The organism is Faecalicatena faecalis, assembly GCF_012524165.2.
Lineage (GTDB): Bacteria > Bacillota > Clostridia > Lachnospirales > Lachnospiraceae > Faecalicatena_A > Faecalicatena_A faecalis.
In genome coordinates this window covers 57672-115342 of the sequence record NZ_JABACJ020000006.1, presented here as the reverse complement: position 1 = coordinate 115342, position 57671 = coordinate 57672, and the positions used below count along the sequence as shown (strand labels likewise).

Genomic DNA, 57671 nt, shown 5'->3' with positions numbered 1-57671 from the left:
CCTCCAGCCTTGCGTTTACAGCCTCTTCAAAGCTGTCGTAGGTTCCGATACAGAATTGTTTTCTCTTGAATCCTATAGCAGCCCTATATCTGCCGTTGCGCCTCCTGCAGATTCCCCGGAATCCACTGGTATTATCCCGCCGATATTTCCGCCTCTCCAGAATTTCCACACAGGTTCCGTCGATTCTATGGAGCATATTAGGAATATTCTTCTGGGCTTTTTCTTTTAAACACCCACAGCTCTTACAGGTTCCCCGAACTAAAGCATCCTCTGTCACTTCTGCGGTATTTCCGCAATCGCAAAGACAATGCCAATATACACTGCCCTTATAATCTCTTCTATTCAGAGGATAAAGTGCCGTCAGCATCCCGAATTGTTGCTTCGTAAGATCCTTCCGATTATATAGATGTCTATGAATCGGATTCTTACAGCTTTTTGTTTTTCCGGATTTTAAGACATGTGCGGAGATGACCTTCTCGGTACCGCAGGAGCAGCGGCAGGCCCACATGACTCTTCCATTTTTATTCTCGGCACGATGCAGGACCGTCCACTCTCCAAAGCGCTGTCCTGTCAAATCTTCCGCAATGGAACCACTTCTGGCATTCGTTTTAGGAATGCATCCACAATTGGTCACAGTACCTCTAAGCAGGCGTTTCGTATTGACGAATGCCTCACCCCCGCATTCGCACTCGCAACGCCAAACATAATACCCGTTTTCAGTCTGATCCGTCCGCTCTACTGCCTTTAAAAGTCCGAACTTCATATTTTTCAGGTCACGAGGCATATAAATCCCTCCATCATATGTATGAATATCCTGATTATTTCTTCTCGAACGTCATTGAGGTCCCCACTGACTCATCGATAAGAGTCAGCTTACCATCTTTAATCTCGGCCTCCTGATCTGTACCGTCCAAGGTCAGGGTATATTTTCCAGATTTTTCTTCCCAGGTACCCTCTTTCTTCTGACCCATCATGTTTATGGAAAATGACTTATCCTCTTTTACAGTTATTTCCATCACCAGAGAGTCTGCATCCTGCCCCAATTGTTGGGCAAATTTATCAAAATCAACTGATACTCCCGCTGTCTCCACGTTTACGACCTTCCATGTTCCTATAATCTCAGGTGCAGAATCCTTCTTTCCTCCGCATCCAGCCAAGGACGCCATTGTCAAAATAGACAGCAAAATTGTCATTATCGTCCTTCTGTATTTTTTCACTTCCTTTTCCTCCTATGTATAAAATCTCTATTTTACGATTTTATGGTATAAAAATGGCCGCCACCATTTTGACGGCCATTTTCCTACGTTATTTTTCTTCTTTTCGGACTTCCAGTATCGTCTCTGAACTGCCTCCGTTTAAAGGCTGTGTCTTATCTTCTAAAGAAAAAGTATCCATTTTGACCAGAACAGGATATGCTCCTTCTTCCATTTTTCTGACCAGCGTTACTTCTGTAATGGCATCCCCCGGTGGAACCAGCTCACTCTCATAGAGAGTTTCCCCTGTTTCCTTTAATACCAGTGAGAACCTGAAATAACATGGATTTGTCTCCGGATTCCAGAGTGCTGCATACAGCTTATCACTGCCGGCTTCCATAACAAGCCCTTCAAAACCCGGCAAGGCAATTTTCGTCGGATCCATGTCCTTTGGCATCTCTATTTCCGGGTTATACTTTCCGGCCCCGGGATCGATTCCCAGTTGTGCCGGCTGCTTGTCCCTGTTTATGAAAAACAGCAGGAAACATAATGCAGCCAGAACAGCTATGGAACAGAGCAGTATCAACAGTTTTCTCCTGCTTTGGTCCTGATCTTCATTTTTGGGGTCTTTTTCTTCCAAAACGTTCACCTCTTCCTGCCGTTTTTCTTCTTCCATTTATAATTTATTTAGTTGCCATATGAAATTGTATAAGTAAGAACATCTGTATGAACACCAGCTGCTGTTGCCTTACCAGTCAATTTTGCAGTTCCTGCCTCTTTTGTATGGTCCTTTGATAAATCAGACACCTTTTTTAATGTATCAGACATAAGATTGGAACCATAGCTTAACGTATAGCTAACCGGATCAGAAGAGTCTGCCAGTTGCAGATTGTATACGTTTTGGGATTCAACAGACACAGAAACCGGTGTTGAAGAGTCAGGCAACTCACCAGCTTTCTTTATCAGCTCAACGCTTGCATCGATTTCCTTGTTATCATCTGTAAATACGATGGAAGATGGGATAGTTACCATCCAGTCCGGGTTTGTCGGATCTGTTGGATCAGGAATTTCATTTTGGTTGCTATAAGATACGTTTGTTGTTCCTTTTGATTCTGCTGCGGAAACTCCTAATGTAGTCATAGAGAGTCCCATTGTCATTACCATTGCCATTGCCATTACTTTTTTTGCTTTCATTCTAATTTCCTCCTAAATGTAAAATTTTGTTTTTCAGAAGCCCGTAGCTCCCTGTGCATTTATATATTCTGCCTAAGCAGTAATATATCTTTAAGATTGTTTTTAATTCCCATGAATTGGTCAGCTTTTCTTTCTTCGATTTCTTTTTATTCTGCAGATGCCTTCACAGGCCACCAGGGCTGCCAGCATGAGTCCAAGATAGATCTGTATATTGGATGCATCCCCTGTCTTAACCGTATCTACCGGTTTTTTATTCGAATTCTCCTGCTGACCAGGAATTTTCTCAAATACAATTGCCAAACTGCTGTTCGTCTTTCCCATTTGAATAGAAAGACTTTTCCCCTGCATCTCATCTTTAAGATCCCGGGAATTCCCGTCAGCTTCATATCTGGCTGACTGCAGGCGGTATCCCTTATATGGCTCCACCCGGAAAGTCTTTTGTGCTCCCTCTGGCAGGTCATACGTAATGATTCCCTGCCTGATGATCTGTGTACCATCCAGGACACGGCCTCCACCACTGACACTGAGTGTCAGTGTGTGGAAATCAGCCTTTGTTCCAGGTTCATAACTCACATAAATCGAAGCACTGTTTTCTTCCGCCTTAACTGCCTGGCTGGACACTACAGTTCCCGCAAGCAGGAGGCTCGCCGTTAATAATATGGTCATTATCCTTTTCATGGCTGCCCACCTCCATACTTGATTGTAAAGTTCATTGTTCCCTGATAAGTATCTACAGGCTTCGTACGGTCAATCTCTGTCTTTATCATCAGACTGCCGCTCTCCTTACCTGCCTTGCCATACTCGAGGGTCATAATCGGCACCTGTGGATCTTCATACTTTGTGCCATCTCCATAATAAGTAAATGCTTCATAACTTCCTTTAGCTGCCGTCAGAACGATCTTCTGGTCCGGATAAATCTCTACTGACGGGATCTTTTCCGGCTCGGCATCCCCGCCTGCGTAAAGCGTTATCTCCTCTTTGGCTCCTGCGTATGTATCATCCAGGTCCCTGAGGTCCACGCTGGCAGGTATCATTACAACTGCCGACGGTTCATTTAAGACGTACACTTTTGCCTCATAATCAACACTCTTTCTTGTACCGTCGTATTCCTCATACCATACCTTAATGCCGACTCTACTGGCTTTTCCTGACACTCCTGTATCCACACTATCTACATTAATTTCCAAATCTTTACCTGCAACAGCTACCTCTTCATCCTTATAATTCAGATAAGAAGCCGATACATCCAGCATCTGAATCACTTCTTCTTTAGAAGCCCCTTTCTGAACAGAAATACTATCATTGAAAGTGGCTGACGGTATTTCATTTACACGAATGGTCCTGGTCTTGGTAATGCTGTTATTCGGGGCCTTTGTCTTATCATCTGTTGCTCTTAATACTGCTTCCACAGTCCCCCGACTGTCTGTCACGGCCGGAGTATCTACACTGACTACTGCCGCTTCTTCTGTGATAACTCCAGACTCATCGATCCGCTGATAAAAAGCTTCTACCTGATAGTCCTCGGCCAGCGTACTTCCCACAAAAGTCGTGAGTTCAGAGAAATCTTTAAATTGAACCTCTCCCTGTACAAGGACTTTAAAACTCTTCACATCTTTCGGCCGCGGGTTTCCATCCTCATACGTGGTATAGTGATGTAAACTTTCCACGGCAAGATCTTTCACAGAAACATGATCAAGAGAAAGATCCGCGTTCGGATCTGACAGATCCGCTGCCATATAATGATAGCTGCCGTCTGTATCCTGATGTCTTGCCTGGATTCCTGAAACGGTAAAGACTCCTCCTGATGCCTGACGGCGTTCAAGGACATCTTCAAGCTTCTGGAAATCAGCATCTGTGTTGCCAAAACCAAACTCTGCCGGTCCCGCCACACTTAACTGGGCAACAGCTTCTACTGCATTCGCCCTCTTATCTGTTACACGATATGTAATCTCATACTTCCCGACTGTCTGCATCATCTGCATCAGTTCTTCATTCTCATATGTCCCGTTACCATTGCGGTCAATATCCTCTGGTACAGCCTTTTCATCCGCAGCTTTTGTAAGATTCGGTCCCTCAGTCTGCATGATACTCTTAACTTCAGTGGTGCTGATGTCATAGTCTCCTTTTATTACCTCCAGGAAGGGACTGCCAAGCAGATAGGACATTACATCGTCCGATGCATTTACAGGATCTGTACTCACTCTCTGGATATCATGTGTTGTAACTGTAGGAGGTGCACCCTCATAATCCTGAATATTGATTGTAATGTTACTCTCCACACTTTTAGGATCAATCCCAGTGAGCAGATCGTCCGTTGCTGTAACAACAGCCGTATAACTTCCCTTCTTACCGAATTTTACATTGCTTAAATCAATGCTTACTTTTCCTTCTTTCAACAGATCAATGCTTGTCGTTGTACCATCATATGCTGCATGCACAACATCGGATGATATCTTAAGGGAATCCTTATAATCCTCCAAAAACTGTTTTTCAGGATCCTGGTCCGCTTTCTTGTAATTAACTGACACATTAATATTTTCCACTGACAGGTTCGGATTTCCATGGAGCAGAACCTTACTGCTTGCGCTTCCCAGAGCGCCTTTTGGTGTTATAGCAGTATATTCCACAACGTAATATCCTGGGTCACTCGGAGACGTACCTGCTATTGGTGTCTTACTTCCATCCGCTTCCACCTTCCTGAACCACGCACCCATCGATCCATCACTATAGCTACCGTGTCTTGGACTCGGTTGTCCACCCGGAATATCAGACGCCTCATCCCAGTCATAACCGGTCGCGCTCCAGATCTGAAAATCTCCGACTCTGTCCTCCTGGTCAATAACACCTAAGCGAGGAAGGGAATGTACCTTGATAAGTATGTCCTTTGTTGCTTGTCCGCCTTCTGAATCCTCAGCCTGCAATGTCACTCCCCAGGTTCCCACTGTATTCAGACGCCCTTGTGAATCAACCGATGGCAGATTGCCGCTCACCTTGATAGAATCCAAATCCAGATTGCTGTAATCATCACTGATTGTTACACCTGCATCCTGGAAAAGATCGAAAGGATCTCCCTCATTTTTCTCGATATTATTTGCGGTAATCACAGGCGGCTGTGAAATTACAAGGCTCACCTTTTTGTCAGCCCTACGGGATGTGCCGTCCGGCCTTTGGTATGTCACACTAAGCTCTGCCTCTCCTCCTGCTTTACTAAGATCCACTTTGCTGAAATCATAGACAATCTCCCCTGTCAGGTCGTGTCCTGCTTCATCTGGAAGATCGATCTTTGCAGAAGCCTTGATAAATGCCTTAAGCTCCTCTATCGTACTGTTCTTTTTCACGGTTACCGAATCCGGTGCTGTGATAGACGGCTCCCCGTAAAACCAGATTTCTTTTTCCAGTGTCTCTTTATTCCCCGCATCAGAATGCGTGATTGTATCTTCTGCCTCATAAATGACCGTTTCTTTTTTCGCTGTGTCAGAGGTCAGTGTTCCTCCCCTGTTATTGGTCACTGTAAGCGCTGTCATTTCTGGTTCTTTATCTGTAAACGCCTGCATAAATCCGGCTGTTACTGTATCCAGGTTCACCTCTTCGTTTACCCAGTATTCTTCCTTTGCAGTCGCCCCGGCAAAAGTTATCGGCCCATGTACCAGAATATTCTGTACGAACTCCTCATCCGGACGAGGATCTGTTGTGCCCGGATAATATTGGAAATGATGCGTTGTACTGAATGTTACTTGTGTCGCACCAACTTTCGTCATATCTGCTTCGGTTCCCGCAGGTACCGTCACTGGTGATTCATGTCTGGTAGTACCATCACTGTCAATATGGTATGCCAGAACTCCTGTAGGAGCGTAGTTTCCACTTTTCCGCTGTCGCAGATTCACAATTTCATCTGCAGGTGTTCCGTCGGCAATATTTTTAACAAAATGAGTCCTTCCTGCCACATGAATGAGCCATTCAGCCTGTACGTAGTTATTTTCTTCATCAACTGCATAATAGATCATACGGTAGATTCCAATGGTTTTCAGCATTTGTTCTAATGCCGCTTCATCTTTAACATCAATCTCATCCTGGTTTGACAGATCCGCCGGGTTCACCTTATAGATTTCTTTGATTCCACTCTCCTGAATTCCTTTCCCGGAATCCATCGGATTTCCATCCTTGTCAAAATCATAAATATTGGCAAAATCCAGAAGCTCCTGGTAAATTCCGCCTGCAGCTGCAATTTTGTCATTTTCTATCCTGTCAAGACTGCTTGTAGGGAATTCGATAACAGGGGGCTTTCCTACTACCTTCTGTACGGTAAGATACAGGGTCAGTTCCTTTGTCTTATCTGTATAATTCTCCGCCTTATCTGTTACCTGCAGCTCCAGCTCCAGTGTTTTCCTATCCTCACCTTCCTTAAGGGAAAAGTCTAATGCACTGATATCCGTCTTAGCGGTAATTTTATCGCTCAAATCGATGTGGGTGATATTTCCGTCTTTATCAGGTGTATCTACCCCCGCCTTCAGATCAAGCTGTTTTCCATAAACCTTTAAAAGCTCCTCCAGGTTTGCAAAGGATGTCTGTTTTGCAGAGTCGGGTATCGCAATGTTATTTCCAGTGAGATCCACCTTTCCTCTTATATATACCGTGCGGTTCACTGTACGGCTTCCGCCTTTTGGCGTCACAGCCTCATAATCTCCGTTGTATTTCCCTGCTTTTTCAATCCCTGTAACCGGTTTTCCTTCTGAATCTACAGTATTTACAAGACTCAGGCTCCCCGTCGTATTGTCTGCCGGATCAATCAGTCGTTCCTGGGGCTTTCCATTAATCTGGTCAGATGCTTCCTGCCAGTATACCTTTATATCCTGATAAGGATCCAGGCTGTTATCCAGACGCTCATAGAATGGAGGCATATTCTCTGTATCATATTCGTCTCCTTTTAAATCCCTGAAAACAGGCAGTCCGTGTACCTTGACCCGAATTTTCTTTTCAGCCCTGTTTCCATCGGAATCTGTATAGGAATAAATGACCTCGTAGGTACCGATCGTAGTCGTTTTCCCTGACATGTTAATCCTGAAAATGTCAAAAATTGATTTGCTAAAAATGTCCACCGGAACCGGATTGTTTACCTCAATCTTGTCCAGACTGATATCGGTGTCATGGTCATCCGTTACACTTACGATATTCGGATCCAGCGGGTTCCAGATATCTCCCACATTCAATTCCACATCGTCCGCATGGATTACCGGTGCATCGTTAGATTCAACATGAATGTCAACCCGTTCCTTCACCCAGACATCACTTATCACTTCATACGAAAGTTCTACCTGTGTTTCTCCCGGTTTTACTGCCGTCACTACCCCATTTTTATCCACAGTTGCTATAGATGGATCCATAGAAACGTACTGTATCTTCTGTGGAGGATCTGCGGGTTCAAGTGTGTGGCTTATTGTCTCAGTCTTGCCCTTCCGTATCGTATATTCCTTTGTATCCAATACAATCCTTTGTGCCTGAATAACACCCAGGTTCAGATATTTCAGTTTTTCCATGCCGTCCAGGCTGATCTCTGCAAACTTCTCCTGTTCTTTATCGCCTTCACGCTCGATAAAATACGATTGTCTGCTGTTTTCCACGCCTGATTTCCTATAAAAGGTCCTTCTATAAGAAGACTGTGTTTCTGGTAAAGTAATCCGAATCCCTGTATAAGGCTTCAGGGATGGTAACTGAAAACTATAAGTACCATCTTTGCTCTCAGCCACATCCTGATAACTGCCATCTTTCTTCTCAAGTGCTATGTCGAACTTCTGCCCTGAATCAGCCGTCAGCAGGTCTTCATCTTCATCCATCCGTCCGTCCTTATTCGAATCCATCCAGATATTACCATTTACTATGCTATCGGTCAGATGCACTTTAACAGTATTTGTTGGCAGCATACCAGGGAAGCCCTCATGATCTTTGTAGTTAACGTATGCAAATATTTCATTATTCTGAGTTCCCACCTCCTTCTTTTCTGTGAGAGATTCCAATGTTGCATTCACAGAAATCCTCGCATCGCCTGGTACATGGTCGGCCGAAACACGAATCATGGTTACCTCGCTTAAATCCTTAACCTGGTCTTTAGGAACATACATCCCCGGGGGATCCTGATGGCCCGGCAAAGCCACTGTCGCCGAAGGATCCGTGGAAAAATCAATATTTAAACTGCCTTCTGTCATACTTGCTTCCACCGTCTTAAGGGCAGCATCCCACTCATAATGTTCACTGGCCACACCATAACTTTTCCCCTTTCGAGGAATCGGTATATACATCGAAAATCCATCAAACGGACTAGCGTCGTTAACAAAATTCATGGAAGTAAGGTAAGATTCACCGTCCTGTACGGAAACCTCTGTACTCAATACCTCGGATGATTTCCCCACGCGGGCATTATAGATCCTCTCCCCACTCTTCAAAATATCCATGGCTATTTCGGTAGGGGGAGTCACAGTTACTGGTATAGCAATGCCATCATCCTGTATTTCTTCCATATTATTGCTATTATTCTGTGTATAATATGTACCCTTTGACTGGTGTTCCTTAAGATAATAGTCGAAAGTATTGCTAAAATCATAATACTCTTTTATCTCTGCCGTAATATTCCCTCTTGGCGCGTATATTTCAGCAGTCGCAATAAACGATTGATCCAAAATTATTGCTTGCTTTGATAAGTATAGGGCCGGGTCATACAATAGACCCGTTTCTGATTTCGGATCACCATAATACTGAATTTTCACTATATATGTATCGTCTGACTTTCCTTTTAACTGTGTAATCTTTGGCTTTTTGTCTTCATACCCTTTTAATTTGTAAGTATCCTTTTTCATAGTTAAGTAATTTGGGATTTCCAGATAAAAGGTTGGATTATAAATCTTAAACTCCTGATACCAATTATTTGAATAGTACGAAATATACCTGCCCGAATAAAGCTGCGACGGCGAAAATTTTATTTCTACTTCTGTTTTATCTGGAACAACCAGTCCAACATTTTGCTTTCCCCCTCCAGAGAAACCGCCCAATCCAAACTCACCATATTTATGTAGTTTAAAAGTTTCTGAAACATGCTGGGCCTGTACCAAATCCGTCTCAGTGACCTTAACACCAATCCGGTCCTCTGTATCCTCTGTTATATCGTAATTATATTCATTCGAATTGTATTTCCGCGCTCCCAGTTCAATGCTTTCGGCATCGTATACATCCTTCATGGAAATCTTCAATGATGTGAAATATATATTATCACCCAGCAGCTCTAACAACCCCTGCTCTGATGTCTGCTCTTCAGGATGAGCGTTCGTGGTATAAGTATAAGATCCAAATTTCGCCGGATCCCCGTTGTATTCAACCCTATTAATCCTCATATTGTCCGGGAGCTCCACTTCCAGATCAGCCGGAGCCGGTTTTAGAGCTGCTCCTCCCGAGCTGGCACCAAAATTCAGGTAACAGAAATTCTTATATGCTTCCATATCTGGATAATACTCAGCCTCAGGCTTCTCGAAACTTATTTCCATTAAATCAGAAATTATTTCCTGCACTACCGTTACTTCTCCAGACTTGGCAGTTATAAAATTCGTAATTTGCCCAGGTTCCTCAGGTGCTTTTGCTCCAATTCTTGTCTTCAGTGTAACTGCCGCTTTCACAGCATTTCCATCCAGCCCCGAATCCTTTACTTCACCTCTAAATTCTATGGAACATCCCTGAAGTGCATCCTTTTTTAATCCATTTTTAAAATGCAGACCCCAGGATCTTAAGTGCTTTTCCTCACCAGGCTGGTATACTACATGATTGCCTTCTAACTCTGTTAGCGTGTATAGCTCCATACCCCCACTGGTTGTATAATAAAATTCTGCTCCTGTACTCTTCCAGTCACCAATAAATTCGAAAGAATTAACATCGAAACTTCCCTGCTGCCATTCTCCATCCAGCATAAACGCTTCATTGATATCATTGTATGTATCGGAACCTCTGCTGAGCTTATATAATAGTGTGTCTGTGCTCCCCTGAACGACTCTCTCTCCATCTATTCTCAGTCCCGTATCTGCGCCCCTAAGCTCAATAGAGGCCCCCACTTCACCATCCAGCGTCCTAAATGGAACCCCCAAATAGCTGCCTTCAAAATACGGATTTATAATAGAGAAGATTTTTTTACCAGCAAGATGTTCTTCCTCTGTCATATCATTTTCCAGCCGGACCCTTAAATCTTCCTTTAGCTGAAATTTTTTATCATTGCCCTTGGCCTTGGTATTCTCTACCAGAGGCATAACCACCTCTCTTGTATTCGTGTTATAATACTCTGGTGAGCCTGCCCATATCAAACCTTCTGGAAGAATGAAATGGTAATTGAATGCTCCTAATGCAACCTCTCCCAAAATGCCTTTACTCTTGGAGACATTGATGACTCCCCCATACGCTTTATCTGTCAAAATATAGCTTCCATCTTTTTCCTTTGTGGCATAAGCTGCACTGTAACTTACTTCCTTGCTGGAATTAAAGCTTGAAGTATATTTAATGACCGGCTGAACACAATACGCGGTAACCTCTATCGGTTTTCTCTCTAACCCGTTCGGTCTTATTTCAGCAATCCATTGAAATTGCCCCCGGTGTTCCTGAATAATACGTTCTTTATTTAGCAAGATTGGCAGTTCCATCTTCAATACCTGAGGATCCTCATCCATATCCTGAGTTAACGTTGTATTATATGGATAAAGAAGTGAGCCGTCCGGCTGGATATATTGGTTCGCGGCTCCCGGCAGCACAAGGTATTCCACTACTTCTGCCGGCATGTAAATCTCTCCAGAAAACCAATCGGTAGTTTCATCGATACCATATGGCGATGTCATCTCAAAATGTGTATATAAACCATTAAACGACTCAAAGTCTACCGGATTACCTGGCTCACCAATATCTATGCGGCCAGAATACGTCATTGAGTAGATAGATGCAGTAAATGTAAGCTCATCTCTGGCCTGTATCTCCTCACTCGCACCATTCTTATACTCTGCGCTGATCTTATAATTGCCGCCTGTATCCGGCTTTGCCTTTTCCCGAAATTCCTTCTGGGAAATACCGAGATCCAACTCCATGTCTCTCGCTGTAACCGCATCCGCTAATACCAGGGTTACTGTCGTTCCGCCATCACTGCTGCTTTCCTCTTTTATCTCTGTCAATATGTCTGAGACAGGCGGCTTATCAGACACCTTGATGTACTGAGGAAGATTCAGAATAATGCGATTCCCGCTCGTTCCTGCTGGCAACACCGTGTGAATCGATATGACAAAGCTCTCCACCTCCGAAGACCAACCCCGTTCTTCCATCTTAAGGCTTCCTGCTGCCAAAACCTGCGGTGTCTCTTCCTTCGGTTCTGTCCCTTCAAGAGCATCCTGTGATGTCTCTCCTGGCTTAGGCTCCCCCTCGGTATCCTTCGGTCCTCCTTCTTCTGGCTCTGTCGTCCCCGCAGTATCCTTCGATGCTTCTCCTGGTTCTGTCTTCCCTGCAGTATCATTCGGCTCTTCTCCTGATCCTGTCGTCCCCGCGGTATCCTGCGGCTCCTCACCTGACGGTGATTCTATATCCATTATCGGTTCGGTGTCAGATGTCTTTTCCTGGACGCTGTTCTCTTCCGCCTTTACATAGAACATGGTACTTTGTACCTGATCTACAATCAGACAACTCAGCATAAGGCACGCAAGTGCACGTCTCAATCTGTGCTTTTTTCTCTGATTTTTCATTTCTTTCTCCTTTCCTTCATAAATTCTATAAGAGAAATCACATTCTCTCTCTCTAATTCCTATTCTGGTTCCCAATATTCCATATTACACATATTCTCCATCCCTCTTTCTCCTTCACTTTAAATTTGCTATTATATAAATCAACTCCAGGCCAAGAAGAATGCACGTTTTCCCCCTGCCGGACAAAAGTTTTCTATATTAAAAGCACCACATAATATTCATTATGTGGTGCTTAATTCCTAGCAAATTAGCAGCAGGACTTCATTTAAATAGTTTATTTGTTTCTCCATGAAACTGGAGATCATAATATTTCATATAAAAATGGCAGAAGGCTTCTTGAAGAGTACTATTAACAATCTTCTCTCTGGAGGCTTATTTTTGTTACCAGAAACTATGAAATAGAAATAAGCATATCGATACATAACTGACTAAATTTTTTACCAAATGACAATAAACGACAAATCCTACCTATTTGCTTGACAATCATGTTTTTATATGCTAATTTATGAATATGTATAAATCTGTTTTTAACTGCAGAATTTTGAATGGTTACAACATAATGAATATTATGTTGTATTTTTTATTATTTCTAAAGTACTAATCCTAATTGTTCTATTTGCTGTCTGTGTTCCACCCCCGATGAAATTGTATAAATTCTTGTTGTATTGATATTGCTGTGCCCCAAAAGATCTGCAAGTTTTGATATATCTTTTGTGATTGAATAATAGGTCTTTGCAAATAAATGACGCAGGTTATGAGGAAAGACCTTTTCTGTGGAAATATTTGCCTTTTCTGCTATTCTTTTCATTGCAGACCACAGATTACTTCGATCAATCGCCTTCCCATTCCTTGTGACAAAAAGACTACCATTTCTTATTTGATTCTTTTTTGCATAATACAGCAGCTTCATTTTTAATTTGTGTGGAATCATAATTACCCGAATCTTCCCTTTATTATGGACCCGCACCTGCCCGCTCCTTACTGACTCTACCGTAAAATATTCCAGCTCCGAAACACGGATTCCAGTTCCACAGATTGTTTCCATCATTAATGCAAGTTTGCCATTCCCCTTTTCTTTGGCCGTTTCTACTAATCTTTGATACTCTCTTTTGTTCAGATCTTTTTTTGGCTCACAAAAAATTTTTCTTTGTATCCGAACTGGTCTTACTTTGTATGCCTCCATATCTATGAATTTTAGATACTGATTTAATGCAGCAATCATAGAGTTTACACTGTTAGGGGAATAAAGTCTGATCAATTCTTCACGATACCATCTTAAAGATTCATAATCTATCTTATCTACCTTATTTAAAAAGAAATTTACATCCCTCATATATTTACTTACTGTATTATGTCCGCACCCTTTCTGATAAAGGTATTTCTCAAATAATAGCATGCTTGTCTGTTCCATTTTCTGTCTCCCTCTTATGCTTTTTCCATATTTTAACTGAAATTAATATAATTGAAAATATATAACACTATATCTTCATACTTGCTATTATCACTGGTTTCACCTCTTTCTATCCACAAAGACCTGATTTTTATCTGCCATAGTCTTCTCTCTTCCTTGCACTTTACCTGCCTCCCTGATAAACTATTCAGGAGGTGATTACAATGAACCATCCTTTTGAATACGAGATTATATATAGCAATCGTAAGACACTTGCCGTTCAGATAACACCAGACGGTACAGTAAAAGTCCGGGCGCCAAGAAGATGCCCGAACTCCACAATAAATCATTTTCTCCAGGAGAAACAATCCTGGATCTTAAAATATGTAAATAAAGCAAAACAAAATCCACTCTCCGAGAAGCCGCCGCTTCCCCCCAGTGAACGGAATCGTTATATCAAAATTGCCCGGGACATCTTCACCCAGAAGACAGCCTACTACGCCGGTATTATGCACGTAACCTATGGGCGTATCTCCATCCGCGAACAGAAGACCCGCTGGGGAAGCTGCTCCAGCGAAGGGAACCTCAACTATAACTGGCGGCTCATATTCGCACCGGAAGAAGTCCTGAACTATATCGTAGTACACGAGCTTGCCCACCGCAGGGAGATGAACCATTCAAAGGCATTCTATGCAGTCATAGAATCCATTCTGCCGGAATATAAAAAAGCCCAGAAGTGGCTCCGTGATAACGGAAGGTCACTCTGGACAGTTGTATAAAGTTAACTAATGTTATCTAAAGGAGTCGTGTCATAAACTGACACAACTTCTTTCAAAAGCAACATTATTATTTCTAATTTAAGAATATTCTGAATATGTAGTTCAAAGGTGCCTGCCCCTTTTGAACTACATCTGCTTCCTCACAATCTTATACTCATCCCCAGACCGGTAATAAGGACAGGAGTGGAAATCTCCTTTCACAAATCGTACCATCTCGTCCTCATCCAAATTCTGGGTACAGACGTAACACTCATAATCCTCATCATACTCATAATTCATACAATATTCGCAGTTCGAAGCTTCCCGATTTTTCATATATTACTGCCCTCCTTCTTTCTCCTGTATCACCTTGAGCTGTTGATACACATAAGAAACCGGCAGTCCGACCACATTGTAGTAATCGCCCTCTATCTTATCAATGTAAGGGGCAAACTTCCCTTGAATTCCATAAGCACCTGCCTTGTCCATAGGTTCACCACTCTTGATATAAGCGGTAATCTCTTCCTCATCCATCTTATGCACATATACCTTTGTTTCTACAGCTTGATTATATGTCTTTCGGATGCCTTCCTTATCAAAATCCAGCATTGCGACTCCGGTAAATACCTGATGCGCCCGCCCCTGTAAACTCATGAGCATACAAAATGCATCTGCCTCATCCTTTGGTTTACCTAAAATCTGTTCATCTAATACGACGACTGTGTCCGCCCCGATTACGATCGTGTCTTTCAGAACACCCTGCTCCTGTAATTCAGATGCTACGTTCTCCGCCTTCATCAGCGCAAGCTCCTTCACAATCTCCTCTGGTATCTCACTCTCGTAACGTTCTTCTTTATGGCTGACAACAACCTCAAACTCCAGTCCGATCTGCGCCATCAGTTCCCTGCGGCGCGGGGATGCGGAACCAAGTATTATCTTCTTCATAGTTCAAATGCCTCCATCTTTTCAATGGTAATATTGTAACACGGAGGGGCAATCATGAAAAGACTGAAACTGATGATTGATAGTTCCCAACGATTCCTGTATCCTGCGGTTAGGAACAGTCAAGATTATTCTTGTTGAGGTGCAGACAATGAAAAAATGTAAGACTCCCCTGTTAATAGCAATACCTGTGATAGCTGTAATTATCGGATATCTTATCGGTTATAAATATGCCTATCACAAATTTGAGAATTCTTATCAGAAAATGATAGATAGAACATTTACTATTCCAGATACGATCAGTAAGGTATATAGTACAGCACAAAGCCGCAGCCTTCTTGTAGATGGGTTAGAAACGAATAATTAAAACTACCGGGGAAAATTTGATTTGTATATCAGCGACAAAACAGATTTTAAATGTATGGGGAACAACATCTCTTTTTCAGATTTAGAGGCAGGCGACTATATCCTTGTCACCTATGCTGGAACCGTTGCGGAATCTTACCCCGGACAAATCCATGATGTTTTAAGGATAGAACTTCTGGAGGATAATCTTTAACATGATTTTAAAACATACCGCACTGACCTGTATCATAATCCTCTAATACAGGTCAGTGCGGTTTTTATTTCAGAAGCCAGTCAAGTACATTGATCTGTTTGATCCCGTTATATGATGTCAGCGGTGTAAAATCCATGGTTAACAGATATTTAGGATTGTGATCATGAATAGCCTCTAATGACGACAATTCTCTTTTCAGCGTATTTGAATCCATGACAGTCTGAGATACCTGATAGTACTCCGCTCCTTCCTCATTGACTGCTATGAAATCCACTTGTGCATCTCCTACTTTACCTACACTGACTTCATATCCTCTGCGCAACAACTCCAGATACACAATATTCTCCAGAATATGTCCCATGTCTGTCTGCCTTGTACCGAGCAGAAAATACCTCAAGCCGATATCTGCAGCATAGTATTTTGCTCCTGTGGTTAAATACTGCTTCCCTTTTACATCATAGCGATCGGCCTTATAGATAATAAAACTGTCTTTCAAGGCTGTAATATAACTTTCAACAGTTGGAACACTGATCTTGCGTCCGGCAGATGTCATAGAATTTGCAACTTTTCTGGCAGAACACATATTGCCGATATTGTCAAACAAAAACTCTATGACACTTTCAAGCATCGTAGGGTTGGTAATCTTTCGCCGGGTGACAATGTCCTTCATCAAAATTGTATTGTAAATTCCCTCCAGATAAGCCCTGATATCTTTCTTCCTACTGAGTTCCAAAGTGCCAGGAAAAGAACTGTTCGTCAGATAGTTCATATATAAAGCAGGCATATTCTGATTATCTGGAAACGCAGAAACGTACTCTTTAAAAGATAGTGGAAGCATTTTAATCTCCACATATCTTCCAGACAGCAGAGTTGCAAGTTCACCAGACAGCAGAAAAGCAATAGAGCCTGTTATATAAAGATCCACATTTTTCTTCACATACAACCAGTCTACCGCTTTCTGAAAATCTGATATCTGTTGGATTTCATCTAAAAAAACATAATTCATCGTATCTGGCAGGAGCTTTTCACACACATAATCATACAACTGTTCTTCATTTTTAATGATACGAAATTCTCCACCTTCTAGATTGATAGAAATAATCTGATTTTCTGTCACTCCATGATTCAAAAGATATTTCTGATATAACTCAAATAAAGTTGATTTCCCACACCGCCTGATTCCTATTATCACTTTAATGATATTCTTATCTTTAAAATTAATTAAATCCTCTATATACTCTTTTCGTTCAACCATATTGTCTCCTTTCTTTAAATTCATTTTATCATTTTTGTTTTATCATATCAACTTTGTAAATTCTATTTTACATTTTTTGTTTAATAATCTGTTTTGTCAATCCAAACTAGATATTCAGCAATCATATATTCAATTCACTATACATGATTGTACACAAAAGCTATCGATATTATTAACAATTAATTTTCCTGCCATATACCAGCCTGAAAATCATTTTTTTCAAACTGTCTCATTGCATAGCACAACAAAACAAGCTATCCTATATAAAACAGGAGGTGGCAGATATGTCAAACGAAGATAAGAAAGATTTTAACGCTATGCTGCATGATAGCAAGGATATGCCGAAATTTCAGACAATCACAGACCAAAAAAGCATTGAGAAATATGGTGGAAATAGAATGTACTTTGCCCCGCCGATTGATTATGACAAGGTGATGAGACTGGTTCCCTTTGGGAAAGTAATCACAGTTGGAGAAATCCGTGAATATTTTGCGCGGTTAAGCGGTGCAGATTTTACAGAACCTATCACAGCAGGAATATTTGTGTCCATTGCCGCATGGGCAAGCTACCAGCGTACTGATGACGAAACACCTTATTGGAGGACATTGAAGGCAAACGGCGAGTTAAATCCGAAGTATCCCGGCGGCGTTGAAGCACAGAAGGAAAAACTGGAAGCCGAAGGACATACGATTATTCAAAAAGGAAGGACCAATATCAAATATTTTGTAAAGGATTATGAAAAATTTCTCTTTGAATTGGAGTAAAAATTTGGTATCACAATAATCCCCCCGAAAAAACATGATATACTAATGTATTACAAAGTAATTTTAGAATACATTTTGAGGAGAGATACATAAATGAGCCTAAAAAGAGCATCTTTATCGGACCTGAATACAGTAAAAATAATTTCTACAAAAACAATATCAGAAGTTTATCCTCACTATTATCCGAAGGGGGCTGTTGAGTTTTTTCTTGAACACCATAATGAACATAACATTGCTGATGATATCAAAGAAGGCTGCGTATTCCTCTGCTCAGATGCCAGAGAAAATATCGTAGGCACTGTTACGATCAAGAATCATGAAATATGCCGCCTGTTTGTACTGCCTGAATACCAAGGGAATGGATTCGGCACAGAAATGCTTGATTATGCTGAAAAAGTTATTTCAATTAAATATCCAGAGATTGTTCTTGATGCTTCATTGCCGGCAAAAAATATTTATCAAAAAAGAGGATACACAGAAATGAAATTCCATACGATCAAAACAGATCATAATGATTTTCTGTGTTATGACGTTATGGTGAAACATGTGAATTCTTCTGTTTAAGACTCGCGGTAGTTCAAACATATCTGTTATAATCAGAAAATGAAGAAAATACTTTTGACAAAACAGAGGTACCTGTATGGAATTGAACATAAAAAAGTTTAACGAACTCACTCTTGATGAGCTCTATGAAATCCTAAAAGTCCGCGCAGATATTTTTGTAGTAGAACAAAACTGCGTTTACCAGGATCTGGATGATTTAGACAAGTGTGCCATTCATATTTATCTGCGTGATGATAATGGAATTCAGGCATACCTGCGCCTGATTGCCCCCGGAAAGGTCTATGAGGAAGCCGCAATCGGCAGAGTCCTTTCAAAAAAACGCCACTTCGGCCTGGCAACACAGATCATACTCGCCGCAATCAAAGAAGCACAACAACAAATGAATATTGGGAAAATCAAACTTGCTGCACAGGTCTATGCCAGATCTTTATATGAAAAAATCGGCTTCACGCAATGCAGTGATGAATTTCTGGAAGACGGGATTCCACATATAGAAATGATTTTGGAAATATGTGAGTCTTCCTAGATAATATTTAAACCGTCTTCTTTTGTAGTCACCTTTACAGTTACCTTTTGTAACCACCCTTTCTGATTACATAACTTTTTATGTCCATAACTTTTGATTGCGAGGACAATGGAAAAACGATATAATAATTTCAAAAATTTTGAACTTATCGAAGAAGGAGAGGAATTATTTACAATGAGTCATTCAGAACGCACATCATCTGTACCAGCTAAATTAACCACAAAGCAGGCCATCCTGGGCGCTGTACTGGCATACATTTCCCTGATCATCTCACAGCTGGCGGCTGTACTGGTCAGCCAGGGAATTGTCCGGCTTGGGGTTCCGTCAGCAGTTGGAAGTGCTATTTCCGGAATTCTTTATATTGTGCTTGCATTTTTATGTGTTTCACTAATATGCAGGAAATGTTTTAAATCAACCATGGATTCCTGCAGGATTACAAAGTTTTCTGTTAAACCTATCTGGGGGATTACTGCCTTGATCTTACCCTGTATCATAGTTTTCATCTATTTTATGATGCCGGGGCATCTTAAGAATACAGTCATGGACGCCGGAGAACTCTGCTATACAATTACGAATGCCGTCATTTTCTATGGACTGGCTGCGGGAATTGTGGAAGAAGTAATTTTCAGGGGAGTGATTATGTCCGCACTGGAGCAGCGCTGGAATCGCTATATCGCGGTGATTGTTCCATCCGTAATATTTGCGCTGTCCCATGTCATCGGAGCGGATCTGAATTTTGTATCCATCCTGCAGCTTTTAGTGGCAGGAAGTATGGTCGGTATCATGTTTTCACTTATTACATATGAAAGCGGCAATATCTGGAACAGCGCCCTGATGCATATCATCTGGAACATCGTGATGATCGGCGGTATTCTGCATATCGGTGTGGAAGAAAACAAATACTTCCTTTTTAACTATGTATTGGACAGCCATTCCTTTGCAATAACGGGAGGGGACTTTGGTATCGAAGCCTCTGTAATTGCAATCATGGGGTATCTTATTTTCTCAATCCTTGCTATAGTATTGTTACAAAGAAGAAGGCTTAAATGAAATATGAAACTTCTTCCGGGACAATGTAAACCCACTGACAGATTTATATCAGGGAGAAATCAACCATGAGTATAACAATCAGAGAAATGAAAACGGACGAATCCCCTCTGTTAGAAGACTTTTTATATGAAGCGATCTATATACCGGAAGGTATGGCCCCTCCACCCAGATCAATCCTCGATACACCCGAGCTCCAGGTCTATATTTCCGGCTTTGGAACTCAAATACACGATAAGGCCATGGTCGCGGAAGTAGATGGAAAAGTGGTTGGTGCGATCTGGGTACGTATCATGAATGACTACGGGCATATTGATAATGACACTCCGTCACTCGCCATCTCCCTTTTTCAGGAATACCGCGGTCTAGGTATCGGAACAGCATTAATGCAGAAAATGCTTGATCAATTGAAAGAGGATGGATACCGTCAGGTCTCTCTGTCCGTGCAAAAGGATAATTATGCTGTAAAACTCTACCAGAAAACCGGGTTTGAGATTGTGAGCGAAAATGAAGAAGAATACATTATGATAAAACAAACTATATGAATGCATAGTCAAAGCCTGACGGAGGGATCATTCAACATGAATCACCAATTTATTCAGAAAATTTTTATTGACTGGGACAGGATTTCTCCCCGCAGCTATCTGCGTAATATCGATGCAATCCGAGGTCTGGACAGTTTGGAATTTCGAAAACCCATCACCTTTTTCGTAGGGGAAAACGGAAGCGGTAAATCTACTATGTTAGAAGCGGCTGCAATTGCTTCGGGCTTCAATCCAGAAGGCGGCACGAAGAATTATTCCTTCTCAACATATGACTCTCATTCCGAATTATGTGACGCACTTCGGATTTCCAGAGGTTACAGAAAGCCGGGCTGGGGATATTTTCTCCGTGCGGAAAGCTTCTATAATGTGGCAACAAAGGAAGAGGACTATGCCGACCCGACGCATCCTTCTCAAGAGCTGCATAAGAAATCACATGGCGAGAGCTTCCTGGCGATTGCACAGAGACAGTTAAAACCTAACGGATTATATTTCCTTGACGAGCCTGAGGCGGCGTTGTCACCACAAAGACAATTGACACTTCTCATGGAAATATACGAGTGTGCCCGGCAGGAATCACAGTTTATCATCGTGACACATTCTCCTATTTTACTGGGAATACCTGATGCAGAAATACTGAGTTTCGATGAGGGGCAGATGCATCCCTGTGAGTATGAAGAGACTGACAGCTATCAGGTTATGGAAATGTTTATTAATAACAGGGAGCAGATATTGAGCAGACTGATTGAATGCGAAGAGTAATTCCGGCAGACTATACGAGCAGGTAGTCTATTTCTACTATCAAAAAGGGGACTTGATTTCTCTTGTCCCCACATGTATAATCGAGATAGAAAAGGTAATCAGATACAAAATCTGATGCCCTCAGTAAATTTTATATTTTTGAAGGATAGCATTCACTTTAGGCGGTGGGATGCTATTTCTTTTTATTATGCTGGTCTATGTAGGTCAGTGCCGCGAAAACAACGAGCAGTAATGTTAATACTTCCAGTGTATTCATGGGCCTCACCCCTCTTTCGCAGAAACTAGAGGGCATTAGAAAATCGCATCCTTACCTCTTCTATTCGATTATTCTATTAGTATAACATCGACTCTGACACGCATCAATGTAGTACACCTTCACTCATAAGTCTGTTTCTACTATCAAAAAGGGGACTTGATTTCTCTCATCCCCCCATGTATAATCGAGATAGAAAAGGTTCTCAGATGCAAGATCTGATGCCCTCAGTTATTAAGTGAATATACTAGATTTAGCATCCAACTTTCTCAGGGCGGGATGCTATTTCTTTTTGTTATGCTGGTCTATGTAGGTCAGTGCCGCGAAAACAACGAGCAGTAATGTTAATACTTCCAGTGTATTCATGGGCCTCACCCCTCTTTCGTAGAGACTAGAGGGCATTAGAAAATCGCATCCTTACCTCTTCTATTCGATTATTCTATTAGTATATCACCCCTTCTGATCCCCCACAATGTACTACAACTTCACTATATAATCACAATTTCCTCTTGACTTATATACTCTATGTGCTATATTTAAAACATACGTTACAAAACAATTGTTTTAAATCATGACAGGAGGTTCCACATGCCACCAAAAGCAAAATTCACAAAAGAGGAGATCGTAGAAGCTGCGTTAAATATCGTCCGGGAGGATGGTATTTCTAACTTAACCGCCCGCGCCTTAGGTTCAGAACTAGGAAGTTCGGCAAGACCGATTTTCACAGTCTTTCAAAATATGGATGAGGTACAGCAGGCGGTAATTGACTCTGCCAAGCAGCTTTACGCCGATTACATCCAAAAAGGTCTAGCAGAGACGCCTGCTTTTAAGGGAGTAGGAATGCAGTATATCCTGTTTTCCATCAACGAGCCGACCTTGTTCCAACTGCTTTTTATGAAGGAACAGGCAGAAATCCCGGATCTTCCCGGGGTCCTGATGCTAATCGATGATAACTTTGATCAGATTCTCAATTCTATCAAGGACACCTATCAACTCGACGACGAATCTTCTAAAAAAATGTACCAGCACCTGTGGATCTATACTCATGGCATTGCTGCCCTGTGCGCCACCAGGATGTGCAGATTTACCGGGGAAGAGATCAGTCGCATGATAACAGAGGTATTTACAAGCCTCTTAAAAGAAATGAAATCCGCAGAAATGCAGGGAAAGGCAGGCAAATCCCATGATTGAAGCCAGAAATATTGAAAAATCTTATGGAACGAATGAAAACCGTTTCCAGGTCTTAAAAGGAATCAGCCTGAAAATTAAGGACGGTGATTTTGCTGTCATTCTGGGCGCATCCGGTTCTGGAAAATCTACGTTTTTAAACACCATTTCAGGTCTGGAATCCCCGGATAAAGGGCAGGTCCTTTATGATAACACAGACCTTTGTGCGCTCTCCGACAGTGAACTGACTGAATTTCGGAAAGACAACGTAGGTTTCATTTTCCAACAGTACTATCTGCTACCAAATATGAACGTAGACAAGAATGTAAAGATGGGGGCTGACCTGGCTAAGAATAAGGACTACCGAACGATTATCAAAGCCGTCGGTCTTGGTGAGAAGCTGCATAAGTACCCGAGCGAGTTAAGTGGGGGTGAGCAGCAGAGAGTCGCAGTGGCAAGGGCTCTTGCCAAGAAGCCGAAGGTCCTGTTCCTCGACGAACCGACAGGTGCTCTGGATGAACAGACAGGCCGCCAGGTCTTAGACTACATCTGTCGGCTACAGAAGGAATTTGGATTTACCATTGTTATGGTAACGCACAACCAGAATATTGCAGAGATGGCAACTACCGTAATCAAGATGAATAGTGGGAACGTTTCTGAGATTTATACAAATGCCACAGTAAAGACTGCTTATGAGATTGGATGGTGATGGTATGGTAGTCGGAATCAAGGATGCCGCGAAGCTGATCGGAATCTCCATCATGTCCTGCTGCGCAGTGCTCGTTTGTACGATGTTTTTGAATTTTAATCTGGATCTTGCAACTGTTAGAGGCGATATCACCTCAGAACAGGTGATGGTATTATATGACGCTCAGGTCTCCACAGGAAAAGTAATCAGCCTGGTCAGCGGAGGCTGTCTGCTGCTCACATCAGTCATTATGCTGCTTTTCTATATCAGACATTATATTGATACTCACAAAAAGGAGCTCGGGATACTAAAGGCCCTGGGATATTCCAACTTTAAGACTGCCAGGAACTTCTGGGTTTTTGGCGCCAGTATTTTCTTCGGAACGATCATCGGATTCTGCGGAGCTTTTCTGATTATGCCGCTTTTTTATGAGATTCAGAACAAGGATAAGATTCTGCCGGAAATCGCGATCCATTTTCATCCGGAACTGCTGCTGTGTCTGGTCCTTCTGCCAACTCTGATATTTGCTGTACTTGCAGTCTGCTATGCCTGCCTGAAGCTTAGAAAACCTGTAGTAACACTTTTAAAAGATCAGATACAGCCCAGTTCCAGGGTGAAGAAACGCAAAGAAAAAGACCACAAAGAGTTTTCCTTTTTAACAGAACTGAAAAAGAATACTCTTCGGAGTAAGAAGACTCTTGCATTCTTTATTCTTTTTGCCTCCTTCTGTTTCTCAGCTATGACACAGATGTCTTTTGGCATGAAGGATCTGACCAGTACTATGATGAGCGTTATGGTATTGGTGATTGGTCTTGTTCTCGCATGCACGACACTTTTCCTTGCAATTACAACTGTCATCAATGGAAATACAAAAACAATTGCCATGATGCGCACTTTCGGTTACTCACAGAAAGACTGCTGCCAGTCTCTACTCGGTGGATACCGCCTTATGGCCTATATCGGATTTGCAGTCGGAACCGTATATCAGTACGGACTGATCCGTTTGATGGTAGATGTTGTATTTCGCGATATCGAAGGAGTGCCGGAATATGAATTTGACTTTCCAGTCATGATCCTGTGCCTAGTCCTTTTTGTGATCATCTATGAGGTCATTATGTACTGTTATTCTGAAAAAATAAAGAAAATCTCGGTGAAAGAAATCATGCTTGAATCTTAAGTCCTGACCCCTTACAATAGAGAGTAATGTACTGACATACTCATAAATCAGACTGAAGACGGGTGTGTCAGTACATTGGCAAATAAGAGTCAGGAAGGATGAGATGACGAGATGGGAAAGATCAACCGCGAAGATATGCTGGAGCTGACCAGACGTATGACCTTTAAGAGAAACTGTTTCAGCAGGATCGCAGGTGCATACATAGATGAGGAGGGATATGTGGACGGGACTTTTAACACCCACTTTCTAAAACTGCCACCCTCAGAGCAGACGGCCAATCTGGCACTCGCAAAAGCAATTCCGTTTTCTGAGACAAACGTTAATTTAAAGGAATATCAATTTACACAAGATGCGAAAAAGCCCGGAGAACTGTGGCAGCTTTTGATGGGCTTGAAAGCATGTGAGCTAAAAAACGATGCACTTCTTGATGTATTTTATGAATATGTCAGTGAGCACTATCCGTCTGATAAGCCCTATGCAATTTACCTCTTCTTCGGAAGTTATGATGTACCTCTCAAAGCCAGCGACAAGGAGCAGATGTGGGAGTCCGAGGAGGTCTACCAGTTCTTGATCTGTACCATTGGCAAGACTTACGGGGATTATGAGGTGGATTCACCGGAATATGGATTCCTTTTCCCTGCATTCAGGGAGCGCAGCGGGGATGAACACTGGATCAATATCTTCCATTCCGCTGCCAAAGACACACAGGAACCATTATTTGACGGGAGGCTATTATAATTATGGAGACATTTGAAGGGGGGCGATATCGCATTTTGAACCGTGATGTCATCAAGTATATCGCAATGTTCACGATGCTGCTGAACCATATAGCCACCGTATTTATACCTGCTGACACCTGGTTATTCAAAATTTTTGCTACCATCGGGTATTTCACTGCCATTACCATGATCTACTTTTTGATAGAGGGCTACCATTATACCCACTCTAAGAAAGTATATATCACAAGGCTGCTTCTATTTGCTTTCATATCCGAGATTCCATACTGCCTTGCCTTTACACAGGGAAAAATCATCCGTTTCTGTGGTTTCAATATACTCTTTACTCTTTGCCTGTGTTTTGCCCTTGTCTGGATGAAAGAAAACATGAAAAGTAAAGGCCTGCGCATCTTCTTGAACATTGTGATTATTTTAGTCAGCATCATATGCGACTGGGCATTACTGGCACCGACCATCACACTATTATTCCTCTGGGCAGGGGATTCGGGGAAGAAGACAAAAGCTGCTTTCCTGTTTTCAACCCTTATATTTGGAGCTTTTAACCTTCTTGGAGGCCTGAGCTCCTTATGGACCGAGAATATCGAATATGCTTTGATGAGCATGATCGGAATGGGATTGGCAGGAATTTGTATTCTGTATTTTTATAACGGAAAAAGAATGAAGACCGGAAGGACGTTTTCCAAATGGTTCTTCTATATCTTTTATCCGGCACACCTGCTGATTCTGGGACTCATAAGAATCGCTTTGGGAATGTAGGAAATATATAAGAAGCCGCAGGCAGATCAGGAAATCCAGCCGGCGGCTTTTGTGTAGTAAGATTATGATAATATCTAAGTATTCTGCAGTTTTACCCCAGTCTCATTGAGCATTGCAATCAGCAGTCCATATTTAAATTCCTGAATTTCCCTTCGCTCCTCCAAAACAATACCGATGACGCCTTTCACGTCGTCTTCCCCCTGAATGGGCAGATACATGGCTTTTGCTGTCGGCAGGGTGTGGGTGCACGCCCCGGCCCGGTGATGATTCGCGGCTACCCATTGTACCACAGCCCGCTCCTGCGGATTCAGATATTGCTTCAATTCTTCTTTTTCATCTCCCTTACGAGGAAACAGTAAGGGGGATTCCAACAATCCATTGTCTTTTACTGGATAGATCAGCAGGGAAAGATTCAGTAATTTTCCTGCCTGCACAGCAATCTGATTCCATACTTCTGACTCAGTCCTGCATCGCCTTAACTTCTGACTGTTTTCCAAAAGGATTTCCGTACGGTAAGCCTTTTTGGCATTTTCCCTGTTCTGCTGCTTTAACTTACAGGTCATTGTCGCTGTAAAAAGGCCTACTGTAAATAACATCACAAATGTCACTGGATACCCCCGGTCATAAGCCTTTAGTGAAAAGTACGGCTCTGTAAAGAAAAAATTAAAGGCGAGTACTCCCAACGCGGAGGAATAGACGGCATAGATCCGCTGATTGGCAACATAGGAAGACAGAAGCACACCAAGGATATATACCATAATAATATTAGATTCTGTAAGACCTGCTCTCTGCATCATATAGGCTGCTGCCGTTGTAAGAATCATCACAGCAGTTATTTCTGCCAGATCTTTTAAAATCCTCTTCCAGTCATTTTTCCGTTTTCTTAGAACAACATTTTTTCTGTATGGGGCCTCTCCTTTTATATCAGGAATCACATAGATATCAATATTGGGAGCCAGGCAGCTTAACTTCTCAAGGATTTCAGAGCCCGGTCTTTCGAAAAAGAATCTGTGGTTCGTCCTTCCGACGACCACCTTGGAGACATTACTGACTGCCGCATACTCCGCAATCTGGCGTCCTACATCCTTCCCAAATACAGTAACAATTTTGGCTCCCAGTGTTTTCGCCAGTTCCAGATGCTCCTTCAAACGTGCCTTCGTATGGTGATCCGCCTCCTGCATTGCCGGAGTCTCTACATAGAGCCCTGTAAACTGACATTGGAAGGCATATGCCAGACGTGCCGCCGTGCGAATCACCTTAGCATTCGAGGATGCCGCAGAGATACAGACCAGAATATGTTCTCCCGTGTGATATTCCAGTTCTCCCTGAACCAGGCGCTCTTGCTCTGCAATCCGTTTCACACGCTCCGCCATCCTCCGAAGCGTAATCTCGCGAAGAGCTATCAGCTTTTCCTTCCGAAAGAAATGCTCCAGCGCACGCTCTGCCTGTGATTTCTCGTAAACCTTCCCTTCTTTCATTCGTTCTATCAGATTTTCCGGCTCAATATCTATCATCTCCACCTGATCCGCATGATCGAATACTCTGTCTGGAATCCGCTCTTTTACCTGAATTCCGGTAATATTCTCTACGAGGTCATTCAGGCTCTCCAGATGCTGAATGTTGATGGTTGTATATACATCAATCCCGGCACGCAGAAGCTCCTTCACATCCTGATACCGCTTTTCATTCCTGCATCCGTTCGCATTCGTATGGGCCAGTTCGTCTACCAGGATCAACTGAGGATGTCTCTTCAATGCGGCATCCAGATCGAATTCCCGAAGCCGGACTCCTTTGTACTCCACTTCCAGAAACGGAATTGTCTCCAGCCCCTCTGTCAGCTTCTGTGTATCAGGCCGGTTATGCGGCTCAATATATCCGGCCGCCACATCGATATGATGTGCTTTTGCTTCATGAGCCGCTTCCAGCATGGTATAGGTCTTGCCGGAACCTGCCGCATATCCAAGAAAAATCTTAAGCTTTCCCTGGCTCCTTCTGCACTTTTGCTTTTCTTCATATTGCAGTTTTCTTAGCAACAGCTCCGAACTTGGTCTGTCCCCTCTCATAACGCCTCCTCTTCAATTAAAACATATTCAAAATCCACCTTGCTAGTTTGGCATTGTGAAGAAGACAGACAATATCTGCCTGCCTTCAAGGATAAACGTTTTATAGTAATCCCATTTCTTTTGCGATTGCAAGATTACATTTCAACACATTAACACGTTCCTCCCCATAGATTCCCCCTGTTTTATGTTCCGTATTTTCCTCTACGATTTCTTTTACGGTCTTCTCTGAAAGCCCCGAATTCTTAGCCACAGTCTCTATCTGTATCTCGGCAGCTTTGGGACTGATATGGGGATCCAGGCCGGAACCGGATGCCGTCAGAAGATCTGATGGGATATCCTCTTTTTCAACGCCCGGATGGGAGGCTAGAAATTCTTCCAGATCCTCTTCCATCCGTGCCTTCAGATCAGGATTTGAGTTCCCATAGTTGAAGCTTCCTGAAGATACACCCCCATATTCACCACTTTCCTTCTCTTCCTCTGTATAAGTATTATAATTCACAGAGGAAACTCTGCCCCTGAAGAAATAATCCTCTGTAAAGTCCTGTCCGACCAGAGCGGATCCCACAGCTTTTTCTTTATCTGTCGTTGGATTTCCATCTTCATCGATCAGATTACCGTTTGCCTTTTCTTTCATTGCGGCCTGGCTGACTCCTGTCAAGGCCAATGGATAGGCAAAGGAACAAAGTATCATCATAACAATGCTGAAAATAAATGCTTTTCCGATTGATTTTCCTATTTTTTTCATGTCTTCCCCTCCTAAATCCCAATCAGGTGCAAAATCGGTGCTATCACCATATCAATCATCTTAATTCCGACAAATGGTACGATCACGCCTCCAAGTCCGTAGATTCCCATATTTCTCAGTAACAGCTTTTCCGCCTTCATCGGTCTGTATTTGACCCCCTTCATTGCAATCGGAATCAGACATGGGATGATGGTTGCATTGAAAATAAGTGCAGAAAGGATTGCACTGGCGGGTGTCGCCAAATGCATGATATTTAAAACCTGCATCTGAGGAAGCACAAGCGTGAACATGGCTGGAAGGATTGCAAAATATTTCGCGATATCGTTTGCAATACTAAAAGTCGTTAAGGAACCTCTCGTAATCAAAAGCTGCTTTCCGATTTCCACTACCTCCAGGACCTTCGTCGGGTCTGAATCCAAGTCCACCATATTTGCGGCCTCTTTTGCGGCCTGTGTTCCAGAATTCATGGCCAGACCTACATCTGCCTGAGCCAGCGCTGGTGCATCATTGGTACCATCCCCTGTCATGGCTACCAGTTTTCCCTCTGCCTGTTCCTTTTTAATTGCCGTAATCTTATCCTCCGGCCTGCATTCTGCGATAAATCCATCCACGCCGGCCTCTTTCGCAATGGTAGCCGCTGTGAGTGGATTATCACCCGTACACATGATCGTCTTGATTCCAATCTCACGGAGTCTTGCAAAACGTTCGACCAGCCCCGGCTTTACTGTATCTTTCAGGTAAATAACACCATAGATCCGGTTGTTTACACATACGACTAACGGTGTACCGCCCAAGTTGGAGACTTCCGTCACAATCTTTTCCAGATCAGATGGTATCGTCCCCTTCCATTCCCTGACAAAAGAGGTCACCGCATCATAAGCTCCTTTTCTAATAACTGTACCATCCTTAAGATCCACACCACTCATTTTAGTCTGGGCCGTAAACTCAATAAAGTGCATCGGTCCGGCATCTTCCCGGCTCAGCTTACATCCCATCTGTCTACCCAGATCCACTGTGGACTTTCCCTCCGGTGTCTCATCTAACAGGGAAGAAATTACGCTGTATTGAATCAAATCCCGTTTTTCTATCCCCTTTACCGGATAAAATTCTGCTGCAAGTCGGTTGCCGAATGTAATCGTTCCCGTTTTATCCAGAATCATCGTATCTATATCACCACAAGCCTCTACAGCCTTTCCTGACATTGCTATCACGTTAAATCTTGTTACACGGTCCATACCAGCAATTCCGATTGCGGATAGAAGCCCGCCTATCGTAGTCGGAATGAGGCAGACCATCAGTGCGATGGCCCAGGAAATTGGAATCTCCACTCCCAGATAATTAGCGAAAGGATACAAAGTAACGACTACGATTAAAAAGATCAAGGTCAGCACGATCAACAACGTATTTAAGGCAATTTCATTCGGTGTCTTCTGCCTGGAAGCTCCCTCCACAAGAGAAATCATCTTATCCAGGAATGACTCTCCGGGTTCTGCCACAATTCTGATTTTTAACCAGTCAGATACTACCGTTGTTCCGCCCGTAACTGAAGAAAAATCCCCACCGGACTCACGGGTAACTGGCGCTGATTCCCCGGTAATGGCAGATTCATCCACAGATGCAATTCCTTCGATGACTTCTCCGTCATTCGGAATCACCTCTCCCATCCTGACAAGAACAATATCCCCCTTCTTAAGTTCCGAAGCATTAATCATCTTCTGCTCTGTCTCATTTAACAGAAGTCTCGCCCTAGTGTCCTTCTTCGTTTTTTTCAGGGAAGCCGCCTGAGCCTTTCCCCTTCCCTCTGCAACGGACTCTGCAAAATTCGCAAATAAGATCGTAATGAATAGAACCATTGTCACGATTCCATTATAGACTCGGTATTCCTCGCTTCCTCCAAACAATGTTGGAGAAAAGGTCAGAACCAGCGTAATAAAGAAACCGACCTCCACGATAAACATGACCGGATTTTTTACCATATATCTCGGGTCTAGTTTTTGAAAGGAACCTATGACGGATGATTTCAAAATATCCCGTGTAATAAATTTTGTCTTCTTATTCTTTGCCATGTCTTAAACTCCTTCCCTTCCATTTATCCTCTTTACATCCACAGCGTCAGATGTTCTCCGATCGGCCCCAGTGCAAGTGCCGGGAAAAATGTCAGTGCTGCAAATATATAAACAATAAATACAAGGATAATCATAAATGTCACGTTGTCTGTTCTTAAAGTACCAATTGACTCATTTACCTTCTTCTTTGCAAGAAGCGAGCCTGCAATTGCAAGCTGTGCCACAATCGCGAGATATCTTCCAAAGAACATCACAAGTCCTGTTGTTACATTCCAGAATATACTGTTGTCCGCCAGTCCCTCAAAGCCAGAACCGTTATTTGCTGCGGAAGAAGCATATTCGTATAATACCTGGCTTAGTCCATGGAACGCCGGATTGGTAATCCCTGCAAGCCCATCCTGCATAGATACTGCAAGTGCCGAGAAACCAAGGATCAGAAGTGGATGAATCAGGATAACGACCGCGACCAGCTTCATTTCCTTCCCTTCTATCTTCTTCCCCAAATATTCCGGGGTACGTCCTACCATCAAGCCACAGATAAATACGGCAAGTATGACATACATAATCATATTCATCAGGCCGACACCCTTACCGCCGAATACGCAGTTCAGCATCATGTGCAGCATCGGCACCATACCTCCGAGCGGGGTCAGCGTATCATGCATGTTATTCACGGTTCCTGTCGTAAAGGATGTCGTGACTGTAGTAAATAAGGCGGACTGTGCAGTGCCGAACCGCACTTCTTTCCCTTCCATGCTTCCCATACTCTGATCTATCCCCATGTCACTGATGACCGGATTCCCAGCCATTTCTGAATGGTAACAGAGGGTAAGGCCCACTGCAAAGATGATTGCCATTGCTCCAAAAACAACAGCACCCTGACGCCCCATCCATATGCGGCTGTGCCGTTCTGTTGGTACAGCCACCGGCATAGTATTCTTAGCTGCCTCTGCTTTCTTTTCCCTCCGTCTGTCAGCCAGCATGTTTCCAAAGGTCACAACACAGGCTCCTGGAAGGATCATCATAGAAATCATCTCTACAATATTGGAAATCACAGTTGGGTTCTCAAAAGGTGTAGTCGAATTTGCTCCAAAGAAGCCGCCGCCATTTGTTCCCAGGTGCTTGACTGCCTCCAGTGCAGCAACCGGTCCCATTGCCAGATCCTGTAGTTTCCCTTCTATTGTATGTATCGTAAGGTTTCCGCCCAGCGTCTGTGGTGTCCCCTGGCTGACCAGGATCAAAGCAACAATAAAAGAGACTGGAATTAAGATACGCGTCGTGATTCGGACCATATCCCGGTAAAAGTTTCCCAGCTTCCTCCCCGCAAGACCACGGCAAAATGCCATGCACGCCGCATACCCGCTGGCCGCAGAGGTAAACATCATGAAAATGATGACGCACATCTGGCTTACATAAGTAAGTCCGCTCTCGCCGGAATAATGCTGTAGGTTTGTGTTTGTTATGAAGCTGATGATCGTATTAAAGGAAAGTGTGGATTCCATTCCATCAATTCCGTTCGGATTTAGAAATAAAAGATGCTGAATCCTTAAAACTAAATATCCTATGAACACCATCACTGCGTTTGCCGTTAAAAGTGACAGGGCATATTTTTTCCAGCCCATATTCTCACCTTGAATACCGCAGATTTTATAAAGCAGATGATCAACTGGATTGAATACCTTATCTGCAAATGTTTTCTGTTCCGTGGCAATGTGATACATATACTTTCCCATAGGGATGACCAGTATCAGAAATATTGCCAATGTAAGAATAATCTGTAACATGTCTTCTCCTCCTGCTGTTTCCTATTCTGTTCCTTTATAACTTTTCCGGGTGAATCAATGCATAAACAAGATAAACACCCAACGCTAAAATAATAAATCCAAGAAACATCATATCCATTTTTTCTTTCCTCCCAACACTTATTCTTCTTTTGGTTCTACTTGAGACTCACAGAAGTCTGCAAACAATTTCACTAACAGAAAACTGCCCAATAGAACTACTATCATAATGACATCCATCATGTTCCTCTTCCTCCTTTTTGTTTCCAGGATATCTATAGATTGCCCATACTTTGGGACGCCTGGTATCATTCTTACATATTGAGATAGGAATCTTTCGTTACTGGGCAGTCCTCCTCTGTATATGCACATTGACGTAATCCCGTGGGAAAGACTTCACCATAATGATCGAGATTATATCGTGCGGGAACATAAGCCGGATCAAGTCCGTAAGCTGCCCGGAAATGCCTCATAGCCAGAATGTGATTATGTTCCTTTTCCAGCAGGATTCCCATTAAATTATGTGGGACTGCGGAATGCGGCATTTTGATCATGGACATTACGATTACTTTCTCGCATTCCACATATTTGTGCTCTTCAATCAACGCTCTGCATTTATTTTCTAATCTCTCTGACATCATATTTTCCTCCTTCTCTGCTTTTCTGTTGGAAGTATATAGCTTTCTTTGTGGGAATGGTGTGGAAATACAATGTAAGGGTGTGGGAATCCTGTGAGAATCTGAGATGTGTGTGAGAATCCTGTGAGAATTTGGTTTCTATGTAAAAATCCTGTGAGAGGTAAAGCCGGGGGACAAAGTTTCCCCTATCAAAAAAGACAGATACCAATCTCGATATCTGCCTTTCTTTATTGTGCATCTTGCGAACTGCTATTTTTCATCCATCCGATAACCAACGCCGATCTCGGTCTGGATATATTCTGGTTTCGCCGGATTCTTTTCAATCTTCCGGCGTATGGATGCCATGACAGAGCGCAATACCTGCGTATCATTTCCATACCCGTCTCCCCATACTTTATGTAAGATGTTCTGATACGTCAGAACCTTCCCCTGATTCTGCATGAAAAGAAGCAGCAGCTTAAACTCTAACGGGGAAAGATGCATCTCTTCATTCTCTTTGTAAGCCATGTGCTTTTCGGTATCAATGCGAAGTCCACCGTTTTCATAGACAGCCTCTTCGGGCTGTTCCTTTTCCCTTTCCTTACTGAAACGGTAATAGTGGCGAAGTGCCACACGAATCCGGGCCATCAGTTCTGTGGCAGAAAAAGGCTTAGTAAGATAATCATCCGCACCGTCATCCAAGGCTGCGACCTTTTCTGAGTCCTGGTCCCTCGCTGACACAATGATGATCGGAACATCCAGGCGCTCCCTTATCTTATGCAGAACTTCCATCCCATCGATATCAGGCAGGCCCAGATCAAGCAGGACCAGGTCCACCTTTTTCTGAATCAGGGAACGGATTCCCTCACTGCCGCTAACGGCTCCTTCCACGGAAAATCCGGCATTTTCTAACGTATATACCATAAAATTCTGTATCTGGATATCATCTTCAATAATTAGTATTCTCTCATTAGACATTTCTGTATGCTCCTTTATGAAAATGGTAATCTAAATATAAACTCTGCTCCCTGATGGTCCTGATGGTCCTGACGGTTCTGCCCGCAAATTGTTCCGCCATGTGCCTTTATGACAGTCTCGCAAATTGCCAGGCCCAGCCCGATTCCCTTTTTTATATCAGAGGAACGAGTCTTGGAGGTATAGAACATCTGAAAAATATTGGGAGCATCGCAAGAGGCGATTCCTTCTCCCTCATCTCGTACTGTCACTATGACCTCTGCCCTGGTATAGGAGACTGCGACCTGAATCTTCTCATCTGGTTTTGTATGCTTTACCGCGTTATCCAAAAGATTAGTGATGACCTGTTCCATCAATCTCGCATCCATGGGCACAAGATGGAATTCTTCTGGAATCTGGACATCAATTTCCCTGTCTGGAAAAGCCTTTTCCACATGCGCAACTGCACAGCCGATAATTTCCTCGATTGCCTCTGGTTCTTTTTGTATCAGGACTTCCCCGTCCCTAAGCCTGGTCAGGTTCAGGACATTCTCGACCAGTGATTTCAGCCAGTCTGCATCCTGATATATCCCTTGTATCAGACAATACCGCCTGTCTTGCTTATCTGTCATATCCATCAGCATTTCCGAGGTTCCCATAATTCCTGACAGAGGCGTCCTTAAGTCATGGGAAATGGATCTTAAGAGATTGGCCCGATCACGTTCTTTCTCTATCTTCTGTCTATCCTGAATCTGCTCTGTCATAATCTCAATACGCTCTAATGCCAGAGAGACATTCTCAATAATAGCATGCAGAAGCCTGCTTTTTCCTTTTAATTCCTCTTCTGACAGACTGCCATTAATCTTTAAAACAGCCAGAAGCCTCCCCTGACCCCTGATCGGATATTCATAGGCCCTTGCCGATTTCCGGTACTGTGTCTTTAATCTGACCAGGCTTTTCTCTATCTCATCATAGTTCTCCGCCTTCTGGCGGACCAGCTCTCCTTCTATCTGTTGAAAATAAATCGTACCGCTCTTTCCTATATATATACATCCGATATCCGTCCTAAGCAATCTGCCGACACTCTCAATCGTCACCTTAAGAATACTTTCAATATCGGAAGCATCTGAAAGATTATTAGCAAGCTGATATAGCATCTGGTTTTCATTTCCCTTCTCCATGGCTTCCTGGGTCAATAGCTTCTCTTTTGTGGTAAGTGCACTTGTAATCAGCGCCGTGATCAGCATAATCACAAAAGTGACCAGATAGCTGGAATCGTACACAGAAAGCGTATAATACGGAGCCGAAAAAAAATAGTTAAAGCTCAACAGAGATATGATGGATGATGCAATCCCAAAGTAATATCCATGTGTAAATCTTGCGACCAGCAGCACATTCAGGATATAAATAACTACGATATTCGCCTCTTGGAATCCTGCCTTCGTAAAAAACTTTCCAAGTATTGTCGCTGCTGTGACCGTGAGCAGCAGCTTGCCGATGTCTAATAGAAGTTCTCTTCTCTTATCCATAATTTCCCTCACGTTTCTTCTAAAACAGAGTTTTCAATATGGATATTCTATCACATTATGAGAAAAATGATTATTTATTTTTTATTCTGTGTATCACATCCTTCTCACTCCATTTTCGATTGGAATGAGCATAACAAAAGCCGCCCGTGCAATGTAAAGCTGCATAGGCGGCTGTGTTGATATTTGCAGTTTTTTATTCCCACTTAAAAAATTTCAAGGAAATCCCTGTGCAGATAACTGCAATGGCAAACATAATCATAACAGATATGGCTTGACTTTCTTCATGCAGACCCAGTGACGCTGCTTTTAATAGTTTTATCCCCTGTGTGAGCGGTAAAATATCCGCAACCTTTTGAAGCGCCGCAGGCATAACCTCATAGGGCAGCGTTGCCCCCGAGAATATCAGCATGGGGAAATATAGTACACTTGCAATCACACCTGCGATTTTGGTATTTGGCGCGATACCGCCAACCATCATACCTATGCTGAACATGGATACGATTACTAAAAGATAACCGCCTAAGAAGCTTATGAATGACCCATGAAACTGAAATCCAAAGAAAACGGTTGCTGCAAGGTACAACAGGATAAGAGAAAGTACCGCATACAGCGTATAGATTGCTACTTGTACGAATAAAATCATGGAGGGACTGACTGGCGTAACCTTGTATCGTTTCAAAATATGTCTGCTTCGATAATCGGACACCACAAGCGGAAGCCCCATAACACCACCGGCACAAATTGAAATTGTGGCAAGCGCGCCGAATGATTGCTCTAAAAAGGTATAATCTGCGCCGTCAAAGGCGGGCTTGCTTCCGTAGATGACTCCGAGAATAATCAATACAACTAGAGGAACACAAATTGCGAATATGAACATATCCATGCCCCGCAGTGACAGTTTCAGCTCTGTTTTGAGCATTGTCCTAAAAGTTTTCACTGTTCTTTCCCTCCTCGTCCGTGTACCAAAGATAAGCGTCCTCGAACCTGTCGCAGGAACTATTTTTTATAGCTTCTGAAACTGTACCATAAAACACCATTTTCCCCTGTTTCAAAATACAGATCTGGTCACATAAAGCTTCCACTTCGTCCATGAAATGTGAGGTCAAAAAAATGGTCAGACCTTTTTCTTTGAGGTCAGACAGTATTTGCCAGACCTCCCTGCGTGCTCTCGCGTCAAGCCCTGTGGTCAGCTCATCCAAAAAGACCACCTCCGGGTTTGGTATGAGAGCAAGGACAATAAAAAGACGTTGCCTTTGCCCGCCGGATAAATCTTTGACAGGACTTTTTTGTTTGTCGGCAATACCGAACCTTGTAAGCAGATCCGATGGATTAACAGCATTGCGATAAAGGCAAGCGGTTACCTCGCAAAGCTCCCCAACAGTAATTTGCTCTTGATAGTTTGTTTCCTGGAACTGAACCCCCACTTTTTCAAACAGACTTTTGCGGTTCGTGTGTGGATTCATTCCTAAAACGGATATTTGTCCACCGTCTGCCTTTTTTGTGCCTAAAATACACTCAATTGTCGTACTTTTCCCTGCGCCGTTGGCCCCAAGCAGTCCAAACACTGTGCCACTTTTTACTGATAGACTCAGATTGTCTACTGCAAGCAGCCTGCCATAAGATTTGGTAAGCTGCTCTATTTTGATTACTTCCTGCATTTCATAACCTCCTTTTTTCTTCTGCCAAAAAAGAATACCACCAACGAAAACATTGGTGGTTAAATGGAGGGTTCATTAAATGTAATTTTCATTTCCTGCAGTTTACAAATCATTTTTTGAGCATTCTTTTCTGCAGCAGTCAAAGAGGTAATCAACTTGTCATAAACAGAAATAATGTCTGCATCCTTTTTGGGTGTATCTAAGGCCTTTTTAATATCTGTGTTCGGATTTTGCGAGAGTTGAGATAGCATATACAGAATTGCTTCCAGGGAATAGTTTGCACAGCGTAATGAACGGATAATTTTTAACTGTCTGATATCCTTGTTCGTATAAATCCGATACCCATTTTGTTTGCGCTTCACTGTCAGCAGACCATTCATTTCCCAATTTCGTAAAGTGTCCATAGAAATACTTAAATAATCGGACACCTCTTTTCTTTTCCAAAAACGAGTACGATCTTCATTCGCTTTACCTTCTAAAATCTGCTGCACAATTCTAATCGCTTCTTCTGCATTCGCACGTTCCTCTCTAACCTGTTCCAAATATTCCACGGTAAGCATGAGAGCCTTATCGAAATCTCCAGTTGCTGATACTTTTACCATATGGACAATTTTCTTGCGCAGACCATTTTGCAGCACCTCAATTTGAAAAGCAAGACGGGCAAGTCTGAACTGTTCAATGTGAAAATCAGTAAAAATACGATAGCCATTAGATAATCGTTCTGGCCTTGGTATCAGCTCCAATTTTTCATACAGGCGTACTGTATTGGGATGTATCCCGATTATCGATGCAACTTCGGCAGTTTTATAAGTTTTCAACGCTTCATCACCTCCTGCTACAAAGATATCACAAAATAAAAGTCTGGTGTTTTAGTGGAGGGTTTATTGTACCAAAGGTTTCTTCCCTTTTCAAGGGTGTATATATGTTATCACTATTATCGTTTATCGTTAATTTCTTATTGACTTTCTTTAATACCCGACATATACTTTAATTAACAAGACAATTCATCTATTCTTTTATGGAAAGGAGATTCCTAATGAATGAAGCGATTAGTCCCTCCCCTAAAGTTTCAAAACGATTAATAGCCACCAAGATCTTTTCCTATTTTTTCTTAATTACGACCATATTTCATGCATTTACAGGAATAGGAAATATTCTTTTCTATCTTACCTCATCGGAATCCGCCATCAAAATTGCCACTACTGATTTTGGACGCCTCTATGTGGATGGATATTTCGGTTATATAAGAATGCCTCTTGAATCTCTGTCTATAACTACTGCTGATTTTCCGATTGAGAACCCAAAATTATTCGCAGTTTCACTAACTCTGCTGATCTTTATTACAAGTAAACTGCCGATACTCTTTATAGTAATTCAGGCCTGCAGACTTTTGAGAGAGATTACATCTTCTTATACACCATTTACGGAAAAGACCACAAGACTTATCCGCAGCGTTGGTACAATTATGCTCTTAAAAGGACTTCTGGGAACATTTATTTTACAGATGGGGATAAATTTAATTAACTTCCACCGGAGGTGGTTTAATAATCCGTTTGACTTCACCTGGATTGTAATCGGACTTTTTGTGCTGGTACTTGCAGATGTGTTCTCCAAAGGCTATGTACTTCAGCAGGAGTCTGATGAGACCTTATAAAAACAATTTTTAAAGATACAAGATACTTTACAGGAGGCCACTATGGCAATTATATTGAGATTAGACCGAGTCATGGCTGACCGGAAGATTTCTTTGAAGGAACTCGCCGTCAAGGTGGGAATCACGAATGTGAACCTCTCCAACTTAAAGACTGGAAAGGTGAAGGCCATCCGTTTTTCCACTTTGGATGCGATCTGCAAGGAGCTGAACTGCCAGCCCGGTGATATTTTGGAATATATAGATGATGCTGTCAGAACGGATGATAACAGCACAGAAAACGAACCTGAAAAAACAACGACCTAACAGAACAGAAAGGATCACATATGATAAAAATCATCATTTCCCATGCAAAGAAAATGAACATCATAGATGAATATGACTGTGAACTTACTCACCCAGTCTTCCTAGAAGAGACCAAGGCTCTTCACAGCATTCTAAAGTCCTTGTCCCGTGAGGAACTAAAGAAATTATGGCAGTGCAGCGAGAAGCTTACGGACCAGAATTACGACCGCCTCCATACTTATGAACTTGAAAAGAATCTCACCCCTGCGCTGATTGCTTATGAGGGAATCCAGTATCAATATATGGCCCCTCATATTTTTTCCGACTCAGAGTGGGACTATGTGTCCAGGCATCTGCGAATCATATCGGGCTTCTATGGCATTCTAAAGCCTACAGACGGTGTGATTCCTTACCGCCTTGAGATGCAGGCAAAATTGAGAACCGATGACACCAAAGACCTCTATGAATTCTGGGGCAAAAAACTTTATGACGAATTATGCGGACAGACTGGGGAGCATGATTCAGAGCATAATGCCACTGAGGATATCTGTATCCTCAATCTTGCTTCAGCAGAATATAGCAAAATCATCCTGCCTTATATACAACCTCCCATATCCTGTGTCACCTGCATTTTCGGTGAGATGGTGGACGGGAAAGTCAAAATGAAAGGAACACAGGCCAAGATGGCCCGCGGGGAAATGGTCCGCTGGATGGCAGAAAACCAAGTAGAGAAAATCACCAGCATCCGCAATTTTGACCGTTTAAACTATACATATTCCAAGGAATTTTCCAACCATATGGAGTACGTTTTCTTAAAGAGCGCCACGGATTAATTTCTTCATTCCCTGGTAACAAATGAATCCAGCTAAGACCAGACCCTGAATTGTATCTTCCTATTTAACATTGCATAAAAGTTGCATAAAACCTGGAAGCAACACCGCTTTTATCTATTTGCTGTGCGCTCATCATTACACTTAAATACTCCCCATCTGTCCCCTTCATCCGAAATCTGCTCTTAAGGACATTTCCCGTGATAGATGCCCGGATCACTTCATTTTGCAGACGTTTTCGGTCCTGGGGATGGATTACTACAAGCATATCTATATTTTCTTCCCATTTAGAAGAATATCCTCCGACCATCTTCCTGAAAAAGCGATTTGTAAAGACCAGATGGACTCCATCGGAATCGCAGTCATACAATACGATTCCAACAGGCAGCACCTCGAGGAGCATGTTTTGGTCCATCTGTATATTTTTATCTGCCTTTACCGATGCCTTACTGTCATGCCCTTTGTCCTCTCTCCTTCTGTAATAGGTACGTTTTTGCTGATACATATCCTGATCTGCCTTTGTGACCAAATCTCCGATCTCACAATCTCCACCCTGCCACTGTACACCACAGGTAGCAAGCGGTGAATCTTCATACTGGATATCCTGCTGCAATTTCTCCGCCAGACAATGGAACTCTTCTTCTGACTTTCCTTCGCAGATGACCAGGAACTCATCTCCGCTGATCCGATAGATTTCCTTCTTGTCAAAACGTTCCAAAAGCAGATCTGCCAGCATTTTGATATACTGATCTCCATATCCATGGCCAAAAGTGTCATTTATTTTTTTCAGACCGTTCAAATCCAGAAACATCACACCGACAGAACCTCTCGGAGTCTTATGGTATTCCGAAACATATTGTGTATAGCTGTTCCGGTTCTGCAGCCCTGTCAGACTGTCCATATAACTCAAGATTTCCAGGCGTCTGGTCAATTGGAACTTACTGATCTCACTGGAAATAAAATAAGTCAAATGGGTCAGGAAATAGCTGCTGTTCTTATGTCTGTCCGGATTATCTACGCCCATATAGCCCTGCAGCACGTTATTCTCAAAAAAAGGAACAACAATAAGGCTGTGGATTCCCTGAGGCGCCAAAATCTCATATTCCGAAGGATTCGCATCCTTTAGTTCTTCCAAATCAGCGATCCAGATATTTTTATGTTCTCTGAATACTTCTATCCAGCGCCAGTTCGCCTCAAGCGGAACATCCTGCAAATTCTGAATCTCCGGCCGGATTCCCACTGCACACCGCTCATAGGTATTGGTAGAAGTCCTTTTTTTCCAGTCAAATTCAAAAATATAGGAGCGTTCTCCATGGTAATAATCCAGGATGGTCTCCAGAACCATATCAATGGTCGATTCCATATCTTGTGTTCCGATAATCCTCTCCACACATTCTACGATACGCCGTTCGGTTTCCAGAGCCGACCTTTGGTTTTCACGAATCTCATTCAGGCATACCCTCTTTTCCACGCCCTGGCGGTCCGGTATCAGGAATGATTTATAATACTTTTCGGCCGGCATCGGACGTGCGTAATAATATCCCTGCAGCAATTGTGGGTGATAGGACATCACAAGCTTCTCTGTCTCTGGAGTCTCAATTCCCTCGATACATACATTGATCTCATTGTCCCTGCATAGATTGATAATATGCCGGATAATGGACCTGTCCCGTTCCGACTCATTTAGCCTGGATACAAAGGAATAATCCAACTTGACCCAGTCTACAGGCAGCGTACGCAGTACTCCCAGTGAAGCATATCCAGAACCGAAATCGTCCAGCGAGGTAAGAACACCGTGTTCCTCCAAAAATTGCAACGTATCCGCTAATTCACTGATATCCTCAATGGAACAGCTTTCCGTCAGTTCCAGGATCAGCATTTCCGGAGGATAATGAAGGCGCTTTAACTCATCCACCACATATTGCTTAAATTCCGGTGCCCGAAATTGCAGATAGGACACATTTACAGAAATGTAATGACGGATTCCCCCTTCTTCCCACGCAGACATCTGCTCCAAAGCCTGCGTCAGCACCCATTTTCCGATAGACAGCATCTGATTCGCTTTTTCCAGCAGAGGAATAAAGACCCCCGGCGGAATATTGCCCCCCAATTCTTCATTGGTGTAACGCAGAAGTGCCTCTGCCCCAAACAACCTCTTATCCTCCGCCCCGATCTGGGGCTGGTAATAGACCGTAAATCCACGAAATCCGTTCCGAATATCCCGAAGTATCGTCTCCAGAATCTTCTGATTCCTTTTCTTCTCTTCATACAGCTCTTCTGAAAAAAATACGACCTTCCCCTTACGGTTTTTCTTCGCTGTCTCCAAAGCATATTCCAAATCCGAGAACACAGTGTCCTCATCTCGATGGACCTCTTTCACGACCAGCGCTCCAGTGGAAAATGTTAGATAAATTGTCTGATTCTCTACTTCCAATTGTCTGGTCAAGATACTATTCAGACGTTCCCAAAAATCATGTAGATCCTTCTGATCCGCTCTCGGGTAAAGAACAACAAACTTATCGCCGTCAAGACGATAAATTTTCATCCCGGCACTCTTCACCGCAGTAATTACTGTTGCAATCCGTTTAAGCACCGCATTTCCAAAAGAAAATCCAAAGTCATCATTGATTCGTTTAAAATCATCGACTCCGATCATCAGCAAGCCATATTGAAAATCCATTTGATCGGCAAACTTATTCAAATCCCTGCGAAAGGCTGAAAGGCTCAAAAGATTCGTGCCCGAATCATACTTGGTATCTGTGCCGAAATGTGCAATCGTTCCTGCAAAAACATCCTGCTTTCCGTCTTCATCCCGAACCATCTGCCCTGTGCAATGAACCCAGACATAGTCTCCCGTAGCTGTAGTAACACGGTATTCACAGCTATGCCTCTCCTTTTTTCCTGAAAAGACCTCGTTTATATCCTGTGTGAAAATATGGCGGTCCTCTGGATGGATCTTAGGCACCCAGAGGGAGGGCAGGTCTGTTATGTACTCCTGAGGCAGCCCAAAATAATCGACCGCATACTTTGACCAGCGGGAAACATTGGTCTTCATATCACACAAATAGATCATATAATGCTCAGAACAATTCGCATATGCTTCAAACAACTTATTTTCTAACTTCACGACATTACCCCCTTCGTGAATTCTTTGGATTTCTACTTTCGTTTTAAATCCTTACGTCCACTGTTTACTTATTTTTATTATACCGCATTGAACATTAGTATTCTAATAAGTATACTTTATTTTAGGGGTTTTGTTAAATGTGTTTGAAGCATATTGCAAAATTGTCATATAATATCACAAAAAAGGTAAGCTGGAACCATCCGAATAGGTTATTATTTTTTTCTACCTGCTAATGGCATCATATTCATTACACAGTGGATGTAATACTGGCTCATCCTCTATAATATCTGAGAACCGTTTCTGCTCGTCTGCAAATACATTATCGAGATTGTCATCATTTATTTTTGATACTTCTCCGGCAACAAGATTTCCTGAGCCTTTTTTGGCTCCAAAGCGATGATATAATCCCGGGGTAAGTGTGATACTGTTGCCAGGCATTACTTCCAGGATTTCGCCTGCCTTTACTGTACAGCAGATTCCATCCATATATACTTCTACATTCTCTGTTTCATAATCAATCTTACCGTCAGGTGTAGAATGATAGAGCTCGATTTCCATAATTCCATTTCCCCTGTTAATGATATCTTCTGTCTTATTATTATGGAAATGATATGGAATCACCTGCTTTTCATCATCCATAAATACAATAGCCTTTTCACAATAAGGCACACCAGCCTTTTCGTTGTACAAGTTTCCATTGCGCATCGTAAATAATACAGCACCCACATGTGCGAAATCTCCAGTCCCAAAATCTGTCACATCCCAGCCCAGCATTACTTCCTTAATGTTATCTATTTTGTCTTTGTTTTCATTCCACTGCTCTGGTCCCCATTCCGCGAAATAGGGAAGCTTAAAATTGATTGCCTCCATTGCTGCCTTTGCTTTTTTTATTGCAAGATTAATTTCAGATCTTTTCACGCCTTATGTCTCCTTTTCTGCCTATTCCTGATAAAAGATTTCTTCCATAACACTCCACAGCTCATCTGCCCCGGCCTCCGCCACAGGCTCCTGACACTGGTCCGTTTCCTTAAGCCATCCGGCCGTCAGTAAGTTAAGCCTCTGCATGTCTTCCTGGTATGCATCACCAATATATTCAAAATAAGAGAATAAAAGATCTCCTTTTACATATATGGAAAAGTTTCTGATACCGCAGTCACGGATTGCTTTTGTCACCTCTGGCCATGGATTTGAGTGGAGCTCTATATACCGCCTGCGCATCTGTGGTTTTAATTTTACGATTCTTCCGATACGTTTCATTGTGCACCTTCTTTGCCTGTTCATCTGTTTGTTCTGTTACTTAGATGGTGCTTTAAATTTGTCCGTCCAAGTTTTTGCCATTTCCATTGTTGCTTCTTTCTCAGTTTGCTCTACTTTATCAACATTCTCTTGTGTAATATAGAAGGATCCTGAATCCACAAGGAAATCTTCATTCTCTTCATAGGTCCATCCATCTGTAAGCATCTTTAGTGTCACTGTTGCAAGATATGCCTGTCCCCATGGATTCTGTGACATAGTCCCGTCCAATGCACCGCTCCTGATTCCGTCAAGAACTGCTTCATCCGTATCGCATCCGATCGCATGGATCTCACTATATTTTTCATCTGAAAGAATACTTGCCAGTGCAACTGAAGGGTAATAGCATGTGCTGATAAATCCATTGATCTGGTCACCTTTTGCTGCCAGAATATTTTCCACTGCGGTCACCGATGCTTCTGATTCATCAATATCTCCGATAATCTGAACCAGCTTTACATCTGGATATTCGTCACACGCATCTTCAATCGCCTTCATTCTGGACTGTGTATTCGTATCTGTCACAGCGCCGCAAAGGCCGACTACGCCGCCTTTCCCGCCCATTGCTTCAATCAGATTTTTTGTACCATCATAAGAAGCCTGGTATACATCTGTTGCAAGTGTCAGAGTAGCCTGTGAAGGGGTATCTGGAGAGCCCCCTACGCAAACGACCGGCACACCTGAACCGACCATCTTAGAAATCTGTTCATTTCCTGCAACGGGATCTGATGTCATCATATAGATTCCCTTTAGTCCCTTTGCGATCAGTCCGTCCAGAATCGTATTCTGATCATTCTGAATCCAGTCTTTCGGTGCATCAAACTCAGTTTCCGGGATTCCCAGTTCTTTTGCCGCCTCATTAGCCGCGCCCTGCATGGGATCGCTATAAGAATTAATTGCACCGAACACGCCGCCGAAAGAATAGTCTTTATCCGATTTACCGTCTACCGGGCCATAATCTACGACATCCTTCCATATACTTTCTTCATATTCTGTTGACGGACTTGCCGGATCCGTACTGCCGCTGTCTTTACTTTTAGTTCCGCCGCCTGCACATCCTGTTGCTAGTGATACTGTCATTACCATACATAAGAGCATGCTGATTACTTTCTTTTTCATATTCATTCTCCTCTTTTATACCTTATTTAAAAGGTCATCTGTAACTCCGCCCCAAGGACATACGTGAGTGGATGCCCTATGGGTATACTTAACTTTTGAATTCGTTTTCATTGGAACATTTATGCCAAATGGTAGAATACGGCCGTTCCTTCTCCCATTTCTGCCTAATAATGATTGAAACTATAACAAAATACTTCCCATGACCTTCGTACTCATGCTTCCATAATCTTTATTATTTTCTAGCTCTCCTTTAATTTCATGATCTTTAAATACAATAATCCGATCTGCCAACTGGACCAGTTCTCCCATATCAGAAGAAATGACTATGACTGAAATCCCCTGGTTTGAAAGTTCATAGATCAGTGAATGTATCTCGCCTTTTGTGTTCACATCAATTCCCACTGTCGGCTCATCGATGATCATGATCTCTGGATTCACACAAAGCCCTTTTGCAATGCAGATCTTCTGCTGATTACCTCCGCTTAAGCTGGCAGTCTCCACGAATATATCTTTTGCTTTGATACTGAGTGATTTTTTATATTTCTCGGTAATTTCATCCTGCTTCTTATAAGAAATAAATCCTCCCCTGCTGCAGATTTCTTTCAATGCAATGATCCCGATATTATCTGTAATACTATGTTGAAGAAAGAGTCCTTCCTCCTTACGGTTCTCAGAAATATAACAGATTTTATATTTTTGAAAAGCTTCCTCGTAACTGCCTATTTTGACTTCCTGCCCCTTTACTTTTAATGTGCCCTTTCGGACAGGGTCGATTCCTATGATCTCCCTGGCAAACTCCGTTCGTCCTGCTCCTACCAGACCATACCAGCCCAGAATTTCTCCTTTTTTCAGATAAAAAGATTTAGGAATTGTATTCTTTTTACTACTGATCTCATCCGCCTCAAGCACAACGGGTGCAGACTCGAATTCCCTATTCGCGTAGGTCTCAATCACATGCTTTCGTCCAACCATAAGCTCGATCAGCTTATCTTTATCCAAAGAAGATGCAGGCAGGGTCTGTCCTACATTTTTCCCATCCCGAATCACAGTAATGCTGTCAGCGATTTCAAAAATCTCTTCCAGCTTATGGCTGATATAAATAATAGAAACTCCTTCTTCTCGAAGCTGTTTTACTGTCTTCAGAAGCTGATCTGCTTCTGTCAGGGAAATAGAAGCGGTCGGTTCATCTAACAACAGGACTTTGGAATCCATACACATGGCCCTTGCGATCTCCAGCATCTGCTTTTTCCCGGATGTAAGTTCCTCAATTCCCTGTCCCGGATCTAGGTCTAATCCTACCCGTTCCATATCCTTAACGGCTTTTTGTTTCATGGCTTCTTTATCAATCAGTTTTGATTTTCCAGTCGATACATCCATAAAACATATATTTTCAGCGACATTAAATGTATCAATCAGATTTCTTTCTTGATGTACCACACCGATTCCCAAATCAAAAGCTTTCCCGGGATTCGTTATTTTCTCTGGCCTGCCATCCACCTTCACCTGCCCTTTCGTGGGCTCAAATACACCGGAGATAATATTGATCAACGTAGACTTTCCCGCACCGTTTTCTCCGACCAGTGCGTGAATCTCACCCTTTTTAATTTTAAAAGACACATCATCCAATGCTTTTACACCAGGAAAAATCTTGGTGATACTCTCTAATTCTAATATGTATTCAGACATCTTTTCTCACCTTATCCTTCCTACTTTTTCATAGAACGCAGCCGGTCAAGCGCCATGATCACGATAATAACGACACCATTAATCAGCTCTGTCCAATACACATCCACGCCCAGATGAACCAGTGCATTTTGTATGATCGTCAGTACGAAAGCACCCAGAATGACGCCAAATACATTGACTTTTCCTCCTGCCTGCCTTGTCCCTCCAATCAAAGGAGCCGCGAAAGACTGGAGCATCCAGTCAGACCCGATATCCGGCTGTGCTGTACCTACCCGCATCACTACCATCATGCCCGCAACGGCTGCAATCACACTTGCAAGTATATTGACACGCATAATTGTTCTAAATCTCGAGATTCCATATAATTCCGCCGATTTCGGGTTCGCTCCAAATGCAAGAATCTGCTTTCCCCATCCTGTATAACGAAACAGGAGATAGATCAATATCAGAATGACCAGCATAACGATCATAGAGGTGGGAATCGCTCCTAACTTTGTATTGCCGATTGCAACAAAGGATGCTGGGATTTTACTGACACCATGCCCTGTTGTAATCATATAAATAATCCCTGTAAATACAGAATTTGTTGCTAAAGTAGTCAAAAAGCTGGCTACACCTACTCCGCCGTTTCTATAAATCAACAGACCATTAATGACACCGCAGCCTGCTCCTGTCAAAAGACCGATAAAAATCGCTGCCGGCACAGGCAGTCCCGCATTCTGCATCAGCAGTCCACAGAAAATTGCTGACATCGCTCCTGTTGACCCGATGGATACATTCATGCCGCCACTCGCAATACTGATCATCTGAGAGCTTCCCACAAGAGAGGTCACCGCAAGAACCTTTAAAAGCGCACTGATATTGTCTGCTGAAAGATAATTTCTTTTTATAATACACATGACCGCAATCATGCAGATAATAATGAGAGATACGCTGAATCCGTTTGATTTCCTGATTTTCTTAAAATCCATGTCTACCCCTCCTTCTCAACCGCATTCTTCGCTTGGTTCGTCATCATCTTCTTCCTCATTCTGTCCACCTCATATGCGAGCAGGAGAATAATACCCACCGCTGCATTTGTGGCATAGGAGCTGACTCCCCACAATACAATTGCGTTGTTGATCAGGACCATCAGAAAGCCCCCCAGGAACGTCCCGATTACATTTACTTTCCCGCCAGAGAGTAATGTACCGCCTAATACCGGGACAACAAAGGAAGTCAGCATCCAGTCATCGCCTATGGAAAGCTGCACGCTTCCAAACCGTGATACCTGCAGAATCGCTGCCACTGCACAGAGAACGCCGCTCAGGCAATGCCCCGCAATCACCGTTTTATCATAATTTACCCCGGAATAGACTGCTGCCACTCCATTTGACCCACAGGCCAGAAGTTTCTTACCAAGCTTTCTGTAACGTATGACGATAAACATGGTCACACCCACCAACACTGCGACGAAAATCGTTGCAGGGAACAGGTTCAGGACCTTGATATTCCCAAACGTCTTAAACCCCTCACTCAACTGCGAAAATGGCTGCCCGCTTGTAATGACCAGCGCAAGTCCTTTATAGAGACTTAATAATGCCAGAGAAATGATAAATGGATTGATTCCTGATTTGGTAACCATGATTCCCTGTAAATAACCCTGAAGCAGCCCGGCACCACACGCAGCTATAATACAGACCACTGTAGGCAGTCCCCACTTCTGCATGGCAATTCCAAAAACAACACTGGACAGAACACCTATGGAACCTACCGCCAGATTCATCTGCCCCAAGGACAGCACAACCATCTGTGCCAGACCTACAATGACGAAAATAGGTACTGACTGTAATACTGAATACATGTTATAGGAAGATAAAAATCCTTCGCTCGTTGCTGCCAGGATTGCAAAAATCACAATAATCGGCACAATGACACTGGATAGATCTGCCTGTAACAGCTGTTTTACTTTTTTCATGTCTATCTCCTCTTCCTTTATTTTCCCGAAATCAACTGACTGATTTCCTTTCGTATTTTACTAAGTGCCTCAACAGGCGTCTCTTTCTTTAAAACAGCTTTTTTAATTCCTCTTGATATGGCCTCATCTACAAGTTCTGTATTGATGACCCGCCTTTCACTATCCATGATTTCCTCTCGCAGACTTCCCATCTCTACCTTTTCATTTACCATATTCAGCCAGGGATAGCTCAATTTCAATGTATCATCTTGAAAAACTGTAGTTGTAGGTACACACCCGCATAGACGCATATTCAGAATTGCTGTCTTATCATTCAGGTTCCACTTAATAAACTCGTAACACTCTTTTATATGATCCGAAAACTTGTTGATCCCTAATGCCCAGCCTCCCAGCATGGGTCTGTGTCCCGGCAGGGGGACTGCCTCTATATACTTCTCATAAGTATTCCCCTCAACCGAATACTTTCCAGGCTGATAATGAGAAGCAAAACCCTGAGCCATTGGAATCTCTCCTTTTAAAAGCATCTCAAAGATCTCATCCCAGAAATATCCTTCTGTCCCCTCTGGTATATGTTCAAAGGTGGTGACCAGATTCTCCAGCGCTTTTACATTTTCTTCACTGTCAATCACTACCTTTCCCCAACGGTCCGCTATTTTCCCATGAAAGGCCCATTGTCTGGGAAGGAACTCATTGATCAGTCCAATTGGTTCTAATGCACTTGCCGCAGTCCCGTAACGAAAAGGTGATTTTGGATTCACACTCCGGTCAAAAAACTCTGCTATCGTATTAAAATTGGACCAGGTACCGGGAGGAGATAATTCATATCCATACATGTTCATGAACTGTGACTTGATATCCTGATTTGTAAAAATGTCTTTCCGGTAGAGCAGAATCTGCGTCGTTGCTATGATTGGAAAAATATGGATTCCCCTGTCATATTTATAAAATGCCTTTGTAATTGTTTTGGGGTACCGCTTCAGCAGATTATCTTCCTTTACCTCCTTTGTCAGATCCGCAAATACATTGTTTGAAAGTACGCTTCCCATCCAGGGGAGGTCGAACATATAGATGTCATATTCCTGTGACTGCACTGCAAATTCTTTTTTCAGCCGTTCTCTCAATTTTGTGTATCCGAGTTCATGGAATTCGATCTCAATACCACACTGCTTTTTAAAGCTGGCAGCCAGTTTTTTCAAAGCCTCTGATGCGTCACATCTATAGGTAAGTATTCTGAGTTTTTTCTCTGTTTCCAGATTGATTCCAATTTCAGGAGAGCTATAATTTTCCTTCGAATTTATATAAATTGTATTCCGCTCTGGCAGATTTCTATGAGACAGCATTTCATTCATCTTCTCGCCGGCCTGTTTTCCCATCAGAATTGCATTTCTTCCATATTGGACCATGTTCTTCTGAATATCCGTCATATACCATTTTTCTCCAGCAAGTGCATGTATACAGATATCTGCCTTAAGAATATTACACACCTCAACGCAGATTTCTGCGAATTCAATCGAAGATACGATGATATGCTGCGGCCTCGGTATAAAACTCATAATACTGCGGTAAATATGGTCAAAAACTGCTTCTCTGTTTATTTCTTTGATAACCTCGATATCCTCATTTCCTGATTCACGGGCTGCCAGATATCCCTCGGCACAATCCTTTTCATTAGAAAACTCCTGTTTCCCCAGAAGGACTTTTATCTCTGCTTCTGCATCCTTTTCAAGTAGTCTGGCTGTGATATCATAGACCAAGTCTTTATTCTCAAACAGTACATTGCTAAAGCTTCCCTGACCGACTTTACGTTCTACGAATACTAAAGAGACTCCCTTTTTCTCTATTTTCTTGTATTTCTCTATGTTTGCAGCATCATTGGATACCATAATAATTCCCAGTGCCCCTATATTTACAAGCTGATCTAAAAACTGATTCTCCAGCACGATGTTGTTATGCGTCAGCTTTAATACGGTAATGAAATTCTTCATATCCAGATATTCCGTCAGTCCCTGATAGATATCGTTATACGGTTCATCCAAACTCGGAAATAAAATCCCTATCACTCTGCTCTTCTGACTTTTCAGATTCTGTGCCATATAATTGGGCCTGTAATCCAATGTCTCCATTGCCTGTTTAATAAGGAGTACCTTTTCTTCCTTTACATTTTCTCTGCCATTTAAGAAGTTCGAAACTGTACCAACTGAAACTCCTGCTATCCTGGCAACATCCTTGATTGTGGACATATGCTCGTTCCTTACTGCTGCATCTTCTTATGAAGCATATAAATCGCATCTGCAGCCAGCCCTTCCATTTCCTCCTGAGATGCACCCTTACTGATATCTCTCCATACCTTGATATCACGTCCTACCTCACCGCCCATTTTGATAAATGGCTCCATCACGATCGCCCCTTCATATTGAATGGCTTTTAATGCTAATGTGATTTCATCCCACGGCATTCTCCCGTTCGTACTCGGTGGTCTCCGATTCGGCTCACCTACATGAAAATGTCCCAGCTTATCTCCGACCAGCTTGATTGCCTGTTCAAAACTGTCCTCTTCAATATTCATGTGGTATGTATCCAGCAGAATTTTTAAATTGGGGCTGCCGACTCTGGATATATAGTCCATTGCTTCCTCTGCCGTATTTACGAGTGAAGATTCATAGCGGTTCACAACCTCGACTGCATAGGTGATTCCTTTCTCCTCTGCAGATTTCATAATCTCTTTGACCGATTCGACTGAGCGTTTCCATTCCGCACTCTTGTCCAGTACCCCGTAGGAATATGTCTGATTCCATGCACCGATATCCACTCCTGAATACATTGTGCTTCCCATTTCCTGCATGATCTCAAAAGTATCTAGTGTAAACTGAATTCCTGCCTTTCTGATCTGCTCATCTGGCGAAGCAAGATCATATTCTTTTCCAAGACCTACAGAAAATGTAAACTCAATTCCTTGTTCCTTTGCACAGCCTGCGATTTCCTCTCTCTGCTCTTTTGACAACTTCATCAAAGGAGCCGGAGCTACTTCCAATATATCAAATCCGATTCTTTTTACCTGATCGATCTGTCTGATAAAATCAGTATCCCAATCCCTGTTAAAATATCCAAAATGTATTCCTATCTTATTCATTCATCCTGTCCTCCTGTGCCACTGATCTGCTGCCATTCATACATTACTCTTACTGCATTTTTACTAAATTTTACTTCTTAACTCCGGAATTATTATATAAAAAGGATAACGGAAGCCACTTCATAATTCAATACTTCCGAAACGCAAATTCATTGAACCGTTTCAATATTCGTTTCAAAAAAAACAGAGGATTTGCATGGTATTTTAACTATACGTCTCCTTCACTTCTAAAACTACAGGTAGATTATTCCATGACTCGCAGCATGATGTTCATATTTATTTTGAAGTACCGAATGAATCTTGAAACATACATCAGCCCCAATATAAGCTCTCTGAACGCAAAAAAAGGACAGGAACCATATTTTCGGTTCCTATCCTCAAATTTCTGCCTTACCCGGCACTTAATCCTGCGGTCCTGCATGATGATGCATTTCCAGAGGCTTTACATTAAAGTTAGAACGATATTCTGTCTCCTGCCAGAACATATCCTCAGCCACCAGACATTCAGGATTCAGCTCTACGCCTTCCAGAATAATCTCCTTGAACTTCTTATACCCTGCTCTGTCAATCAGATGTCCGCCATGTAAGTATTCCGGCTTATAATCCATTACCCATGCAGAGAACTTCTGCCAATTTTTCAGGACTGACAGCACCACATCCTCTGTTGCCCAGTTGAGGAACATCTTCCCTGTTCTTGGGGTCTGACGTCCTGTTCTTCCACCTAAGATCACCCGGTAGAACTTCTCAGGCTGTCTGGTCCATGCACTTGCAGGACATGCCTTTACACATTCACCACATCCGATACAGCAGCATGCGTCCTTTTCAATTTTTCCGGTATTTTCATTCAGTTTCAGCACTCTTGTAGAGCCCTTCTCACAGGCACGTACACAGGCACCGCATCCAATACATCTTTCTGGATGGTATACCATCCGCGCTACACCGATGATACCAAAGTCGCACAGATGAGCTTTGTTACAATCGTTCGGGCAGCCTGCAATATTGATCTTAATATGGTAATGGCTTGGGAATATGATCGGCTCAATCTTCTTTGCCAGTTCAAATGTGTTACAGTTGCCGCAGATGCAGTGATAATTACCGATACATGCGGTAATATTACGTGCACCAATTGTAGGATATCCGCTCTGCGGGTCCCACTCTGCCGGCTCATGGGAAATCATGTTCATATCCACTTCACAGTCCTGGGCATCTATTTCTTTAATATATGCCTCCAGGTACTCATTGACTGCCGGGATATTCTCATATGCAATCCCTGTGATATCAAAAGTCTGCCGTGTTCCAAAATGGAAGTTTCCGTCTCCCCATGTCTTAGCGATATGTTCGATCACGGAAAGATACTTTGCGTCAATAAATCCTCCCGGAACTCTCATCTGCAGCATGAAATAACCTGGTACCTTAGATTGACGAAAACAGTTAATACGTACTTTTTTTACATTAATATCCTGATTCATACATCCTCACTCCTTTCTCAATCTACCAGGTCACGGGCTACCGTATAAGGGAATACCGGGCCGTCCAGACATACATATACTTCATCGATACGGCAGTGTCCACATTTACCCACTGCACAGGACATCTTCCGTTCGAAGCTCATCCACATATTTTCCGGCTCTGCGCCGCATTTCACGAGTTCAAGTCCTGTGAACTTCATCATCGGAGGCGGTCCGACTACGACAACTACATACTCGCCGCAGAATTCTTCAAATGGAATCTCCTTCACGAATTCTGTAACAAAACCTGTTCTCCAGCCTTCTTTTGCTTCTGTATCCAGTGCATAGGTGGTATGGAACTTCTCTTTCCACTGCTCCAGATCGTTCTTGAAAATGATTCCACCTTCATTCTTGAAGCCGCTGATCAGATGAACGTCTTTCACATATCCCGGATTCTCTGCGAAGTAACGCAGCATGGAGCGTACCGGTGCCAGCCCGGTTCCTCCGGTAATGACAACTACATGCTTGCCTTCGAACTGGTCTACAGGCCATCCTTTTCCATAAGGTCCGCGTAAGAATAAGTTGTCCCCCGGCTCCTTTTTAAAGATGCAGTCTGTTACCTTTCCTACGGAACGGATCGTGAATTCCAGCCATCCCTCTCCACAGGCAGAGACAGAAATCGGTGCCTCTCCAATCTTCGGAATAGAAAGCTGCATAAACTGTCCATGATCCGGACAGACGTCTGATTCAACGCGGAAGGTCCACTCCTGCTCACTTTCCTTTGTTACTGATAAAATCTTACACGGCTTTGGTGTCACCGGATTATTCATGACAGCTCCCCCCTTCTTTAGCCAGGTCGGCTTTAATTTCCTCTACTGCTTTGCTCATCTTATTGACTGTCGCACTAATGGAAATGAATTCTGGACAGCGGTGTGTGCACCGTCCGCATCCAACACACATGTGTTCCTCGCCGAAACGTGCTTTATAATCATGGAATTTATGTAATACTTTATAACGCATTCGGTCGCCCGCCGTATTTCTTAACTCTCTCTGTCCAGCCATCTGATCGAATCCTTCAACCTGGCAGGATGCAGTCACTCTGCGACGCTCGCCCACCTCTGGATTATCTCCGTAGATGATATCTCTTGTCGTAAAGCAGGTACAGGTGGAACATGCCACAGTACAGCTTCCGCAAGAAGTACATCTTCCGTTGAATTCCTTCCACATCGGATGAGATTTCAGCGCCAGGCGCACCTTCTTATCAGACAGGTCTGGTACTGTCACCTTAAGTTCATTCTCCTCGACGAATGCCGGCTCATACTCTTCTTTCGGCATCCCCTCAAAATAGCCTTCAAATGCTTCTTCTGCCACACTTACCTTTACGCCCTCTTTTGAAAATCTCAGGGCCAATGAGTAATTGTCGGTCTTATTCGTTCCCATAGAGACACAGAAACAAGTGTCGTCTCCTCCGTTACATTCCATCATCGCAAACTTTACGAGGTCTTTCATGCGTTTATAATAATAATCCTCATACCCGCCATTTCCGGCATAGATTTTTGCCTGGATACGCTGTGCATTGATATCACATGGTCTTGCCAGTATCAGGATTGGTTTCTTAGGATCTTTGCTCGCACGGTATTCATCCTCAGTAAAATAAAAAATTGCCTGCTGAATTGGAGTGATAACCTCCTTTGCAGGATAATCCGACTTTGTATCCCACACGATCTCACTGAAATTCTCGATTTCAGCATAACGGATCACATCCGTGTCGGAATAACGTCCCTCCTTCGGGAAACGTTTGGGAGCGTACACGCGGAAATCATTCCGAAGTGCCGCAAACACCCTGTCGGCCTGGGCATTGTCAAGTGCATAAGCCATTATGAAAACCTCCTTTTTTATGTCTGGTACAGCATTCGAAAATATCATATACCCGGTTATGTACTGCCGCCGTGGTAAAAATATCCTTTTCCTACACTGTACTAGCATATTATCCTCATCTCGTTTTGATGAATGGAATGTCTTTTTTTTAACATCCTACTTGTATTCTATCATAACCTTATCATTATTTTAAATTATATATCTTTATTATACGATAACATATTATTATGATATACAGACCACTGGAGGGCTTCTCTCCCTGGTGACATTCTCTTATGAACCTCTCTTAAGGCCCTTATTTTATATCCTCAACCAAAACTGCCCTGCACGGCGCCCCGTCGCATCCTCTAAGTTTCAGCGGCTGGGCGCATAAAAAGTAATCTCCCGGCTCCACTTCTTCAAGACATACCCCTTCCAGAATCGCCATTCCTGCCCCCAGCAGAATCTGGTGCACTGCTGCCGGTGCATCCTCCGGTCCAACGGTCTGGCTCTCTACTCCAACCAACTCCACTCCTGCCTGAACAAAAGCTTTTGCTGCTTCTTCTGTAAAAACAGTGTTTCCCTTAAAGAGCAGCTTCTTTCCTTTGCCTTCTATTATTTTTGCTGCGGTCTCCCCATCCAGTTCACCGTTATACTCCAGCACTGCACAACTGCCCATTACCTGCTCAAGAGGCAGTTCTTCAATCGATTTCCCCTCATCCAGGAAATGACGCGGTGCATCCATATGAGTACCGTTATGGGCGCACATTTTCAGATAGGTCAGGTTGCAGGCATCTCCTTTCTTCACTTCCAGTATCCGCTCAAATTCCGGGACAGGGTCCCCGGGGTATACTTTTGAACTGAACAGCTCTCTTGTAATATCGTAGAATTTCATTCTGATTGTCTCCTTTATTGACTTTTATATGTTTTCGTGTTCCGGACTTGGTATTTCCGCCCTTTCTACCTTTTCAATCAATTGCTTTAACGACTCCTCGAAATGTTCGTCATCCTCCCTGGTGCGTTTCCTCGGCCCCTTCAAATGGTTCTTCTTCGACTTTCTACGCACTTCTTTCGCTATATGGCGTTCGAACATCATCTGATCAATGTTCTGCAGCGTATACCATTTTCCACTCTGATGGATCGGATATATCCCTTTTCCCAGGCACATCGAAGCAACGCCGTAATCCTGGGTGACCACAATATCTCCCTTTTCTGATATCGTTACAATTTTAAAGTCTGCGGAGTCCGCACCCTTTTCCACTGTCACGACCTGGCTGTACTGTGACTGGAAAATATGTGCGGTATCGCAGACTAATGTGACCGGGATGTCCCTCTCTTTCGCAACTCTTTCCACGATACCTGTCACAGGACAGGCATCGGCATCTACAATAATTCTCATTATCTTCTCCCTTAGCAGTTATCTTACCATTTCATAGTGCTCTCACTAATAAAACATTACTTTTTCAGCTTAACAATTTCCCTCAAATACATTTTTTAAATGCTTCCGCGCGACATCCGCCAGGTGATAGACTTCATTTACTTCTGTCGCCTCCCGGTCTGTCATATGATATCTTGGGAAAAACCGTGTGACATGTAGCGGGATGTTCTCATCCACAGAAGCAATCCACTGTGCCTCCGCCTCCATCTCCTCCATCCGGTCATTCTCCCCCGGTACGATCAGAGTCGTAAGCTCTACATGACAGTCCTTTGCTGCACGCTGTATAAATGCTTTCACAACCTTAAGGTCGCCGCCGAGTTTTCTGTAATACTCGGCCGTAAAACCTTTTAGATCTATATTCATAGCATCTATATATGGAAGGATTTCTTCCAATACCTCAAGCTCTGCCGAGCCATT

General features: G+C 42.8%; 53 protein-coding genes (2 of these 53 cut by a window edge). 17 read left to right on the top strand and 36 right to left on the bottom strand.

Going from position 1 to position 57671, the window contains the following annotated elements; translation table 11 throughout:
* From HGO97_RS08595 to HGO97_RS08565, 7 genes are all read right to left on the bottom strand, one after another.
* Positions 1–784, bottom strand: the 5' portion of a protein-coding gene (locus HGO97_RS08595; RefSeq protein WP_216240897.1) for an AP2/ERF family transcription factor. Its footprint begins 179 nt before the window's first position; 784 of the gene's 963 nt are visible here — the first part of the coding sequence; the start codon lies at positions 782–784; the stop codon falls past the left edge of the window.
* 34 nt (positions 785–818) lie between these two features.
* Complete coding sequence (locus HGO97_RS08590) at positions 819–1217, bottom strand: lipocalin family protein (protein ID WP_216240896.1); 399 nt, start codon at positions 1215–1217, stop codon at positions 819–821.
* Positions 1218–1305: 88 nt separating this feature from the next.
* Positions 1306–1869 carry a hypothetical protein gene (locus HGO97_RS08585; RefSeq protein ID WP_216240895.1) on the bottom strand — a complete coding sequence of 188 codons (564 nt, stop codon included), beginning with the start codon at positions 1867–1869 and terminating at the stop codon, positions 1306–1308.
* Positions 1870–1880: 11 nt separating this feature from the next.
* Positions 1881–2387: a hypothetical protein gene (locus tag HGO97_RS08580; RefSeq protein ID WP_216240894.1), complete on the bottom strand. Its 507-nt coding sequence runs from the start codon at positions 2385–2387 to the stop codon at positions 1881–1883.
* Between the two features lie 120 nt (positions 2388–2507).
* Positions 2508–3065 carry a hypothetical protein gene (locus HGO97_RS08575; RefSeq protein ID WP_216240893.1) on the bottom strand — a complete coding sequence of 186 codons (558 nt, stop codon included), beginning with the start codon at positions 3063–3065 and terminating at the stop codon, positions 2508–2510.
* The gene (locus HGO97_RS08570; RefSeq protein ID WP_216240892.1) at positions 3062–12133 is read right to left on the bottom strand and encodes an Ig-like domain-containing protein; all 9072 of its coding nucleotides are present in this window, start codon (positions 12131–12133) and stop codon (positions 3062–3064) included. The genes HGO97_RS08575 and HGO97_RS08570 overlap by 4 nt, the downstream gene beginning before the upstream one ends.
* 589 nt (positions 12134–12722) lie before the next feature.
* Positions 12723–13544, bottom strand: a complete 822-nt coding sequence (locus HGO97_RS08565; RefSeq protein WP_216240891.1) for a tyrosine-type recombinase/integrase — start codon at positions 13542–13544, stop codon at positions 12723–12725.
* Positions 13545–13747: 203 nt separating this feature from the next.
* Here HGO97_RS08565 and HGO97_RS08560 point away from each other — a divergent pair, with 203 nt between their 5' ends.
* The gene (locus tag HGO97_RS08560; RefSeq protein WP_216240890.1) at positions 13748–14302 is read left to right on the top strand and encodes a M48 family metallopeptidase; all 555 of its coding nucleotides are present in this window, start codon (positions 13748–13750) and stop codon (positions 14300–14302) included.
* A 126-nt stretch (positions 14303–14428) separates the two neighbouring features.
* On the opposite strand, the gene HGO97_RS08555 is transcribed toward HGO97_RS08560, so the two are convergent.
* A complete protein-coding gene (locus tag HGO97_RS08555) occupies positions 14429–14617 on the bottom strand; it encodes a DUF6472 family protein (protein WP_216240889.1) in 189 nt (62 codons plus the stop codon).
* Positions 14618–14620: 3 nt separating this feature from the next.
* Entirely contained in the window at positions 14621–15226 is a 606-nt protein-coding gene (locus HGO97_RS08550) for a Maf family protein (protein ID WP_216240888.1), read from the bottom strand.
* Positions 15227–15413: 187 nt separating this feature from the next.
* On the opposite strand from HGO97_RS08550, the gene HGO97_RS08545 reads away from it, so the two are divergent.
* The gene (locus HGO97_RS08545) at positions 15414–15590 is read left to right on the top strand and encodes a hypothetical protein (RefSeq protein ID WP_216240887.1); all 177 of its coding nucleotides are present in this window, start codon (positions 15414–15416) and stop codon (positions 15588–15590) included.
* A 54-nt stretch (positions 15591–15644) separates the two neighbouring features.
* Positions 15645–15782 (top strand): YobA family protein, encoded by a 138-nt coding sequence (locus HGO97_RS08540; protein ID WP_216240886.1) that lies wholly within the window; start codon positions 15645–15647, stop codon positions 15780–15782.
* 64 nt (positions 15783–15846) lie between these two features.
* On the opposite strand, the gene HGO97_RS08535 is transcribed toward HGO97_RS08540, so the two are convergent.
* A complete protein-coding gene (locus tag HGO97_RS08535; RefSeq protein WP_216240885.1) occupies positions 15847–17037 on the bottom strand; it encodes an ATP-binding protein in 1191 nt (396 codons plus the stop codon).
* Positions 17038–17321: 284 nt separating this feature from the next.
* Here HGO97_RS08535 and HGO97_RS08530 point away from each other — a divergent pair, with 284 nt between their 5' ends.
* The 11 genes from HGO97_RS08530 to HGO97_RS08480 all read left to right on the top strand — a co-directional run bounded on the left by HGO97_RS08530 (position 17322) and on the right by HGO97_RS08480 (position 26020).
* A complete protein-coding gene (locus HGO97_RS08530; protein ID WP_216240884.1) occupies positions 17322–17801 on the top strand; it encodes an MGMT family protein in 480 nt (159 codons plus the stop codon).
* Positions 17802–17894: 93 nt separating this feature from the next.
* Positions 17895–18365, top strand: a complete 471-nt coding sequence (locus HGO97_RS08525; protein ID WP_216240883.1) for a GNAT family N-acetyltransferase — start codon at positions 17895–17897, stop codon at positions 18363–18365.
* Positions 18366–18441: 76 nt separating this feature from the next.
* Positions 18442–18891, top strand: a complete 450-nt coding sequence (locus HGO97_RS08520; RefSeq protein ID WP_216240882.1) for a GNAT family N-acetyltransferase — start codon at positions 18442–18444, stop codon at positions 18889–18891.
* 174 nt (positions 18892–19065) lie between these two features.
* Positions 19066–19941 (top strand): CPBP family intramembrane glutamic endopeptidase, encoded by an 876-nt coding sequence (locus tag HGO97_RS08515; protein WP_216240881.1) that lies wholly within the window; start codon positions 19066–19068, stop codon positions 19939–19941.
* 65 nt (positions 19942–20006) lie between these two features.
* Positions 20007–20483 carry a GNAT family N-acetyltransferase gene (locus HGO97_RS08510; protein WP_216240880.1) on the top strand — a complete coding sequence of 159 codons (477 nt, stop codon included), beginning with the start codon at positions 20007–20009 and terminating at the stop codon, positions 20481–20483.
* Between the two features lie 36 nt (positions 20484–20519).
* The gene (locus HGO97_RS08505) at positions 20520–21242 is read left to right on the top strand and encodes an AAA family ATPase (RefSeq protein WP_216240879.1); all 723 of its coding nucleotides are present in this window, start codon (positions 20520–20522) and stop codon (positions 21240–21242) included.
* A gap of 841 nt (positions 21243–22083) precedes the next feature.
* The gene (locus tag HGO97_RS08500; RefSeq protein WP_216240878.1) at positions 22084–22686 is read left to right on the top strand and encodes a TetR/AcrR family transcriptional regulator; all 603 of its coding nucleotides are present in this window, start codon (positions 22084–22086) and stop codon (positions 22684–22686) included.
* Positions 22679–23371, top strand: a complete 693-nt coding sequence (locus HGO97_RS08495) for an ABC transporter ATP-binding protein (protein WP_216240877.1) — start codon at positions 22679–22681, stop codon at positions 23369–23371. The genes HGO97_RS08500 and HGO97_RS08495 overlap by 8 nt, the downstream gene beginning before the upstream one ends.
* On the top strand, positions 23355–24527 hold the full coding sequence (locus tag HGO97_RS08490; RefSeq protein WP_246597365.1) for an ABC transporter permease: 1173 nt from the start codon (positions 23355–23357) through the stop codon (positions 24525–24527). Before HGO97_RS08495 ends, HGO97_RS08490 begins: the two co-directional genes overlap by 17 nt.
* Positions 24528–24638: 111 nt before the next feature.
* The gene (locus tag HGO97_RS08485; protein ID WP_216240876.1) at positions 24639–25265 is read left to right on the top strand and encodes a DUF4317 family protein; all 627 of its coding nucleotides are present in this window, start codon (positions 24639–24641) and stop codon (positions 25263–25265) included.
* Positions 25266–25267: 2 nt separating this feature from the next.
* On the top strand, positions 25268–26020 hold the full coding sequence (locus HGO97_RS08480; RefSeq protein WP_216240875.1) for a TraX family protein: 753 nt from the start codon (positions 25268–25270) through the stop codon (positions 26018–26020).
* A 74-nt stretch (positions 26021–26094) separates the two neighbouring features.
* Here the strand turns inward: HGO97_RS08480 and HGO97_RS08475 are convergent, their stop codons facing one another.
* The 11 genes from HGO97_RS08475 to HGO97_RS08425 all read right to left on the bottom strand — a co-directional run bounded on the left by HGO97_RS08475 (position 26095) and on the right by HGO97_RS08425 (position 38251).
* The gene (locus tag HGO97_RS08475; protein WP_216240874.1) at positions 26095–28083 is read right to left on the bottom strand and encodes a DUF4118 domain-containing protein; all 1989 of its coding nucleotides are present in this window, start codon (positions 28081–28083) and stop codon (positions 26095–26097) included.
* A gap of 100 nt (positions 28084–28183) precedes the next feature.
* Positions 28184–28828: a potassium-transporting ATPase subunit C gene (locus HGO97_RS08470; RefSeq protein WP_216240873.1), complete on the bottom strand. Its 645-nt coding sequence runs from the start codon at positions 28826–28828 to the stop codon at positions 28184–28186.
* Between the two features lie 11 nt (positions 28829–28839).
* Complete coding sequence (kdpB, locus tag HGO97_RS08465; RefSeq protein WP_216240872.1) at positions 28840–30894, bottom strand: potassium-transporting ATPase subunit KdpB; 2055 nt, start codon at positions 30892–30894, stop codon at positions 28840–28842.
* Positions 30895–30926: 32 nt separating this feature from the next.
* Positions 30927–32678, bottom strand: a complete 1752-nt coding sequence (locus HGO97_RS08460) for a potassium-transporting ATPase subunit KdpA (RefSeq protein ID WP_216240871.1) — start codon at positions 32676–32678, stop codon at positions 30927–30929.
* 34 nt (positions 32679–32712) lie between these two features.
* Positions 32713–32787, bottom strand: coding sequence for a K(+)-transporting ATPase subunit F (kdpF, locus tag HGO97_RS24510; RefSeq protein ID WP_408610849.1), 75 nt, complete (start codon positions 32785–32787; stop codon positions 32713–32715).
* A 202-nt stretch (positions 32788–32989) separates the two neighbouring features.
* Positions 32990–33316, bottom strand: coding sequence for a hypothetical protein (locus tag HGO97_RS08450; protein ID WP_216240870.1), 327 nt, complete (start codon positions 33314–33316; stop codon positions 32990–32992).
* A gap of 246 nt (positions 33317–33562) precedes the next feature.
* Positions 33563–34270: a response regulator transcription factor gene (locus tag HGO97_RS08445; RefSeq protein ID WP_216240869.1), complete on the bottom strand. Its 708-nt coding sequence runs from the start codon at positions 34268–34270 to the stop codon at positions 33563–33565.
* 14 nt (positions 34271–34284) lie between these two features.
* Entirely contained in the window at positions 34285–35775 is a 1491-nt protein-coding gene (locus HGO97_RS08440) for a DUF4118 domain-containing protein (RefSeq protein WP_216240868.1), read from the bottom strand.
* 193 nt (positions 35776–35968) lie between these two features.
* Positions 35969–36712: an ABC transporter permease gene (locus HGO97_RS08435; RefSeq protein ID WP_216240867.1), complete on the bottom strand. Its 744-nt coding sequence runs from the start codon at positions 36710–36712 to the stop codon at positions 35969–35971.
* Complete coding sequence (locus HGO97_RS08430) at positions 36699–37433, bottom strand: ABC transporter ATP-binding protein (protein ID WP_168866576.1); 735 nt, start codon at positions 37431–37433, stop codon at positions 36699–36701. The genes HGO97_RS08435 and HGO97_RS08430 overlap by 14 nt, the downstream gene beginning before the upstream one ends.
* A gap of 59 nt (positions 37434–37492) precedes the next feature.
* The gene (locus HGO97_RS08425) at positions 37493–38251 is read right to left on the bottom strand and encodes a MerR family transcriptional regulator (RefSeq protein WP_168866575.1); all 759 of its coding nucleotides are present in this window, start codon (positions 38249–38251) and stop codon (positions 37493–37495) included.
* Between the two features lie 218 nt (positions 38252–38469).
* Between HGO97_RS08425 and HGO97_RS08420 the strand changes: the two genes are divergently transcribed.
* Genes HGO97_RS08420 through yaaA form a run of 3 tightly spaced genes read left to right on the top strand, consistent with a single transcriptional unit; the run spans position 38470 to position 40202 of the window.
* Positions 38470–39087, top strand: coding sequence for a DUF2975 domain-containing protein (locus HGO97_RS08420; protein ID WP_168866574.1), 618 nt, complete (start codon positions 38470–38472; stop codon positions 39085–39087).
* Positions 39088–39129: 42 nt separating this feature from the next.
* Positions 39130–39390, top strand: coding sequence for a helix-turn-helix domain-containing protein (locus HGO97_RS08415; RefSeq protein WP_168866573.1), 261 nt, complete (start codon positions 39130–39132; stop codon positions 39388–39390).
* A 20-nt stretch (positions 39391–39410) separates the two neighbouring features.
* Positions 39411–40202, top strand: coding sequence for a peroxide stress protein YaaA (gene yaaA, locus HGO97_RS08410; protein ID WP_216240866.1), 792 nt, complete (start codon positions 39411–39413; stop codon positions 40200–40202).
* Positions 40203–40266: 64 nt separating this feature from the next.
* On the opposite strand, the gene HGO97_RS08405 is transcribed toward yaaA, so the two are convergent.
* The 15 genes from HGO97_RS08405 to amrS form a co-directional block, all read right to left on the bottom strand.
* Positions 40267–43326 (bottom strand): EAL domain-containing protein, encoded by a 3060-nt coding sequence (locus tag HGO97_RS08405; protein ID WP_216240865.1) that lies wholly within the window; start codon positions 43324–43326, stop codon positions 40267–40269.
* A 222-nt stretch (positions 43327–43548) separates the two neighbouring features.
* On the bottom strand, positions 43549–44244 hold the full coding sequence (locus HGO97_RS08400; RefSeq protein ID WP_216240864.1) for a D-lyxose/D-mannose family sugar isomerase: 696 nt from the start codon (positions 44242–44244) through the stop codon (positions 43549–43551).
* A gap of 21 nt (positions 44245–44265) precedes the next feature.
* The gene (locus tag HGO97_RS08395) at positions 44266–44583 is read right to left on the bottom strand and encodes an L-rhamnose mutarotase (RefSeq protein ID WP_216240863.1); all 318 of its coding nucleotides are present in this window, start codon (positions 44581–44583) and stop codon (positions 44266–44268) included.
* Between the two features lie 36 nt (positions 44584–44619).
* Positions 44620–45738: a sugar ABC transporter substrate-binding protein gene (locus tag HGO97_RS08390; RefSeq protein WP_216240862.1), complete on the bottom strand. Its 1119-nt coding sequence runs from the start codon at positions 45736–45738 to the stop codon at positions 44620–44622.
* Positions 45739–45918: 180 nt separating this feature from the next.
* A complete protein-coding gene (locus HGO97_RS08385) occupies positions 45919–47424 on the bottom strand; it encodes a sugar ABC transporter ATP-binding protein (protein ID WP_216240861.1) in 1506 nt (501 codons plus the stop codon).
* A 20-nt stretch (positions 47425–47444) separates the two neighbouring features.
* Positions 47445–48395 (bottom strand): ABC transporter permease, encoded by a 951-nt coding sequence (locus HGO97_RS08380; protein WP_216240860.1) that lies wholly within the window; start codon positions 48393–48395, stop codon positions 47445–47447.
* Positions 48396–48397: 2 nt separating this feature from the next.
* The gene (locus HGO97_RS08375; protein ID WP_216240859.1) at positions 48398–49381 is read right to left on the bottom strand and encodes an ABC transporter permease; all 984 of its coding nucleotides are present in this window, start codon (positions 49379–49381) and stop codon (positions 48398–48400) included.
* 17 nt (positions 49382–49398) lie between these two features.
* A complete protein-coding gene (locus HGO97_RS08370; protein ID WP_216240858.1) occupies positions 49399–51621 on the bottom strand; it encodes an extracellular solute-binding protein in 2223 nt (740 codons plus the stop codon).
* Between the two features lie 11 nt (positions 51622–51632).
* On the bottom strand, positions 51633–52511 hold the full coding sequence (locus tag HGO97_RS08365; RefSeq protein WP_216240857.1) for a D-psicose 3-epimerase: 879 nt from the start codon (positions 52509–52511) through the stop codon (positions 51633–51635).
* Positions 52512–52912: 401 nt separating this feature from the next.
* Complete coding sequence (gene asrC / locus HGO97_RS08360) at positions 52913–53980, bottom strand: sulfite reductase subunit C (RefSeq protein ID WP_216240856.1); 1068 nt, start codon at positions 53978–53980, stop codon at positions 52913–52915.
* Positions 53981–53997: 17 nt separating this feature from the next.
* Positions 53998–54789, bottom strand: coding sequence for an anaerobic sulfite reductase subunit AsrB (gene asrB, locus HGO97_RS08355; RefSeq protein WP_216240855.1), 792 nt, complete (start codon positions 54787–54789; stop codon positions 53998–54000).
* Entirely contained in the window at positions 54782–55837 is a 1056-nt protein-coding gene (asrA, locus tag HGO97_RS08350; RefSeq protein WP_216240854.1) for an anaerobic sulfite reductase subunit AsrA, read from the bottom strand. Before asrA ends, asrB begins: the two co-directional genes overlap by 8 nt.
* Before the next feature lie 295 nt (positions 55838–56132).
* Positions 56133–56711: a cyclase family protein gene (locus HGO97_RS08345; RefSeq protein ID WP_216240853.1), complete on the bottom strand. Its 579-nt coding sequence runs from the start codon at positions 56709–56711 to the stop codon at positions 56133–56135.
* A 24-nt stretch (positions 56712–56735) separates the two neighbouring features.
* Positions 56736–57215 carry a YaiI/YqxD family protein gene (locus HGO97_RS08340; protein WP_216240852.1) on the bottom strand — a complete coding sequence of 160 codons (480 nt, stop codon included), beginning with the start codon at positions 57213–57215 and terminating at the stop codon, positions 56736–56738.
* Between the two features lie 69 nt (positions 57216–57284).
* Positions 57285–57671 carry the end of an AmmeMemoRadiSam system radical SAM enzyme gene (gene amrS / locus HGO97_RS08335; RefSeq protein ID WP_216240851.1) on the bottom strand. The gene runs 441 nt beyond the window's last position, so only the last 387 of its 828 coding nucleotides appear in the window; its start codon lies beyond the right edge, outside the window; its stop codon occupies positions 57285–57287.

What these genes read in the sequence shown, in the direction of transcription:
- HGO97_RS08585 (WP_216240895.1), bottom strand. Translation starts at nt 1,869, where the DNA reads ATGGAAGAAGAAAAACGGCAGGAAGAGGTGAACGTTTTGGAAGAAAAA.
- HGO97_RS08580 (WP_216240894.1), bottom strand. Translation starts at nt 2,387, where the DNA reads ATGAAAGCAAAAAAAGTAATGGCAATGGCAATGGTAATGACAATGGGA.
- HGO97_RS08575 (WP_216240893.1), bottom strand. Translation starts at nt 3,065, where the DNA reads ATGAAAAGGATAATGACCATATTATTAACGGCGAGCCTCCTGCTTGCG.
- HGO97_RS08570 (WP_216240892.1), bottom strand. Translation starts at nt 12,133, where the DNA reads ATGAAAAATCAGAGAAAAAAGCACAGATTGAGACGTGCACTTGCGTGC.
- HGO97_RS08565 (WP_216240891.1), bottom strand. Translation starts at nt 13,544, where the DNA reads ATGGAACAGACAAGCATGCTATTATTTGAGAAATACCTTTATCAGAAA.
- HGO97_RS08560 (WP_216240890.1), top strand. Translation starts at nt 13,748, where the DNA reads ATGAACCATCCTTTTGAATACGAGATTATATATAGCAATCGTAAGACA.
- HGO97_RS08555 (WP_216240889.1), bottom strand. Translation starts at nt 14,617, where the DNA reads ATGAAAAATCGGGAAGCTTCGAACTGCGAATATTGTATGAATTATGAG.
- HGO97_RS08550 (WP_216240888.1), bottom strand. Translation starts at nt 15,226, where the DNA reads ATGAAGAAGATAATACTTGGTTCCGCATCCCCGCGCCGCAGGGAACTG.
- HGO97_RS08540 (WP_216240886.1), top strand. Translation starts at nt 15,645, where the DNA reads ATGGGGAACAACATCTCTTTTTCAGATTTAGAGGCAGGCGACTATATC.
- HGO97_RS08535 (WP_216240885.1), bottom strand. Translation starts at nt 17,037, where the DNA reads ATGGTTGAACGAAAAGAGTATATAGAGGATTTAATTAATTTTAAAGAT.
- HGO97_RS08530 (WP_216240884.1), top strand. Translation starts at nt 17,322, where the DNA reads ATGTCAAACGAAGATAAGAAAGATTTTAACGCTATGCTGCATGATAGC.
- HGO97_RS08525 (WP_216240883.1), top strand. Translation starts at nt 17,895, where the DNA reads ATGAGCCTAAAAAGAGCATCTTTATCGGACCTGAATACAGTAAAAATA.
- HGO97_RS08520 (WP_216240882.1), top strand. Translation starts at nt 18,442, where the DNA reads ATGGAATTGAACATAAAAAAGTTTAACGAACTCACTCTTGATGAGCTC.
- HGO97_RS08515 (WP_216240881.1), top strand. Translation starts at nt 19,066, where the DNA reads ATGAGTCATTCAGAACGCACATCATCTGTACCAGCTAAATTAACCACA.
- HGO97_RS08510 (WP_216240880.1), top strand. Translation starts at nt 20,007, where the DNA reads ATGAGTATAACAATCAGAGAAATGAAAACGGACGAATCCCCTCTGTTA.
- HGO97_RS08505 (WP_216240879.1), top strand. Translation starts at nt 20,520, where the DNA reads ATGAATCACCAATTTATTCAGAAAATTTTTATTGACTGGGACAGGATT.
- HGO97_RS08500 (WP_216240878.1), top strand. Translation starts at nt 22,084, where the DNA reads ATGCCACCAAAAGCAAAATTCACAAAAGAGGAGATCGTAGAAGCTGCG.
- HGO97_RS08495 (WP_216240877.1), top strand. Translation starts at nt 22,679, where the DNA reads ATGATTGAAGCCAGAAATATTGAAAAATCTTATGGAACGAATGAAAAC.
- HGO97_RS08490 (WP_246597365.1), top strand. Translation starts at nt 23,355, where the DNA reads ATGAGATTGGATGGTGATGGTATGGTAGTCGGAATCAAGGATGCCGCG.
- HGO97_RS08485 (WP_216240876.1), top strand. Translation starts at nt 24,639, where the DNA reads ATGGGAAAGATCAACCGCGAAGATATGCTGGAGCTGACCAGACGTATG.
- HGO97_RS08480 (WP_216240875.1), top strand. Translation starts at nt 25,268, where the DNA reads ATGGAGACATTTGAAGGGGGGCGATATCGCATTTTGAACCGTGATGTC.
- HGO97_RS08475 (WP_216240874.1), bottom strand. Translation starts at nt 28,083, where the DNA reads ATGAGAGGGGACAGACCAAGTTCGGAGCTGTTGCTAAGAAAACTGCAA.
- HGO97_RS08470 (WP_216240873.1), bottom strand. Translation starts at nt 28,828, where the DNA reads ATGAAAAAAATAGGAAAATCAATCGGAAAAGCATTTATTTTCAGCATT.
- kdpB (WP_216240872.1), bottom strand. Translation starts at nt 30,894, where the DNA reads ATGGCAAAGAATAAGAAGACAAAATTTATTACACGGGATATTTTGAAA.
- HGO97_RS08460 (WP_216240871.1), bottom strand. Translation starts at nt 32,678, where the DNA reads ATGTTACAGATTATTCTTACATTGGCAATATTTCTGATACTGGTCATC.
- HGO97_RS08450 (WP_216240870.1), bottom strand. Translation starts at nt 33,316, where the DNA reads ATGATGTCAGAGAGATTAGAAAATAAATGCAGAGCGTTGATTGAAGAG.
- HGO97_RS08445 (WP_216240869.1), bottom strand. Translation starts at nt 34,270, where the DNA reads ATGTCTAATGAGAGAATACTAATTATTGAAGATGATATCCAGATACAG.
- HGO97_RS08440 (WP_216240868.1), bottom strand. Translation starts at nt 35,775, where the DNA reads ATGGATAAGAGAAGAGAACTTCTATTAGACATCGGCAAGCTGCTGCTC.
- HGO97_RS08430 (WP_168866576.1), bottom strand. Translation starts at nt 37,433, where the DNA reads ATGCAGGAAGTAATCAAAATAGAGCAGCTTACCAAATCTTATGGCAGG.
- HGO97_RS08420 (WP_168866574.1), top strand. Translation starts at nt 38,470, where the DNA reads ATGAATGAAGCGATTAGTCCCTCCCCTAAAGTTTCAAAACGATTAATA.
- HGO97_RS08415 (WP_168866573.1), top strand. Translation starts at nt 39,130, where the DNA reads ATGGCAATTATATTGAGATTAGACCGAGTCATGGCTGACCGGAAGATT.
- yaaA (WP_216240866.1), top strand. Translation starts at nt 39,411, where the DNA reads ATGATAAAAATCATCATTTCCCATGCAAAGAAAATGAACATCATAGAT.
- HGO97_RS08395 (WP_216240863.1), bottom strand. Translation starts at nt 44,583, where the DNA reads ATGAAACGTATCGGAAGAATCGTAAAATTAAAACCACAGATGCGCAGG.
- HGO97_RS08390 (WP_216240862.1), bottom strand. Translation starts at nt 45,738, where the DNA reads ATGAAAAAGAAAGTAATCAGCATGCTCTTATGTATGGTAATGACAGTA.
- HGO97_RS08385 (WP_216240861.1), bottom strand. Translation starts at nt 47,424, where the DNA reads ATGTCTGAATACATATTAGAATTAGAGAGTATCACCAAGATTTTTCCT.
- HGO97_RS08380 (WP_216240860.1), bottom strand. Translation starts at nt 48,395, where the DNA reads ATGGATTTTAAGAAAATCAGGAAATCAAACGGATTCAGCGTATCTCTC.
- HGO97_RS08375 (WP_216240859.1), bottom strand. Translation starts at nt 49,381, where the DNA reads ATGAAAAAAGTAAAACAGCTGTTACAGGCAGATCTATCCAGTGTCATT.
- HGO97_RS08370 (WP_216240858.1), bottom strand. Translation starts at nt 51,621, where the DNA reads ATGTCCACAATCAAGGATGTTGCCAGGATAGCAGGAGTTTCAGTTGGT.
- HGO97_RS08365 (WP_216240857.1), bottom strand. Translation starts at nt 52,511, where the DNA reads ATGAATAAGATAGGAATACATTTTGGATATTTTAACAGGGATTGGGAT.
- asrC (WP_216240856.1), bottom strand. Translation starts at nt 53,980, where the DNA reads ATGAATCAGGATATTAATGTAAAAAAAGTACGTATTAACTGTTTTCGT.
- asrB (WP_216240855.1), bottom strand. Translation starts at nt 54,789, where the DNA reads ATGAATAATCCGGTGACACCAAAGCCGTGTAAGATTTTATCAGTAACA.
- asrA (WP_216240854.1), bottom strand. Translation starts at nt 55,837, where the DNA reads ATGGCTTATGCACTTGACAATGCCCAGGCCGACAGGGTGTTTGCGGCA.
- HGO97_RS08345 (WP_216240853.1), bottom strand. Translation starts at nt 56,711, where the DNA reads ATGAAATTCTACGATATTACAAGAGAGCTGTTCAGTTCAAAAGTATAC.
- HGO97_RS08340 (WP_216240852.1), bottom strand. Translation starts at nt 57,215, where the DNA reads ATGAGAATTATTGTAGATGCCGATGCCTGTCCTGTGACAGGTATCGTG.